The organism is Kribbella sp. NPDC049174, assembly GCF_043197365.1.
In the GTDB taxonomy this organism is placed as follows: domain Bacteria; phylum Actinomycetota; class Actinomycetes; order Propionibacteriales; family Kribbellaceae; genus Kribbella.
Genome location: NZ_JBICSZ010000009.1, coordinates 56,443 through 110,581 on the forward strand (window position 1 = coordinate 56,443; position 54,139 = coordinate 110,581).

Consider the following 54,139-nt stretch of genomic DNA (forward strand, 5'->3'; position numbering starts at 1 on the left):
GCGTGTCCGGAGCCACCGCATGACCGTCGGCCACGGCCATCTCGGACCGCGTGATCGCCCGCAACTGCGGGATGTGCTCGACGTACCGGCCGTTCGGTACGGCGGCCGTCAGGCTGACATGCAGTTCCATCAGGAAGTGTGGACAGACTTCCAGGTTGAACGTCTCGGCCAGATGCGCGACCTTCAGCCACGGCGTGATCCCGCCGACCCGGGCCACGTCGACCTGGACGATCCCGGCCCCTCCGGCAGCGACGTACTCCCGGAACTGCGACACGGAGTACAGCGACTCACCGACCGCGATCGGGATCGAGGTGGACTCGGCCAGGCGAACGTGTCCGGTCACGTCGTCGGCCGGCAGCGGCTCCTCGAACCAGGACAGATCCACCGCCTCGAACGCCGCGGCCCGACGGCGAGCCTCGGGATACGTCATCGACTGATTGGCGTCGACCATGATGTCCAGCCCCGGCCCGACCGCCTCCCGCACGGCCAGCAGCCGCTCGAGGTCCTCGTGCACCCGGGGCTTGCCGACCTTCAGCTTGACGCCGGGCCAGCCCGCCTTCTGCGACGCCAGCGCGCCCGCGACCAGTTGGTCGGTGGTCAGGTGCAACCATCCGCCCTCGGTGTCGTACAGCGGAACTCGTTGCCGGTAGCCGCCGGCCAGCCGCCACAACGGTTCGCCGGCCCGCAGGCAGCGCAGGTCCCACAACGCGGTGTCGACGGCCGCGAGCGCGAGCGAGGTGATCGCCCCGACCGTGGTCGCATGGGTAGACCAGAACAGGTCCGACCAGACCGCCTCGACGTTGCGCGCGTCCACGCCGGCCAGGCGCGGCAGTAGATGGTCCCGCAGCAGTGCGAGTACGGCGGTGCCGCCGGTGCCGATCGTGTAGGAGTACCCCAGTCCGCTGAGCCCGTCGGCCGTCTCCAGCGAGACGAAGATCGTCTCCTGCTTGAGGAACGACTGCACCGCGTCGGTCCGGACCGTCTCGACCTCGAGGTCGACCAGGAACGCCTCGGCCCGGACGATCGCCGTACTCACCGTGATGCCTCCCAGATCCTATAGGATATTGCGAAGCTGATGCTGCCGCTTCACACTGGAGCCGTCAAGAGTGGGGCAGAATGAGGGCTTCCCGGGAGGAGCGACTGTGACGGATGCGCATGTGGGTCTGGCGGGGCAGCTCACGCGCCTGCCCCAGCGACAGGTACTGAGCGATGACGTCTACGAGACGGTCAAGGGCCTGATCATGGACAGCGTGGTCGAGCCGGGCACCCGGCTGAACATCGACGCGCTGACCCGCGAGCTGGGCATCTCGCAGACCCCGATCCGGGAGTCGCTGGCCCGGCTGGAGTCCGACGGTCTGGTGATCAAGGAGCCGCTGCGCGGTTACCGGGTGTCGTCCCGGCTGACACCGGCCGAGTTCGAGGACCTGTTCGAGTACCGGTTGCACATCGAGCCGTGGGCGGCCGGGCGCGCCGCCGAGCGGGCCGGCGCCGAGGACCTGGCCCGGCTCAAGGCGGAGATGCTGAGCTACACCGACGTACCGGACCGGCCCGCGTACGAGAGCTACAAGGCGATGGCAGCGCACGACCAGCGGTTCCACGACCTGGTCCTGGAGCTGTCCGGGAACGAGACGGCCCGGCTGTCCTTCGCCCGGACACACTGCCACCTGCACCTGTTCCGGCTGTACTACGGTGGCGGCATCGCGACGAAGGCGTTGCGAGAGCACAAGACGGTGGTGACCGCGGTCCGCAAGGGCGATCCGGCTGAAGCGGCCGCCGCGATGCGGGCGCATATCGAGGCCTCCCGGGCCCGGTTGCGGCCGATGTTCGACAAAGTGTGATCCGTCCTCATCCAGGGAGATACCTGTGGAACTGCTGCGCCTCGGCGCGGTCGGCGAGGAGCGCCCGTACGTGCGCGCCGCCGACGGCACCGTTCACGATCTGAGCTCGATCACCGCCGACATCGACGGGGCCTTCCTCGCCTCCGACGGCATCGCCCGCGCCCGGACCGCCCTGGAGGCCGGTGAGCTCCCGGTCGTCGACGTGGAGGGCCTGCGGATCGGCGCCCCGATCGCCCGGCCGGCCGCGGTGGTCTGCATCGGCCAGAACTACGCCGCCCACGCGGCCGAGTCCGGTGCCGAGCCGCCGAAGCAGCCGATCGTCTTCTTCAAGCACCCGAACACCGTCGTCGGCCCGTACGACGAGGTGCTCGTGCCGCGCGGCGCGACCAAGACCGACTGGGAGGTCGAGCTCGCCGTCGTCATCGGCAAGGAGGCCCGGTACGTCGACTCCGACGAGGAGGCCCTGGCCTGCGTCGCCGGGTACGCCGTCTCGAACGATGTGTCCGAGCGCGCCTTCCAGATCGAGCAGTCCGGCGGGCAGTGGTCCAAGGGCAAATGCTGCGAGACCTTCAACCCGCTCGGCCCGGCGCTGGTCCCGGCGGACGAGGTCGGCGACGTGCAGAACCTCGACCTGAAGTCCTGGGTGAACGGCGAGCCGCGCCAGGCCTCGAACACCCGGGACATGATCTTCTCCGTGGCGGCGCTGATCCGCGACCTGTCGCAGTACATGACGCTCAGCCCGGGCGACATCGTCAACACCGGCACCCCGGAAGGCGTCGCCCTGTCCGGCCGCTTCCCGTACCTGGCCCCCGGCGACACGATGGAGCTGGAGATCCAGGGTCTCGGCAAGCAGCGGCAGTCCCTCGGCAAGGCCTGAACCGAAACTGTCCCCGGCCGGTCCTAGGGTCGGCCGGGTGACAGATTTTCTCGACGACATCCGGACGTCGTACGACACCGTCGCCCCCTCGTACGCCGAACTCGTGCAGGACGGTCCGTCGTTCGAGGCCGACGCTCTGGACCTGTTCGCGAAGCTCGCCGACGGGCGGCCGGTGCTGGACGTCGGGTGCGGCCCCGGCCGGGTCGTCAGCCTGCTGGCCGAGCGCGGCCTACAGGTGACCGGCATCGACCTGTCCCCCGGCATGATCGAGGTCGCCCGGCGAGACCATCCGGACCTGGACTACCGGGTCGGCTCGATGACGGCGCTGGACCTGCCGGCCGCCGGGCTCGGCGGTGTGATCTCATGGTGGTCGATCATCCACCTACCGCGTGACGTGGTCCCGCAGGCGTTCGCCGAGTTCCACCGCGTCCTGGCGCCGGGCGGGATCCTCCTGCTCGGGTTCCACCTCGGCGACGAGTCCACCCACAAGACCACCGGGTACGGCGGCCATCCGATGAATGTGCACGTCCATCGCTGGCAACCCGAGCGCCTGTCCGAGATTGCCGTCGCCGCCGGCTTCACGCCCTCCCCGGACCCGGTCATCCCGCAGGACTGCCTGCTCTTCCGGAAGTAGTCTCCGCGCATGACATCTCGCGTGCGAACGGTGACCTTCGACTCCCACAACCCGTATGAGCTGGCCGGCTTCTGGCTGAAGGTGCTGAAGGCACCCCGACCGGACGACGACCAGCCGGGCGACCCGTACGCCGCCGTCGTGACGGACAAGATGACGTTGCTGTTCGAACAGAACAACGACGAGAAGGCGGTCAAGAACCGGGTCCACCTCGACCTCGAACCGGACGGCCCGCGCGACGAGGAGGTCGAGTGGCTGCTCACCCTCGGCGCCACCATCGCCCACGACCACCGCGAACCCGACGGCACCGGCTGGGTCACCATGCACGACCCCGAAGGCAACGAGTTCTGCGTCCTCCGCAGCGCGGCCGAACGGGCTGCCACCAGCTGACGGATCTGTCCCACGCGTGCTACACAGTCGCTCCTTCGTCGCGCGGTTGGCTACACGGGCCGGCGCCCGTCAGCGAACGACCCGTGATGAGGTGGCGAGCATCGGTGACTCAGGAGCGGCGTGACGGACAGACGTCCTGCGGACAGCGGTCGGCCGAGTGTTCGACCGCGCGCTCATTAGGAGCGACGGCGTAGCACGCGTGGGAGAGAACCTTTACAGGTCGTCCACGTACGGAGTCTGACCCGTGAAGGTGATCCGCCAGTCGGTGCTGCGGGCGTCGACGGCGAGGTCGTAGCCGTCGCGGTGGGCGGTGACGCGGTACTTGTCGTCGTCGGCCGGTTCGGTCTCGACCTTCCAGCCGCGGGACTCCAGGGTCTCGGCGGCGAAGGTGATCAGCGCCTTCGGGTCCGGCGAGGTCGGGTCGCCGGTCTCGACCGTGATCGTGCACACGGACTCGGGGCCGCGGTCGTCGGACAGCGCTCCCTGGCTCACCGGACCGACGTCCTGTGTCACCGCGGGTGTCTGGTCCGGTACGACGATCGCCGCGACCGCGACCAGTTCCGAGCGGAGGAAGTTCCGGGACTGCGTGAGCGTCATACGCGTGGGTCCTTTCGGTGACACCACCCGTCATACACCTAGACCGCGACTCCCCGCGACGTCGCGCCGCGAGTCCTGTGCCACGAGCACCGGCGATCCCCCGCCCGGGGTCAGTGGAACGCCAGTGACCAGGAGCCGGCGTGGTGGGTGAAGGTGACCGCGGCAAGTGGGCGGACGTCCACGTGGCGGAGCGACTCGGCCGGTGCGTCGAGCACGTACAGGACGACCGCCCGGACCACCGCCGGGTGGACCACGGCCACGGCCGTACTGCGGTCGTCGCGCTGAGCGAGGTCGCCGAGCCAGTCCGCGACCCGGATCAGTACGTCGTTCTCGGTCTCGCCGCCGGGCGTGGCGGTGTGCGGCCGCTCGAGCCAGGCGGCGACCCGCTCCGGCTCGGCGGCCAGCAACTCCTCGAGCTCGCGGCCGGCCCATTCGCCGTACTCGCGGTCCCGCAGCGCCGGCTCGACCACGGCGGTCAGGCCGAGCGCTTCAGCCGTGCGTACGGCTGCCTGCTCCGGCCCGGCGTACGCGGCGTCGGCCTCGAGCTTGAGCTCACGGGCCGCCGACAGGCTCGCGTGGTCCGGCTCGGCGTCACCACCGAGGACGAGGCCACGCAGCGCGGGGGTCAGGGCATGGGCGACCAGCATCAAGGCACTCAAGCAGCTACCACCTTCTGTCGGGACAGCCGGCGGTCCACCGCGGCGGCGTACCCGAATCCGAGCAGGAGCCACAGGGTCGCCTGCGTGCCGAGTGAGGCGAACCGGAACTGCCACAGCAGCGTAGCGGGGAACGACCCCGGAACCTCGTTGATCGAGGGCAGGATCAGGTACGCCGCCACGATCGTGACGAGGAAGGCCGCGACCCCACCGGCCAGCCGGGCGATGTCGCCGTACCGGGCTGCCCATCGGGAGGCGGCGACGCCGGCCCAGACCGCGAGCAGGCCGATCACCAGCGTCAGCAGGTAGGTGACGGTCCGGCGGGTGATCGTCTCGGGGTCGCCGACCGCCGGCGGGTTCGGCGGGTACTTCAGGAACGGCACGAGCACGATCCCGATGAATCCGGCCGCGGCCAGGCCCAGCGCGGCGTACGAGTCGTTGCCGGTCCGCAGCTTGCGCCGGAGCAGGGTGAAGCCGACGGCGAAGATGCCGCCGAGGGCGACGCCGTACAGGGCGGTGGCGAGGAAGAGCCCTGCTCGCTGGCCGTCGCGGCTGACGAGCGGTCCTTCCGCTTCGGACGATGCGGCAGCATCGCCATGGTCGTGGGTGTGCGCGGCACCGGCTTCCTCGATCGCGATCGCGGCATCGATGTGTGGTTCGCCCATCGTGTACGCGAATGCTCCGGCCAACAGGCCGGCGAAGAGTCCGACGATCAGTCCGCGCACCAGGAGCGATCCGAAGGTGCGCATGCGTCTAGTGGCAGGGGACGCCGAGCAGGTGGCGGCCGTCGTGCATCAGCTCGTGCAGGTACATGCCCGACTGAGACACGGCGCCCTGGTCGAACGCGACCAGATAGCCGAGCACGAGCATCAGACCGACGCTGAGCAGCGCCACAGCGAGCAGACGGGGTGAAATGGCCGGTACGGCGACAGTGCGGGCAGGAACTGCCATCAGAACCTCCTGGGGAAGTGCGCGTCCCCTTCGAAAGGCTGCTGGTGCCCGAGCGTCCTGACTCACGAGCTGAGCTCGCTCACAGTGGCGCGGCCGTGCCGGACTTGCACCGGCTTCCCTCATGGCACCGCAGGTTGTCTCCCGCACCGTAGCGGTGGGCTTCGGCAAGGGTCAACGAGCTACGGCGTGGCGGTGACGTATCCCACCCGGCGGATTCTCCGCTGCGCTCCGGCGGTGCGGCACCTACTCTGAGGAGATGCCGTCCGCTCATCACCTCGTCGCCTTCGCGATCACCGCGTTCATCATCATCGTCGTGCCCGGTCCGAGCGTGCTGTTCATCGTCGGCCGCGCACTGGCCGTCGGGCGGCGCGAGGCGGTGCTGACGATGGTCGGCAACACCATCGGCGCGGCCGTGATGCTGATCGCGGTCGCCCTCGGCCTCGGCACCCTGATCGCCGCCAGCGCGGTCGCCCTGACCATGGTGAAGCTGGCCGGCGCGGCGTACCTGATCTATCTCGGCGTGCACGCCTTCCGCACCCGCAAGTCGCTGGTGGCGGCGATGACGAGTGGCGTGAAGCCGGGCAACAGCCGCCGGACGATGCGTCAGGGGTTCCTGGTCGGGGTCACCAACGCCAAGACGGCGGTCTTCTTCGCTGCCGCCCTGCCGCAGTTCGTCGACAAGAGCGCGAGCAGCCCGGCGTGGCTCCAGATCCTGCTGCTCGGCCTGATCTTCATCCTGATCGCCCTCGTCTCGGACAGTGTCTGGGCGCTCGTCGCCGGCACCGCCCGCGAGTGGTTCGCCCGCTCACCTCGCCGGCTCGAGCTGGTCGGTGGCACCGGCGGCCTGATGATCATCGGCCTGGGTGCGAGCATCGCCGTCACAGGCTCGAAGGAGTAGTACGCCGACCGGCCTGTACGCCGAGCAACGCGAGCAGGGCGGGGAGACCGAAGGCGACCAGGTACGCCGTCATGGCGGAGTGTGGCTCGAGGGCGGCGAAGAGAGAGCCGCCGACGGCCAGGACTGTTGCAGTGGACAACGAGTCGCTGAGCTGCAGCGCGGAGCTGTTGGCGCCTTGCTCGTCCCGCTCGGAGTACTCGAGCACCAGCACCGACAGGGTCGGGAAGACCGTCCCCATCCCGAGACCGGTCAGGCTCCAGCCGAGGATGCCGACGACGACCGGGACGTTCTCGTTCAGGGTCAGGGCCGCGGTGACGATGCCGAGCAGGATCGCGACCATCCCCGCCTGCAGGAAGACCGCGTGGGAGAACGGCTGATTCGGTCGGCCGCGGTACCACGAGGCGGCGGTCCAGCTCAGCGCACTGACGGTCAGCACCAGGCCGGCGACAGCCGGGGACAGACCGCGCTCCCGGGTGAGCATCAGCGGCAGGAACACCTCAGCGCCGAATCCGGCCGCGGCGACCAGGCCTCGGAGGGCGACGACCGACGGCAGCCCGGGCTTGAAGGCGAAGGTGCCGCTGGGCAGGAGCTTCGGCGCGAACGCGACAATACCGGCCAGACCGATGGCGAGCAGTACGAGCTGGAGACCGCCGTGCTGCTGGCCGCCGTAGTGGAGCAGGCCGACACCGACCGCGGCCGCAACCGCCCAGAGCGCCCGCTTGTCCCAGAGTCGACCCGTCCGTGCTTCCTGCGCGTTGCCGCGGGCCAGTCCCGGGCGCATCACGAGCGCCGCCGGGATCGCGATGGCCGGTACCGCGAGGAAGACGATCCGCCAGTTGGCGTGCTCGACGATCAAACCGGCGATCGCCGGGCCGACCAGCGAGGGAACGACCCAGCCGGTGGCGAACGCGGCGAAGATGCGGGGCCGCAGCCTGGCCGGGTACAGCTGGCCGACCACGACGTACAGGGCGACCGTGAGTAGGCCGGACCCGAAGCCTTGGATGATGCGGCCGACGACCAGGACCTCCATCGTCGGTGCCAGGCCGGCGATCATCAGGCCGGCGAGGAACCAGGCGGTGCCGTGCCACAGCGGCCGGGTCGGGCCTTTGAGGTCGCTCCAGGTGCCGGAGATGACCATCGCCACCACACCGGACGCGAGCGGTCCGCCGAACGCGAGGGCGTACAGGTACAGCCCGTCGAGCGCTTGGGCGACGGTCGGCATCGCGGTCGTGACCGCCAGGGATTCGAACGCGACCAGGGTGATCAGCGCGACCATCCCGACGGTCAGCGCCCGGTACTGCGGCGAGAGCACCCCACCGGTCGTGGCGTCGGTTTCGGTGCTGTTCGGGTCCGCGGCTGTCGTGGTCATGCCGAGAACCCTCGGACATCAAGTGGACTTTAAGTCAACCCTCAGAGTACGGCGGCCAGCACCAGCGCGAGGATCGGCGGGCCGGCCTGCGAGGCGGCGGCCTGAACCATCCGGCGGTCGGAGGCGATCAGGACGATCCCGGCGCCGGCCATGCACGCGCAGCTGAAGAGCGCGATCGCGTGCCCCTTGTCACCGCCCGCGATCAGGCCGCCGAGCGCCCCGAGGGCCAGGAACAGGTTGTAGAAGCCCTGGTTGAACGCCCACGGCCGCGCGATCGCGGCCTCCGCGTCGTCCTTGACGAGGAACCGCCGGTACGTGCTCGGCTTCCGGAACAACAGGCTCTCCATCGCGAACACCGCCAGATGGAAGACCCCCGCCACGACGACGAACACCTGCGCGATCACACTCATGGCCGCACGGTACCGCCGGGTGACCGGCGGTCAGGCTCGCCACTCCGCCGCGAACGCGCGCGCCGGGTTCGCCACGAAGGCAGCCTCCGCCACGTCGGCGCCGAGGTGACGCTCGATCCGCGGCCGCAGGTGAGTGAGCAGATACGGGATGCCCGGCCCTTCGCCGGTCGCTGCCCGGGCCCGCGCGGTCGTGGTGTCGCCGCCGAGCAGCAGGCGGTCGCCGTACCCGGCATCGACGAGGGCAGCCAGGCAATCCAGCAGCCACGGATCGGTCGCGTTGTTGGCCCGGGACGGCCCGTCGAACGCCAGCCACGCACCCCGCTCGGCCAACTCCCGATGGACACGATGATCAGGCGACCGATTCAGATGCCCGAGGATCACACTCGACGGCGGTACGGCGAGTTCGTCGACCAGCAGATCCAGTACGGCGTCCGCCGCCGAGCCGAGCTCGTGATGCACCCCGATCGGCGCACCGGTGGCGTGATGCGCCTCGGCCGCGGCCCGCATCACCAACCGGGCATGCGCGTCCAGCAGATGGAACCCACCGGCCACCTTGATCAACCCGGCCCGCACCGAACTGTTGCCGATGCCAACGATGAGCTCGGTGACGAAGATCTCCGCCAGCCGGGACCGCACCGCCTCGACGAAGCCGGCCGGGTAGTGCTCAGCCCGATGCAGCCCGGTCGCCGCGACGACCGAAACCCCTGTACTGGTTGAGATCCCGGGCAGCAACCCAGCCCGCCGCCCCAACCCATGCGGTGTCCATTGCACGATCGCCCGTCCACCGGCCGCGGCGAAGTTGCGCGTCTCCGCGAGCGCCGCGTCCGCGTCGTCCAGCTCCTGGCCTGGCAACACCGCCGTACGGAAGAACAGGTGATCATGCGAGTCGCAGACACCGAGCTGCCCCGGCGGCATGTCGCCGCGGACTGTCCTGATCGCTGTAACGGTTGGCACGTTACCAACGTAACGGAGTTGCGACAGGCCTGGTCAGGCAATGCCTGACCAGGCCTCTCAACGGACGGACGTTCAGCGACCGCGGCGGGATGCGCCGGCGCGGCTGCCGGCGGAGAACGCGGCTGCTCCGGCGGTGCGGGCGCCGGCTCCCGGGGTGCTGGTGCTGTAGGTCTTCGGCGTGCTCGCGGACTTGGTGCGGCCGCGACCACGCGCCGGGCGGCCTGCCTTGGCAGCGCCGGCCTCACCAGACCGCTGACCGCCAGACCGCTGACCGCCGGACCGCTCGCCGCTCGACTGGGGGGCGCGGCGACGGCTCCCGCGGCCCGACCCACGACCGGCGGAGACGTTGTCGCGTTCCGGTTGGGCAGCCCTGGCCGGCGGCTCGACGAAGATGCGTTCGCCGGGAGCCAGCTTGGTGAGCAGCGGGTCGCCGGTGGTGAGTTTGGTGACCTTCGCGGCGATACCGGCCTTGCGGGTCAGGTCGCGGACATCGCGGACCTGGTCGTCCGTCATCAAGGTGATGACGGTGCCCTCGGCTCCCGCGCGGGCGGTACGGCCGGAGCGGTGCAGGTACGCCTTGTGCTCGATCGGCGGGTCCGCGTGGATGACCAGCGCGACGTCGTCGACGTGGATACCCCGCGCCGCGATGTCGGTGGCCACCAGCGTCTTCGCCGTACCGTTGCCGAAGGCTTCGAGGTTCCGGGTCCGGGCGCCCTGGGACAGGTTGCCGTGCAGCTCGACGGCCGGGACGCCCTGGGCGATCAGCTTCTTCGTGAGCGACTTGGCGCCGTACTTCGTCCGGGTGAAGACGAGTGTCCGGCCCGGCGCCGCGGTCAGGTCGACCAGCACCGGCAGCCGGCTGTCGGCCTGGACGTGCAGCACGTGGTGGGTCATCTTCGAGACCGGCGACCGGGCCGAGTCGACGCTGTGCGTGACCGGATCGGTCATGAACCGCTGCACGAGGACGTCGACACCGGCGTCCAGCGTGGCTGAGAACAGCAGCCGCTGGGCGTTCTTCGGGGTCGCCTCGAGGATCCGCCGTACCGCGGGCAGGAAGCCGAGGTCGGCCATGTGGTCGGCCTCGTCGAGCACGGTGATCTCGACCGCGTCGAGTTTCACGTGACCGGCCTTGAGGTGGTCCTCGAGCCGGCCCGGGCAGGCGACGACGATGTCGGCGCCCTTGCGCAGACCGGTGATCTGCGGGCCGTGGCCGACACCGCCGAAGATCGTCATCGTGCGCAGGTCGAGTGCGTCGGTCAGCGGGGTGATCGACGCCTGGATCTGGGTCGCCAGCTCGCGGGTCGGGGCCAGGATCAGCGCCCGGGGGTGGTTGGCCCGGCGCTTCGACTTGCTTGCGGCGAGCCGGGCGAGCACGGGCAGCACGAACGCGTAGGTCTTGCCGGAACCGGTCCGGCCGCGACCGAGAACGTCCTTACCGGCCAGCGAATCCGGCAGCGTCGCCGCCTGGATCGGGAACGGCTTGGTCACTCCGGTGACGGACAGCGCCGACACCAGCGAAGCCGGTACGCCGAGATCGGCGAACGTGAGGTTGTCGGGGACAACCATCGGCGCGACCTCGTCGTACGAGGCGGTCACGGTGTTGTTGCTGTCAGCAACCTTCGGCTGGCCGGCGGTCGCACCGCGACGGCGGCGCGGGCGCGACCGGGGAGCGGAAGAGGATTGGGCGGATTGCGTGGATGTGGACGTGGGGCGGCGGACCGCCATGTAGTACTCCAAAATGTCGGGGGGTCGTCCTGCCCGGCGCGGCTCCGGCCGCGGCGCGTGGTAGTCGACTGCTGGCGCAGTGTGTTTGCGCTCTCCGGCCCGAGGCAGAACTGGGCGGGCCGTCGTAAGCAGTCTACGGCACCCGGGGGCAAACCCTCGTCAGTTGTGCACAGGAGACACGTCACACCGCTAGGTTCAGTCCGTGACTACGACGGAATCCCGGGTGGATCCCCCCACGGCCGGAAGTGAACGCGAGCTCCTCCAAGGCTTTCTGGACTTCCACCGCGGCACGCTGCTGTGGAAGATCTCCGGCCTGACCGCTGGGCAGCTGGTCCAGCGCAGCGCCGAGCCGTCCAGCATGTCGCTGATCGGTCTGGTCCGGCACCTGACCGAGGTGGAGAAGTACTGGTTCCATCGCACCCTCGCCCAACTGCCGGCCGAGCCGAAGTTCTGGTCCGCGGAGCACCCCGACGGCGACTTCGACCTCACCGATCCGGCACAGGCCGAGCAGGACGTCCACGACTTCCGGCAGATCGTCAAGGCCTCCGACGAGATCGCCGCGCGGTACGACCTCGACCACACGTTCCTGCGACCGGGTCACGAGGGCGACTACTCGGTGCGCTACGTCTACATCCACATGATCGAGGAGTACGCCCGCCACAACGGTCACGCCGACCTCCTCCGCGAGCGGATCGACGGCCTGACCGGCGAGTAGTCAGGGCTTGATCGAGCGGATCAGGCCGACGATGTCGTTGACCACCCCGCGCACACCCGGGATCCGGGTCAGCCGGAGCAGCCGGTCGACCAGCGGCACCGAGCGATCGATCAACGCCTTGGTCCGGCGCAACTCCTCGCTGTCGTCGTGCACCCAGAACAGCACGATCCCCATCTGCATCAGCCACAGCAACTCGGGTAGCTCCGCCTTCAGGTCGGCCGGCAGCTTGAGATCCGAGCCGTCGACCACCCGGCGGAAGATCTCGACACTCGCCTCCCGCGCCGGCCGGGACTGCTCGCTGAACGGTGACAGCGGGCTCTTCGGTTCCGCCGCCGTCTTGAAGAACGTCCCGGCGAACTCGTGGTACGGCGCCGACACGTCGAGCCAGGTCCGCAGTACCCCTGTCAACCGCGGAACGAACGACTTCTCCGACGCCAGGATCGACTCCACGGCTTCCCGGTGCTGGTCCTGCAGGTGGTCGTAGTACGCCTGCATCAGATGCTCTTTGGAGCTGTAGTAGTAGTACGCGTTGCCGACCGAGACGCCTGCCTCAGTGGCGATCGCACGCATCGTGGTCTTGCCGTACCCCTGCTCGCGGAACAGCCGCAGCGCGGTGGACAGGATCAGGTCCCGGGTCTGCTCACCCTTCGACGTCGCACGTTCCGTCACATCGGTCAGCGTAGTCACCCCCACCCCGCACGCTGGTCCAGCTGCGCAACCCGGCTGCCGCCTGGACCATCGCCCGCGCCACCGGCCGCATCGCCGGGCTCGCCAGCCGTACGGCGGTGTGCCGGTGCTCCCAGGTTGTCCACAGGCACACGATCCACGCCCGGTCGCCGACGTACACGGACCCGTCATCGGCGACCACCGTCACCTCGCGCAGTGTGGCCGCGTGGTCCAGTTCGGGGTAGAGCGCCTTCGCGTACGTCGACCCCGCCGCGACGAACCTCAGGCGCACCACCCCGCCCTGCCCGTTCGGCGCCGGCCGCTGCGCCGCCAGCCACTCCTTGAACCGGCGGCACAGTCCACACTCCGCGTCGTACAGGACGGTCAACTCGCGCATGATCAGTAACCGAAGCGCGGCGGTGGCTCGGTGCCGGCCAGTGCACCGGCCGGGAGCACGTTGTCCGGCGGCACCGGTGGGTTGGTCATCTCCTCGATCCGGCTGCGGCGGCGGATCGCGTTGAAGATCCACACGTTCATCAGGTGCAGCGCACCGAGTACGAGCATCACGATGCCGAGCTTCACGCTCAGCTGCTCGAACACCCCCCGCGCGTCCAGGACAGCGGCATCGCTGCGCAGGAACAGGGTCACGAACCCGAGGTTGACCAGGTAGAACCCGACCACGAGCAGCCGGTTCACCGCGTCGGCGAAGTCCTCGTTGCCGTGGAACACGTCGACCAGGAAGATCCGGCCGTTCCGGCTCAGCGTGCGGGCCACCCAGATCGTCAGCGGCACCGCGATCAGCAGGTAGATCAGGTACGTCGCCACCGTCATGCTCACCACGTCCTCACAATTTGAACACGTTCAGATTTAGTCACGGCCTGAGCCTACGGCCGATTTTTGAACATGTTCAAGTAGCGATCGACGTGAGCTGGGTCTCGTGCTGCGGCAGGATGTCGGACGTGAAGGAGAAGCAGCTGGATCGGTGGGTGGCGAAGTACCGGAAGGCATGGGAGTCGAACGATCCGGCGGACATCGCGGCACTCTGGACCGAGGACGCCGCGTGGTACCGCCGCCCGGATGAGGAGCCGGTCCTCGGCCGGGACGCGATCGTGACGGCCTGGCTGGAGGTCTCGGATGCGCCGGGCGAGACGACCTTCGAGTACGAGGTGCTCGGGTTCGGCGACGGTGTCGGGTTCGTCCGCGGCTGGACGACGTACCAGACCCAGCCGCCGAGTGAGTTCAGCAACCTGTGGGTGATCCGGCTCGACAAGGACCGCGCGCACGAGTTCGTCGAGTGGTGGATGGAGAAACCTTGATGGGCTACAGTTTCGGTAGGCACTCAGGGTGCCACCGGTCCGCGGGAAGGGCTCAGCCCACCTGATCATCGAGTTGTGCGGTAGGTGTTCACCTCCTTTCTCGCCTGACGACGCGGACAGCAGGCTCGTAGAGAGGAGGTCGCGATGCCGACCCGGAATCTCCCGAACGACCCGCACCTGGATCACCTGCGCAAGCAGGCCAAGACCTTGCTCAAGCAGGTCCGTGCCGACGAACCCGAGGCCCTCGCGCTGGCCGACGAGTTCCATCCCGTGCAGTCGCTGGCCGATGCGCAACTGGTGATCGCCCGGAGCTACGGATTCCCCAGCTGGCCGCGGATCGTGCGGCATCTCGAGCTGGTCGACCGCTACAGCCGTTCACCGCACCGCCAGGAGATCGGCGGACCGCTCGACACTCCCGAGCAGCGGGCCGACGAGTTTCTCCGGCTGGCGACCCTGCACTACGGGCAGGACGATCCCGCTCGGCAACGCTCGGCGCGGCAACTGCTCGACCGCTTCCCGGACATTGCCCTGAGCAACATCTATACGAAGGTGGTGGCGGGCGAGCTGGACGCCGTGCGGGACGAGCTTCCCCAGCGGGCCAGGGAAGAGGGCGGACCGTACCGCTGGGAGCCGTTGCTCTATCTCACCTACAGTCGCCTCGACGCACCCCATCAGGTGGAGATCGCTCGGCTGCTCCTCGAGCATGGCGCGGATCCGAACGCGGGCTACCTGTGGCAGGGCCTGCCGTCGCCGTTCACCGCGTTGACCGGGGTCTTCGGCCGGGGCGAAGGCGATCAGCCACCGCATCGCGACCGCGTCGAGCTCGCCCGCGTGCTGCTGGACGCCGGCGCCGATCCGAACGACAGCCAGACCATGTACAACTGCGGTCCTGGCGCTCCTCCGCCGTACGACGACGTGCACCTGGAGCTGCTGATCGAGTACGGGCTGGGCCGTGGCGACGGTGGTCCGTGGCACGAGCGGATGACGACGGCGCACCCGACGCCGCAGCAACTCCTGGAGGACGAGCTGGTCTTCGCGTCCTCGGAAGGCCTGCTCCACCGGGTCGAACTGGTGCTTGCCCAAGGCACCGATCCGGAGGGGCGCGGGACCGAGCATCCGGGGTTCGGCGGCCACCGGGCCTATGAGCTGGCCGCCGTGCAGGGACACACCGAGATCGCCGAGCTGCTGCGCGCTCGCGGTGCGGCGCCGCTGGACGAGGTTCACGAGGTCTTCGCGGCGATCATGCGGGGTGAGACCCCGGACATCAGCCCCGAGCTGGCCGCGCGGGCCGTCGCCCGCGAGCCGCATCTGCCGTTCCGGGCCGGCGAGATCGGCCGGACCGAGGCGCTGGAACCGCTGAAGAGTCTGGGCTTCGACCTCAACCTCATGGGGTGGTCCGCGCCGATCCACCAGGCCGCGCTCTACGGTCACCTCGACACGGTGAAGAAGCTCATCGAGCTCGGCGCCGACCCGGAGCAGCGTGATCCGACGTACGGCGGCGACGCACTTGGCTGGGCCGAGCACAACCATCAAGAAGAGGCGATTGCCTACCTCAAGGGCTTACGGCCAGGAACAGGAACGCGCTGAACACCATCAGGTGTACGGCGCCCTGCAGCAGCGTCGCCCGACCGGTGGCCAGCGTCAGCATGCTGGTCACCACGGTCAGCGCGAACAGCACCATCTCCTTGCCACCGAGGCCGAGCACCAGCGGCCCGCTGAGCCAGATGGAGGCGATCGCGATGGCCGGGATGGTCAGGCCGATGCTCGCCAGCGCCGAGCCGAGCGCGAGGTTGACGCTGGTCTGGAGGCGGTTCCGCAGTGCGGCACGTACTGCGGCAACCGTCTCCGGCAGCAACACCAGCAGCGCGATGACGACACCGACAACGCCCAATGGGGCGCCGGCGGACTCGACCGCGGACTCGAGCCTCGGCGACACGGTCTTGGCCAGGCCGACGACCGAGACCAGACAGACGAACAGGAGTCCGAGACTGAGCAGCGCGACCTTCGTGCTCGGCGCGGCCGCGTGCTCCGCATCGTCCTCGTCGACGGTCGCGACCGGCTCGTCGACATCGCGGTGCCGCAGCACGGACGGCGTACCGGCGGAGACCGGCAGGAAGTAGTCGCGGTGCCGGACGGTCTGGACGAAGACGAAGACGCCGTACATCACCAGCGAGACGACACCGGCGAACGCCAGTTGGGGCCCGCTGAACTGCGGACCGGGCGCGCTGGTGGTGAACGTGGGGAGCACCAGGCTGAGCGTGACCAGCGCGATCATCACGGTCAGCGCGCTGTTGGAGGCCCGGACGCGGAACTCCTGCACGTGATGCCGCAGCGAGCCGACGACGAGGGACAACCCGAGGATGCCGTTGCAGGTGATCATCACCGCGGCGAACACGGTGTCCCGCGCCAGGGTCGACGCCTTGTCACCGCCGGACGCCATCAGCGTCACGATCAGGGCGACCTCGATGACGGTCACGGCGAGCGCGAGGATCAGCGTGCCGAACGGTTCGCCGACCCGGTGGGCGACCACTTCGGCGTGGTGGACGGCCGCGATCACAGCGGCCCCGAGACCGGCGCAGACCAGGATCAGCAGGACTGCGCCCAGATCACGACCCCAGGAAAGCACCAGGACGACGAGAGCGAGCGGGGGCACGGCCAGACTCCAGCGCGGCAACCCATGGACCACCGTGTTTGTCATCCCCAGCGAGTCTATTCGCTCCCGCGATATGCGCTTGGCTTCCGCCGCCGCGCAGGTGATGCTTCTCGCACCATGACAGTGCAGATCAGGAACGCGGTAGGGACCGACTGGGCGGCGATCTGGCCGTTCTTTCAGGACATCGTCACCGCGCGCGAGACCTACGCCTACGACCCGGACCTCACCGAGGAGCAGGGCCGCGCGCTCTGGATGTCGCCGTCGGCCGATCCGTTGAGCCGGACCACGGTCGCGGTCGATGACGACGGCACCGTGCTGGGTAGTGCCAACATGTATCCGAATCGGCCGGGGCCCGGCTCGCATGTCGCCAGCGCGAGCTTCATGGTCGACTCGGCGGCGCGCGGGAAGGGCGTCGGGCGGCTGCTGTGCGAGGACATGATCGACTGGGCGACCCGCGAAGGCTTCCGGGCGATCCAGTTCAACGCGGTGGTCGAGACGAACGAGTCGGCCGTCCACCTCTGGCAGGAGCTCGGCTTCGCCATCATCGGCACCGTGCCCGAGGCCTTCAACCACCCCAAGCACGGGTACGTCGGCCTCCACGTGATGCACCGGCCGCTCTGAGGCCATGCGCTGGGACTGAGTTCAGGGTTTGCGGAGGCCCTTCGACGCTGCTCGCAGTACCGCTTCGGTGAGGGCGTCGAGGATCGTTGACTGCAGCTTCCAGTGCTGCCAGTAGAGGGGGACGTCGATGTATTTGCCAGGGGCAACCTCTACGAGCCGGCCGGCGGCCAGCTCGGGCTGGGCGACCTCGTCCTCGATCATGCCCCAGCCGAGGCCGATCCGGACCGCTTGATGGAACGCGCCCGGCGCGGGCACCGCGTGTGACGGCGGGTCGAGTTTCCGCCGGGTCACCTTGCGCATCAACCGATGCTGGAGCTGGTCCTTGCTGTTGAACACCATCATCGGCGCCTCGGCGAGTGCCTCCGGCAACGGTTTCCCGGCCAGCCAGCGGTCGGCGTAATCGGGCGTGGCGACCGCCAGATACCGCAGCTTGCCCAGCGGTACGACGCGACAGCCCTGGACCGGCCGTGGATCCGCGGTCACCGCGGCGAGCACCGTGCCGTTGCGAAGGAACTCGGCGGAGTGCTCCTCGTCCTCCTGATGAACGACGAACCGCGCCGCGTGGTGCTCGGACAAGTCGAGCATCGCGGGCAGGAACCAGTTGTTGAGCGAGTCCGCGTTCACCGCGATCGGCAGCCGGAGGGTGTCCGCCCGGCCCCGAACCGCCGCGATCGCTTCGAGCTCCAGCAGCGAGACCTGGCGCGCGAGCCTTCGCAGCGCCTGACCCGCCTCCGTGGGCCGCGCGGGCTTGCCCCGCATCACCACGACCTGGCCGAGCCGGCCCTCCAGCGCCTTGATGCGTTGGCTCACCGCCGACGGTGTGATGTTCAGCCGTCGCGCGGCCGCGTCGAAACTGCCTTCGTCGACCACGGCCGCGAAGGTGTCGAGCTGTGCGGAGTCGATCTGCATGATGAAGCCATGCTAATGGCACGTGAGAATCTTTAGCTGGTCTGATGGCGTGGAGCTTGCCTACCGTCGTACGCATGCCCCTCCTTGCCGGCTTTGCCACGACGCTGTCCCTGATCATCGCGATCGGCGCGCAGAACGCATTCGTCCTGCGTCAGGGCCTGCGCCGTGAGCACGTCCTACCGGTGGTCCTGGTCTGCGCCCTGTCCGACGCCCTCCTCATCTCCAGCGGTATCGCCGGTCTCGGGGCCCTGCTCACCCGCAGCGAGCTCGCTCTCGACATCGCGACGTACGGCGGCGCCGCCTTCCTCTACGTGTACGCCGCCTTCGCCTTCCGGCGCGCTCTGAACCCCGGCGCGATCAGCCCCGCCGACCATGCCCCGGCCGCCCTCCGCAGCGTCCTCCTGACCTGCCTCGGGTTCACCTACCTCAACCCGCACGTCTACCTCGACACCGTCGTCCTGCTCGGCTCCCTCGCCAACCAGCGCGGCGCTGACGGCCGCTGGATCTACGGCCTCGGCGCCGTCACCGCGTCGTTCAGTTGGTTCTTCGCCCTCGGTTTCTTCGCCCGCAAGCTGACCCCGCTGTTCGCCCGTCCTCGCGCGTGGCAGTTCCTCGACTCCGGAATCGCGATCCTGATGACCGCGCTGGCCACCTGGATGCTCCTCCCCTGACCCAGATTGAACGCAGACTGAGCGCGTGGACGTGACGGTGTTGTGTGATGCGGTGGCGGTGTTTCCGGAGAGTGTCGAGGAGGCATTGCCGGGGTGGAGTGCCGAGCACGCGGACTGGACCGCGGAGCTGGCGCCGGGGAATGTTCGGGCTGACGGGTGGTGGCTGCATTTCCACAGCTACCTGGTGATCGGGGATGCGGGCGTCGTACTGGTTGATGCCGGGGTCGGGCCGGCGGGTGGTGAGGCAGCTGAGTGGCTGGGGGTGAGTGGGCGGTTGCCGGGCCTGCTGGAGAAGGTGGGGGTTCGCGAGAGCGACATCGACACCGTGGTGCTGACGCATGTCCACCTGGATCACGTGGGGTGGAGCGCTGAGGGTGAGCGGCCGCGGTTCGGGAACGCGGAGTACGTCGTCCAGCGGGATGAGCTCGAGCACGTGCGCGGCGGGGCGACGTACGAGCGGATGATCCGGCCGATCGTCGAGGCCGGGCAGCTCAGAGTGGTGGACGGTGAGGTCGGACTGCGCGGGATGCGGTTGCTGCCGACACCGGGGCATACGCCTGGCCATCAGTCGGTGGTGACCGAGCGGGCGGTGCTCGGCGGTGATGTGCTGGTCCATCCGGCGCAGGCCCGGTGGCCTGAGCTCACTTATTTGTACGAGCGCGATCCCGCGCGGGCCGTGACGTCGCGCCAGGAAGTGCTCGCGCTGGCGGCCGCGTCGGGGATCCCGATCGCGGCCGCCCACCCACATGCGGCATTGCAGAGCGACGCACGTCCACTGGCGACGCCCGGGCCAGGCAGCGAGCTCTGCCCGCCGTACCGGCTTTAGCGGTAGCCGGTGGTGTCGGCAGGCTTGCCGGGGTCCTGCACCTCGACGATGTAGCGCCACGCGTCCGGCCGGCTCCCGTCGAGATCGGTGAAGCCGTAGAGCTGGGCGAGCTCGCCGCTCGAGGTGGACTTGCCGTTCCAGCGCCGTACGTCGGGATCCGCGGCCAGGGCCGCCACCGCGCGGCCGACGTACGACGGACTCTCGGAGATCGCGAAGTGCGGGATCCGCTCGGTCGCGTCCTGCCAGTTGGCCTCGGTCACGCCGAATCCTTCGAGCATCGCCTCGGACCGCAGCCAGCCGGGGGTGAGCAGGACGGCGGTCGCGTCGTACTTGTCGAGCTCGTGCGCGAGCGCGAACGCCATCCGGCTGACCGCGCCCTTGGCAAGGTCGTAGAAGAACGAGACGCGGTAGTTGTCCGCGTTGTACTCGTTCGTGCCGTCGGTCATCTCGATGACCAGTCCGCCGGGTGACTTGATCAGCAGCGGCAACGCGAAGTGGCTGGTGATCACGTGGGTGTCGACGCCGAGCCGGAGCAGTCGCAGACCGTTGTCGAGATCGCTCTCCCAGACGGTCTTCTCCCACTCGGGCTCGCTGAACTGACCCCAGATGTCGTTCACCAGAATGTGCAGCGCACCCTGCTCGCTCTCGATCCGGTCGACGAGAGCACGGACCTGCTCGGGGTCCAGATGGTCCACCGGTACGGCGATGCCGTGACCGCCGGCCTGGTCGACCAGCGCCGCGGTCTCCTCGATCGTCTCCGGCCGGTTCATCTCCGACCGTCGCGCCTGCGTGCTGCGCCCGGTCACGTACACAGTCGCACCGGCAGCACCGAGCTGGACCGCGATGCCCCGCCCGGCCGCCCGGGTCGCCCCCGTCACCAACGCAACCTTCCCCGCCAACGGCTTCATCCTGGCATCCTTTCCATACGCTGTATGGTTATGTACCATACGACGTATGATTAATGCTGGCAAGCGGTCCGGTCGGCCTCGGGCCGGCGAGGAGCGGCTGAGCCGGGAGGCGATCCTGACGGCGGCGCTGCGGATCGTCGACGACGAGGGCATCGACGCGCTGACCATGCGCCGGCTCGCCTCGGCGCTCGGGGTCAACCCGATGTCGCTCTACCACCACCTGCCGAACAAGGCCGCCGTCCTGGCCGGGCTCGCGGAGTTGGTGTTCGCGGGGCTGGAGCAGGTCGATCCGGGTGAGGCGGTGCCGTGGCAGGAGCAACTGAAGGACGCCGCGCGGGCCTATCGCAACGCGCTCCGCGCGCATCCGAACCTCGCACTGCAGGTGCTGTCCGACACGTCGGCGGTGTCAGAGGTCGTAGTCGTCGTCGTAGAGCCGTTCTACCGCGCGCTCGACCGGGCCGGGCTGTCGCCACGGGAGATCTTCGAGTCGGTGAACACGCTGATCGACTTCATCCACGGCTTCGCGCTCGGTGAGACCGCGGTGCGCGCGGAGAGCTTCGACCTGGCTCCCGACCTGCTCACCCGGGTGCAGGCACTGCCCGTGGGCAAGGCGCCGACCCTCGCCCGCGTGGTCGGCGAGTTGGGTCCAGAGGGTCTCGCCTACGACTTCGACAGCGGGTTCGAGTCCGGGCTGACCGTGCTGACGGCCGGGATCGGCGCCTCGGTCCGGCGCGGCCGATAGCGCGAGATCGCGACACCGATCAGGCAGAGCACACCGCCGAGGTAGGCCAGCGGCGCCGGGCTCTCGTCGAGCAGGAGCCAGCCGAGGAGGATCGTCAGCGGCGGGACCAGGTACGTCGTGGCACCCATCCGGCCGGCCGTCGTCCGCGCCAGCGCGTAGGCCCAGGTCGTGAAGGCGATCGCGGTCGGGAACGCACCCAGGAACACGATCCACCAGATGGTCGACGGCCGCGCGTCCGCGGACTCCCGGATCAGCGCGGGAGTGAAGGGCAGACAGCTGATCGTGCCGATCACACAGGCCAGCCAGGTCACCTCGAGCGCGGGCAGCCTGGCGAGCAGCGGCTTCTGCGCGACGACCCCGATCGCGTACGCGGCCGCGGCGACGAGGCAGAGTACGACGCCCCATGTCTCGGCCCGTCCCTCCGACGACGACAGGCCGATCAGGATCACCCCGCCGAACGCGGCGATGCTGCCGAACACGAGCTGACGCGGGAAGCCCTCGTGCAGCAGAACCCCGGCCAGCAAAGCGATCAGCAGCGGGCCGATGTTCACCAGCATCGCGGTCGTGCCGGCGTCGAGGCGTTGCTCGGCCTCGTTCAACGCGAGGTTGTAGACGCCGAACCACAACAGGCCGCAGAGCAGCAGGAACTTCCAGTCACCCTTGGCCGGCCAACGCCGCGGCCGCAGGAACACGAACACGCCCAGCAGCACACTGCCGACCAGCAACCGGCCCAGCGACAGCGCACCGGCCGAGAACTCCTGGCCGACATGACGGATCGCGACGAAGGCCGACGCCCACGCCACCACCGTCACCGCTGCCGCACCCGCTGCCAGCACGCCCTGTTTCTTCATGCCCCTGACGCTAGGCGTCCGACACTTCGGTGGACACCGAATTCTTCGCCGCCGGCAGCGCGAACGGTACGACGAGCGCCGTCAGCAGCACCGGGATCGTCAGCGCGGCGACCAGGATCGACATGCTGAACCAGAGCGAACCCAGCGCGAAGCCGGCGTACACCGCGACCGCGAAGACCTCGGCGAAGAAGCCGGACACCGACGTCACGGTCGCTCGGGCCGGACCGGTGATCGAGTCCTGCAGCCGCGCCTCCGCGACGACGATCACCAGCTGCATCACGCCGTACCCGATCGCGATCGGGGCGAAGCCCCAGGCCGTTCCGCTCAACGCTCCCCAGGCGATCAGGGCCGCCGTTGCTCCGAGACCGATCGCGAAGGTTGTTGCCGGCAGCTTGTACGCCGGTCCGGCCAGTGCGCCGCCGATCGCCTGTGCGGCAACGGTCCCGGCGATCAGCAACGGCACCCAGGTGGTGGACGCGCCGGCATCTCTGGCGAGCAACGGGAAGTACTCGTCGAACGCCAGGAAGCCGCCGAGCAAGGCAACCAGCGCCACGGCTCTTCGGACCGGACGGCTGGTCAGGGCTTCGGTCACACCGGCCCGCAGCATCGACCAGTACTCGGCGAGCGCGGTCCGGGTGGAGGTCGGTTGCGGCTCGTCCTCCTCGGGCTGTGCAGGCTCGACCGGTGGAGCCTCCGGGAGAGTCAGGGCGACAGCGGCCTGGATCAGGCAGCTGAGGACGCTGACGACACCCGCGAGCACGTAGCCGCCGAGGTCGAACAAGGGCGCGGCCAAGGCGGTCGCGGCCAGGTTGGCGATCAGCGAGGCGGACCTGGCTCGGCCGAGCAGTCCGGCGTACTTGTCGGTGCAGTCGCGCGCGGCCAATTCGTCGTACACGAAGGCCTCGAACGTGCCGGAGATCAGCGCGGACGACGTACCCCACAGGACGAAGCCGAGCGCGAAACCGGCGAACGACGGCACCGTGATCCACGCCGCGTACCCGAGTCCGCTGAGCAGGGCACCGAAGACCAGCAGCTTGCGCCGCGAGTACGTGTCGGCCCAGGCGCCTGACGGCACCTCGAGGAGGAACGCGGTCGTCGACCAGATGACGAACAGGATCGAGATCTGGGCGGGCGACAATCCGTGGTCGGCGAACAGCAGCTGGTACAGCGGATACAGCGGGATGAAGTCCTGCAGCGCCTCGTACGCGACGATGCGGCTGGACAGGCTCTTCGGTAGGCGGTCAGTGCGTCAAAGGTGCGGGCTCGTGTACCTCATGTCTTGAAAGATACCGGGGAAATCAGTGCCCGAGCAGGTCTTTTGTTCCAGGTGTGGACAAGTGCAGGACCTGGTACCGCGTGCCCGGCGCCGCACCCGGCTCCGGCGAGGACCACAAGGTGAAGTGCACAACCTCCCAGCGCGTGGGATCCACAGCGATCGCGGAGCTGTGGACATCCGCACCGGCCGCGGTCTTCCGGACGGTCTCGAGCGCCTCGGCAACCGGATCGGCCGGGTCCACGTCGGACGACAGCTGCCAGGTGTGCTTGGTCGCGCTCAGCGCCGGCTGATCGACGTCCGGACCGGCCAGCGCTTCCACCCCGGTCCAGTGCCGGACCGGCGGACGACCGAACGACGTACAGATCGCGGTGAAGAACCCGCCACCCCACAGGAACCGCCCCATCCCCGCCGGGTCGTTCCACAGGTAGAAGGGCGCGTACTGATTGACCATCGCGCCATTGGCCCGGTCCTGGATCAGGTACGCCTTGACCCCCAGCCCGTCGAAGTCGTCCAGCCGATGCCCGGTCGCCTCCACCCGCCGCCGGATGATCCCCATGTCGTAGTCCGTCGGCAACGTGATCTCGTACTGCATCGCATCCACGGTCCACCCTCTCGCTCGGTTACCGACATACTAGTAGGTACAGAGCATCGGTTCAGGCGGTGGCACCGGTCAGGAGCTGGGTGATCTGCAGGGTCAGATACAGCGACCGCAGCAACACCGCAGCCGGATCGGGGGACTCTGTGGTGGCTGGAACGACGGTGAAGCCGACTGAGCTGAGCGCTTGGCGGTGCCGCGTCAGCTCGGCCGTGAAGGCGCCGGGTGACGTGCCCGCGGTGCCACGTTCTGCCTGGCGGACGAGCCAGTTGGCGAGGTCCAGGAGCTGCGGTGGTGGGGCTGCGGTGGACGACGCTCGCGGTCCGGTCATGGGCCGGGGCCGGGCGACCGGTTCCGGGCCGAAGTGGAGCGCATCGACCGCGCTTCCGGCCGGAGCGTCAGGGTGGACAAGGCTCAGCGGCTCGCCGACGACCCCCTCGGCGGTGCGGCGGATCTTGGCGACGACGAGTGTTCCTGGCGCCGGCGTCGGCAGGGCTTCGATCCGGGCGACGGCGTGCTGTGTCTCGGCGGAGTACGGCAAGTGCAACGGCAGTACGTCGCCTGCCTCGTCCGTCACCGGCCACTCAAGCCGCTGCATGGCCTGGTCGAAGGACGCCGGACCGAAGCCCGCCGGCCGCAGGATTGCCCACTCCCGCAGCGGGTCCGCGGGATCCAGCAGGCTCACCGGCCGACCGGCCAACCCCGCCCACCGGCTCACCGCGGGCAACGCCGCCGCGATCTCGGCGCCCGACTGTCGCACCACCAAGGCGCGAGTGCTGTCGACGCCTGACAACTGCCCCGTCGACGTGAGCCGGGCATTCGCCAGCTTCACGCTCGAACCGGTGGCCTCGGCCGGGCTGTGCATCCCCGACCACGGCCCGGGAGCGTCGTACCGATTGCGCGGGTCGAACAGCACACCCTGCGAACGGCTGTCGGTCCAAGCGACGAACCGGTCGTCGGCCGCCGCCCAGAACACAGCGGTCAACCCGGCGAACCCCGACGCCGACCGCCACGGCACCGAACCCACACCGATCAGCTCCAGCTTGCCCGCGGTGTCGAAGCGACCCCGAGCAGTCCCCACCAGCCGCGGTACGTCGCCCATCGACTCCAGCGCACTCACCAGCGCGTACGTCGTCGCCGCCTGCTCGAGCAGGAACCGCTCGTCGGCCCGAGCCGATCGAGCCAGCGCCAACTCCACCTGCCCGGCCATCGCCCGCAGCGCTCGCGCCAGCCGGTGATACTCCGCACCCTGCGCCGACACGGCGAGCGTCTCGTACCGCTGCAGGATCGAGTCCGACAGATGCGAAAGCCCGAGCCTCACGGTGTCAGTCAGCAGTTGTACGACGGCCATGCGCACAGCCACCCGCCCGTCGCCCACGGTCGCCCCGACTGTGGACGGCTCACGACGGCGGATCGGCTCGAGCTCCTTGCCGTTGGCCCGTTGGTAGGCAAGGACAGCCGCGACCTGATACTTCTCCACCGCGGGCAGCTTGCTGTCTGGCACCATCCCGGCCAGCCCGCCACCCATCGACCGGAAGCTCACCCGAGGACTCACCAACGACAGCACCAACTGCTGCCCGCCCTCGACCCGGAATCCCTCCTCCAGCTCGAGATCCTCGACATACCCCCGAGCCCACCGATACCCGGCCGACCCCGCGAACTCGACCAACTCCGCCCGCCCCACACCCAGCAACTCGGCCCCGAGCCCAGCCATATCACCCGCGACGACAGCCGGCGAGGACGTCGGCCCAGCGCCGCCAGACGCGGCCTCCGCACCTCCACCCAGTCCCAGCCAGATCCCGGCCGCGACGACGTGCTGGCACGTGGATCCACTCGCACAGGTACAAGTCGCCACAGCCGGACCGGCCGGCCCGAAGGTGACAGTCACTTCGCCGACCGCGACCTCGACCGATTCAGGGCCTTCGGCAACGATCGACGGTGTCAGCTGGGTGAGGTCCTTGCGCGCCCGCCGCAACAACCCCTTCGTCGCCAGCGCCGCCCAAGCGTCATCGTCGTACCGGCCGAGCAGCTCGACCAGCGCCGTACGCGGACTCATCTCGTCACCTCAACCAGCCAGGACGCCAGTTGTGCCGGTGTCAGCGCCGCGATCTCCATCCCCTCATCGGCCAGCCGGCCGGCGATCTGCTTGTCGTACAACGGATTCGCCGAACCATCCAGCGCCGCCAGACCGAGCAACCTGACCCGTGCCTCGGCCAGCCCGCGCACCGCCCGGACCAGCGCCGGCAGCGGACCACCTTCACAGAAGTCGGTGACCAGCACGAGCACGGTGCGCTGCGGGTTCTCCACCAGCTGAGCGCAATACCTGAGCGCCTTGCCGATGTCGGTCCCGCCACCGAGCTGGACACGCATCAGTACGTCGACCGGGTCGTCGACATGCTCCGACAGGTCGACCAGCGAGGTGTCGAACACGACCAGCCGGACCCGGAACGCGGGCAGCCCGGCCAGGATCCCCGCCATCACCGCGCTGTGGATCACCGAGCCGGCCATGCTGCCGCTCTGGTCGACGCAGACGATGATGTCCCAAGGCAGCCGGCGCGCGTTGCGCTCGAAGAAGAGCACCTCGGCGAGTACCAGCCGTTGCCCCCCCGGGTCGTAGTGCTTCAGATTGCGCCGGATCGTCCCGACCGGATCGAAGTTCGCCGCCACCTTCATCGGGGAGTGCCGGTGCTGGTTGAGCCGGCCCGACAGCGCGACCCGGACCTTGTGCTCGAGCCGGCGGCGGAGTTCCTCGACCACCTGCCGGATAATCCGCCGCGCGACGACCAGGGTCTCCTCACCCAGGTGTCCCTTCAGCGCGAGCAGTGTCTTGAGCAGATCCTCGTCCGGTTCGAGACGTTCCAGCGTCTCGGGATCCGTGATCAGCTCGGTCAGGCCGTAGCGGTCGAGAGCGTGACGCTCGACGATCTCCGCCGTCTCCCGCGGGAACAGCTCGCGCACCTCCGACAACCACTCGACCAGCGCCGGGGCGGAGGCGCCACTGCCACCGGGCATAAGCTCAGCAGTCTCCCCGCCGGCCCCGGACGATCCGCGCACACCGCGACCGCCGTACTCACGCCCGTACAGGTAGTCGAGCGCAGCTTCCATTCGAGCTTGGTCACTGCCCGCCGCCGGATCGCCCAACTGTCCGCTCGAGTAGCGGCCCAGCACCAGCCGCCATCGTTCGACGGTCATGTCCCGTCACCCCCGGCCAGCCAGCCCGCGAGGCCGTCTCGTTCGAGCAGCGCCCTGACCTGCTCGGACAACAGCAACCGCTGCTGGACTTCTCCCGCGTCGGCCGTGGTGACGAGCAACGTGCCCAACTCGGCCAGCCCCTTCATCGCCGCGACCACTGTCGCCACGCGATCCGTCTCGCTCGGTGTCAGCTCAGCGAACGCGAGCCGCAGCTCCGGCAGATGCTGGACGAACGTCTCCTGGTCCCAGCCGGTCAGCCGCCGGTCGAGCTCGACCAGCAGCCGCTGCTCCTGCCACGCCGCCTCCCGCGCGGTCATCAGCAACCCCGACAGGAACGCCACTCCGGCCGCGGGCGAAACCCCGCCGGCCAGATGACCCGTCACCCGCCCGACGACCCCGTCCGCGTCAACCCGGCCGGCCGAATAGGCGATACCGCTCGCGGCACCCTGGACGAACGGCTCGGGATGCCCGTCCGCGATCCGGTCGACCAAGTCCCAGTACAGGTCCGCGTCCAGGTCGCTGCCCGCTTCCGCGACCAGCAGATCGCGCAGCCGCACGAGCGCGTCCGCTGTCGACTCCGCGTCGCCCATCAGCTGCCGGCCGAGATAGATCGCCCGCTGGTACGCCGTACGCAGCAAAGACGGCACCGCGTCGAGTTTGCGTGCCTCGAGCGGTTCGCGAGCCTCATACAGCAGGCCGAGCTGGGTGACCGCGGTCGCCACTTCGGCGAACGACGCGTCGGCGGCGATGCTGTCCCGGACCAGCTCCAGCGTCTCCCCGACCTGCTCGTGCAGACCGAGCACACACGCGCCCGCCAGCAGACCGACCGCTCCGGATGCGGTCGTCGAGGTCGTGCGCAGCGCGGCCAGCTTCTCGGCGAACCGGGTACTGACCGCAGTCGGCACGGTCGATCCGTACACGGACGCTTCGACCAGCGCGCCCTCCGCGATCGGCGACCAGGCGTAGTCCCACTTCTCGTGCAGCCGCCCCAGCCCGAAGCCGTGGACGAAGTCCGGGCCCGCGGACCGGTGCGCGAACGGGACGTCAAGCGCCAACAGCCCATGCAGCAGGCGCGACGTCTCCCGATGCGTCGCGTTGCGATAGATGTCGAGGGACGTACTCTGCCGACCGGGCTCGTCCACTCGCAACCGAAGCCGGCGTAACCGCTGCAGCGCGTCCTCGACCAACGGAGTTCGACCGGCTCCCGGCGGGACCTGACCGATCGCATCACCAGTCAGCGTGTGCTGGGCTGCAGCGCGGACGAGGACGCCCTCGACATCGATGTCGCCCTTCACGAAGCAGCTCTGTACGGCGTCGAGCAGGTCACTGCGCAACGGGGCAGGACGATCGCGGAGCGCGGCAAGCTGCAGCGCCTGGTCGAACGCAGCCGAGACCGACGGCAACGCCAGCGGGACACGGTGCCGGTCGCGCAGCTCCGCGCTGATGTCGAGCAACGCGGTCAAAGTCGCAGCAACACGCGGATGTTGACCGGCCGGTGGATCGATCAGGCTCTGCCAGAGACGCTGGTGCCAGGCCGGTGAGGTCATGCCGGCGCTGTAGCCGTTCAGCCGCTCCAACCGCTCGAACGTGTAGCGGATCAGGGCGGAGTCGCCCGAGACCGCCCCCAGCGTGAAGCTCGGCCGCGGTGGTGGCGCCGCCAGCAGCTCCGGCAGCGCCACCGCGTGGAACCCGCCGACCACCGCCATCACCGGCCCCTCGGTGCCGGACCGCGCCGCCAGCGCCGTACGGATGTGCCAGACCATCCCCGCCTCGCGAGCCGTCGCGCCATCGGCCGCGAGCTCCTGTGCGGTCCGGTCAGCGCGAGCCAGCAGGCAGTACGCCGCCATCCGCGCGATCTGCTCACTCACATCCGTCGTACTCGCGTCGGCCTCGAAGAGCAGCTCCCACAAGTCCTCGTCGTCCGAACAACCCAGTCGCGCCGCCAGCAGCTTGAGGCTCTCGCTGTGCCGGAAGTGCCGCTCGTCGAGCAGCGAGACGCCCTCTTCCCCACCGGCCGGCAACGATTCCTCGGCCAGATGCTGCTCGGCGAGATTCAGATCGATGAACCGGCAGGGAATGCCCCGTCCGGCCGCATCCCGCAGCGCGACCAGCTCGGGTGAGTAGTCGCAGAACGGGTAGTAGCCGGCCCATCGGTCGGCCTTGCGCACCGCGTACGTGTAGATCGCCAGCGGCATCCGGGCCTCGGGATGGGTGAGCAACGGGATCATCGGGGTGAACCCGCGCGGTCCTTCCACCAGTACGACGCTGGGCCGGTGCTCGGCGATGATCCGTCGTACCAGCAACGCACAGGCCGGACTGTGGTGCCGGACGGGCACCACGACGAGGTCGTCCCGCACCAGGTCTGCGGCCAACTCCCGCACGCCCGCGGTGGTCAGAAGACCATCGGTCGCCATCGAACGCCGGCCTCAGCGGTCGAGTTCGCGGCGGGCGTCGAGGACGCGGTGCCAGCGGTCGTCGCTCTTGGCCCGCTGCTTCACCACCACGTCGAAGTAGTGCCGCAGCTTCTTCCCGTCGTCCGGGTTGTCCTTCAGCACCGTCCCGATCAGCTGCCGGGCGACGTGTTCACCGCCGACCTCACCGCCACCGAAGTATTCGGCGTCGAGACCGGCCGCGTACCCGACCGCGACCGCCTCCGCGGACGACATCACCGCGCTGGTCCGCTCGATCACCGTCCCCTCGGCCGTCACCCCGTCCCGTAGGTCGTGGAAGGCGGTGACCAGCAACTCCACCACGTCATCACTCAGCCGGGCCTCGACATTCGACTGGGCCAGCAACGCGGCGGTCTGCTGCTTGATCAGCCGCTCCTCCAGCCGCCGGTCGGCGATCGGCCGTACCGTCTCGAAGTTGAACCGCCGCTTCAGCGCGCTCGACATCTCGTGGACGCCACGATCGCGCAGGTTGGCCGTGGCCAATACGTTGAAACCGCGCGCCGCGAACACCGTCGACTCGGCGCCGCTGAGCTCCGGAACGTGGACGAGTTTGTCCGACAGCAGCCCGATCAGCACGTCCTGGATCTCCGGCTGGACCCGGGTGACCTCCTCGAACCGGCACACCTTGCCCTGCTCGATCGCCTGGTACATCGGTCCCTTCACCAGCGCACGCTGGGTCGGTCCCTCGGCGAGCAGCAGCGCGTAGTTCCAGGAATAGGTGATCTGGTCCTCGGTCGTTCCCGACGTGCCCTGGACGGTGCAGGTCGAGTCACTGCCGATCGCGGCCGCGAACAGCTCCGACAGCATCGACTTCGCCGTCCCCGGCTCGCCGACCAGCAGCAGCCCACGGTTGCTCATCAGCGTCACCACACAGCGATCGATCAGTGCGTCGTCGCCGTAGAACTTCTGCTGTACGCCGAGCTCGTGGTCGCCGAGTACGAAGGTCCGGACCGCCCGCGGGGAGAGGTTCCAGCCTTCCGGCCGTGGTCCGGTGTCCGCGGCGGCCAGCCGGGTCAGCTCGTCGGCGTACACCTCTTCCGCGGGCGCCCGCAGGATCGTTGCCTTGTGCATCAGTACTCCGACTTCTTCTCCCAGTCCGGGTCGTACCCGGAGCCGTCCGACGCCATCAGCCGGAGATCGTTGTACGCCTCGGACAGCAGCACGGCCGGTACGTCGGCGAGCCGCAGCATCGTGACGGCCCCACTCTCGCCCGGACGGCTCTGCCGGAAGCCGACCGCTCTCAGCGCGACCGTCCGGTTCTGCTCCGGCAGCGGGTTCCCGGTGAAGCTGACGACGATCGTCAGCCCCAGCGTCGGGAAGCGCTTCTCGTACTCGTAGAACCAGCCGCCGTCCTCGGTGCCGCCGCGGGTGTAGCCGAGTTTCCCGGCCCGTCCGCGGAGCGCGAACGCCTCCAGCAGATGCCCTTCGAAGTCCCGCAGCCAGTTGTCGTCCGCACGGTCCGGCGGCAACCCGAAGGTGCCCTTGCCGAACTGCTGGAACAGCGGCACGACCTCGTAGTCGTCCAGGTGCTGCTGCCAACTGCGCACCGTCTCCTCGTCGAGCAGGCTGTCGTGTGCGATCGCGATCTCGGTGTCGTCGGCCAGCTTCACCGGGCTGTCGTCCACGTCGGTCAGCGTCCCGTCGTCGAGCGGCCGGAACACGACCTCGCCGTCGGCCACCCAGGCGAGTCGCTGGGTCAGGTACCGCACGATCGGATGGCCGTTGAGGTACCGCTCCCAGTCGTCTGCCGGCCACGTCCGCTCAGTGCACAGAGCTTCGTACAAGCGCTCGGTCTGCAACTGGACGACCGCCTTCAACTCCCGTTTCGCAGCGGTGAGCGCCTTCTTGGCGTCCTTGACCGCTGCCTCGTCGTCGGACTGTCGCGGCGCCGGCAGCGCTTTGATCCTCTTGTCCTCCGGGGACCGCAGCTCGATGGTGAGATCCGGTCGCAGCACGGCGGTGAACACGCGGTCGCCGTAGCTGAGCTCGATGTGGCCGTCCGGGTCGAACCCGGCGACCGGGATGGTCCGGTCGGCGAGCTCGCTCAGGGTCCAGCCCTTCCGCTCGGCCAAAGCCTCGGCCTGCCGGGTCGCCTCCTCCTGGAAGCTCTTCGTCCGGAACCGGGATCCAACCGACAGCATCAGCTGCGTCGCACTCGGGTGATCGATCCAGGCCAGCATCGCGATCAGGGCCTTGCCCTGCGCGGCCCGGGTGCCGTACCACTCCTTCAGATACCTGCCGACCGGAGCTGCGGCTCGCTCACCAGCGCAGGCGGCGACCACCGCCAGCAGGCCCTTGGACGCTGTCGCCGAGCCGGCCGGCTGCCGGGCGAACCCGGGCAGCAGGCGGGCGACGATCTCCTGCTCGCTCATGCCGAGCATCGGATCGCCCTGGTAGTACTGCGGGTTGCTGTTCATGTACGGGTGCAGCCAAGCGGCCTGTTGCTCGGCGAGCTTCAGCGCCTCGTCCATCGGGATCGGGGTGGTGTCATGGGCCAGCCAAGCCTCGAGCAGATGCTGACCGAGCTCCTCCCGTTCACTCGACACGAACAGGCCGCAGTACTTGCGGAGCAGGGCATTCGGCTCGGGTGACTTCGCCCTGACCGATTGGGCGATCAGGAACCGCAAGATCGGCAGTTGAACGGCCTCACCCGAGTCCGCCCAGTGCACAGGCGGCAGGCCCTCCCAGTGCAGCCACTCCAGGCCCTTCGGAAGCCCCTTGGCCAGTGCGGTCTCGGCCTGCTTCGCCAACCCGGCGCGGTCGACGTACTTCTCCACCGGCAGCCCGTAGGCCTGCAGAGCGTCCAGCAGCGCGCCCTTGGTGACGTCGTTCTTCTCCTTGGCCACTGCGGCTTCCAGCGCTGGTACGGCGGACTCGTACCGCAGCCGTTGCAGCCACTGAGCGGCGTTCGTCCGGGTATCCGCCTTGCCGTCGGTGAGCGCGGCGACGATGCGGTCCTCGACCCCCTTCGCCCGCACCAAGATGTCCTGTGCGTCCCGCCGCGAGGTCTTACGCGGACCGAGCGCGACGCCGAACAGCGCGTCGACCGCGTCCTGCGGCAACGCCGGCAGCATCGCCAGGGCACGGAACGGCGCCTTGTCGTCGGTGTACCAATCGCTCGACGCGGTGGTGAGCAGCTCGAGGAACTGAGGCAACGCGTACTGGACGAACGGGGCAACGGCTTCCTCCGGCCAATCGTCGCCGAGCCCGCCGTACGTGCGTTTGAACCTGTCCGCGATCACGGCGCGGCCATCCACACCCAGCGTCTCCAACAGCACCGCCAGCTCCAGGAGCGTCGGGTGTCCGGTGTCCTTGAACAGCTCGTCGAAGATGCGAGCTACGTCGCCCGGCATCTCGCCCAAGCGGTTCACCAGAGTGCCGCATCGAGCCAGTAGGACGGTCGTCACGACCGGTCCCAGCGCCGCGGCGTGCCGACTGAGCGTCCAATGGGCCCAGTACTCCGACACCCCGTCGTCGGGGGCGACGACACCGACGGGCTGTCCGGTCTCCAGCGTCTCGAGCACGGCCTGCAGATCGTCATCGCTCAGCCCGGTGCGCAGGCCGAATCGACGGGCCTGGGACACCATGTGACCCGGTATCTGCTGCGCCACGATGCTCTGCAGCCGCTCGCGGATGTCGTCGGTCAGCGGAACGCGCAGGTCGACGACCGGAAGGTCCAGCGGCGGAAGCTCGTCTGCGACGGTCGCGGTGTTCCAGTCCTTCAGCAGGTCACGGACGCTCGCCGCCCGATCGGCCGCGGCACACTCCTCGGCCCAGCTACGCAGCTCCGGGCTGTCGGACGCCCACAGCAGCTTCAAGGCATGCAGTCGTTGCTCGGGTTTGCCGCTCGCCGCCAACTGTCGCAGCTCGGCCATGACGCCAGGCCCTGCGAGCAGCGGTCGGGCGTCCTTGCGAACCTGCTGACTGGACGACGTGAGGATACGGGCGATCTCCGGTGCGAACCCGGTCAGCGTCTCGGCGGTCAGCGGAAGCAGCATCGCAAGCACCGACTGCTGGTCCGCGACCTTGTCGACCGAGATCGCCGCCCGGATCGCCTCGGTGTGCCGGTGCACCGCGTCGTCGTACCCGGCCAGCTTCTGGATGAGCTCGCGCCGGCAGTCCGACACATAGCCGATCGAGGTGGTCCGACCGATGGTGAAGGCCATGGTCAGCAGGGCCGACGGCTCGAGGCCGTCGGCAACGAGTAGTTCCTCGAAGCGCGCGTGGTCGAGGGCGTGGAGCGGCAGCGACATCGTGTTGTACTGATCGGTGAAGACGTTCCCGAGCTGAAGAATCAGCGCCTCGGGCCACAGTCGCCCGCCGACCCGATCGAGCTGGACCCACTGAAGTCCACCGGCCATGCATGCGCCGAGCACCCGTGCCCAGCGGCCGAGCACCTCGAGCGGCAACCGCGGCCAGCCTCGGACAACTGCAGGCAGGGCTCGCGTCGCCGCTGTTCGTTCGTAGTGGGGATGCAGAAGTGCCAGCTTCAGAGCGTCGTCGGGGTCGCCCAACCCAGCCAGCGCGGACTCGGGCGCGCCGGTCAGCACGTAGTCCGCGACCCTCTCGGGCAACGCGGCATTCCGGTCAGCGAGCGACTCCAGCGCCGCTCGCAACACCTGCTCCAGCTCCGCCGGAACCGCCGTCGTTTCGGTCATGTCCCCACCCCCAGCTCGTCGAGTCCCGAAAGCTACCTGCCCCCGCCGACAGTCCTCCGCGAACGCCTCAGTGTGCCATCGCCCCAGGCCTAAATGAGGAGCGCCGGCGGCCCTGAATCGGACAGAGTAGAGCGATGGGTGATGTGAGCGAACGTGTTTGGGCGCGGTTGCCGGAAGGCAGCCGGGAGGCGTTGGTCGACGGGTTGAGTCCGTCGGATCTGCAGTCGGTGCTGCTGGATGTGAGTCGGGAGCGGGCCGCGAAGGTGACGCCGGCGCGGCTGCTGCAGCGGTGGCAGCAGGACCGGTTCGTGCAGCCGTCGCCGACCGATCCGCGGCAGCTCGTGAAGACCCAGCAGCGGCTGTGGGAGGCGCTGCCGGAGCGGTTCGCGGGTGTCGAGTTGTCTCCGGTGACACCGCTCGGCACGTCTTCGGTCGTCTCGAACATCAATCAGCACCAGGTGCTCAGCACGATCCGCAGTACCGAGGTCGCCAGCGATCCCACCAACGAGCTCGCGCTCGAGGCCGCCGTACGACGTCGTGCCGGTCAGGCGCGGGTGGATCTGGCCACCTGCCAGCGGGTCGTCCGGGCTCAGGCCGTCGAGGGGCCGGGGATGTTCGCGCACTTCCAGCTGTTCGTGCTGGTGTCGAGTGCGCGGGACACCGGCTCAGGCCGGACCGAGGCCGAGCTGCTGATCGATCACCTGCGTTTCTGGCACGACGTACTGGGCGACGGCGCCGAGCTCAGCTTCACCACGTTCACGCCGTCGGCTGTGCGGGAGCGGATCGACGACACCGTCCGCCCGGCGCTGAAGACCGACCTCGTCGAGGACACCGAGCGGACCAAGAGCGCGAACTACTACTCCGGTACGGCGCTGGGCATCGGCTGCGACGGTGCAGATCTGGGCGACGGCGGCTTCACCACGTGGACCGCGGACCTGCTCGGCGACGCGAAGGAACGCTGCCTGACCTCCTGCATCTCGACCGAGCGGCTGACGGCTATCTCAGCTTGAGCAAACCCGCATCGGTGGGCCGGAATCCACAGGCCTCGAGGTAGAAGGCGGTCAGGTGTGGCTCGAAGTCGACATGCAGCCACTCACACAGGGCCGCCTTCGCCTCATCCGCCGCAGCCAGCACCAGCCGCTTCCCTATGCCCTGCCGCCCATGATCCGGGTGTACGGCGGTATCGAGCACGAACGCATGCGCGCCACCGTCCCAGCACACCTGCACGAACCCGACCAACCGATCGTTGCTGAAGGCCCCCACCCACGTCAGCGCCCACCGCTCCAACCGCGCACCCCACGCCTGCACTTCAACCGCACCCCCAAACGCGGCAGCGTGCAACGCCGACAACTCCCGATCATCAACCGGGAACCGCACTCGGATGTCGGTCACGCTGCCTCCGTGCTGATCAGGATGACTGTGCTGTTGGGGGTGAGGTGCAGGCGGTTGCGGGCTGCGCGGAGGCCGGCGAGGGTGGCGGCGCCGCTGGGGCCTGAGGAGATGCCGGCTGCGTGCAGGTCGTCCACCGCACGGAGAGCATCGTCGTCTTCGACTGTCACCGAGTAGTCGAGGCCGGAGCGGAGTACGGGCAAGGCGAGGGTGGAGGCCGTACCGCAGTTCAGGCCGGCCATGACTGTCTTGCCGGTGGGGACGGTGACCAGCTCGCCGGCCAGCAGGCTTGTGGTGACGCAGGAGGCGGTGGCAGGTTCTACGCCGAGTAGAGCGGGTGCGGACGAGCCGCTGCGGTAGTGGGTGACGGCAGCCTGGGCTATCGAGCCCACACCCATTGGTACGACGACCAGGTCGGGCTGTACGTCGATCTCCCGGAACAGAGTGGAGTAGCCGTCGACGATGTGCTGTGGCACCACCTCGTACCCAGGCCACGCGGAGTCCTGGATCAACAGCCGGTCGTCCACCGCGTACGACGCTGCCTCGGCGACCGCGGCGTCGTACGAGTCCGGTACGACGGTCACCGTCGCACCCTCGGAGCGGATCGCGTCGATCGCCGCGTCGCTCACAACGTCGGGGATGAACACGTGAGACGGCAGACCGAGCATGGCGGCCCGGCGAGCGACCGCCCGGCCGTGGTTGCCGTCGGTCGCGGTGACGAGCTCCACCGGTCCCGGGTGATCCTGCAGCGTGCGGTGGATCGCCCACCACGCGCCGAGCGCCTTGAAGGCGGGCAGGCCGAGCCGCTGCGACTCGTCCTTCACCAGGACCCGCCCGACACCCAGCTCCGCCGCCAGCGACGGGACAGGTGTCAGCGGCGTCGGGCGGTAGCCGGGCAGGCTCTGGTGGAACGCCAGCACCTCGGCCGGCGCAGGCGTCGTACGCCAGGCCCGCGCGGCCGGGTTGTCATACCAACGCACCAGCTAGGCGACGAGGCAGAAAGCCTGGGCCGAGCCGGAGTACGCGCGCGGGGACGAGGTGATCCGCTGCGGCCCCGACTCCTCGACGCGGATCGCGGCGGTCTGGAGGCGGATCGGCAGCGTGGCCCGGACCGCGGTGGCCAGGTCGAACTGCACCTCGGCCAGCAGGTCGGTCAGCTCGAGGTCCAGCGCACGGCAGATCGCGGCGAGGATCTCGGACGACGGTTCCTTGCGGCCGCGCTCGATCTCGGACAGGTAGGGGACCGACACTTGAGCCAGCTCGGCGAGCTCGCGCAGGGTGATCCCCCGCTCGCGCCGCAGCCGGCGGAAGACGTTCCCGATCACCTGGCGTAGCAACACGACTGGCCCTCCTCGCCTCCGGATGTCCTGTACCGAGTGTGCCATCCCGCCGAGGTCTGCGGTGGGCAGATCTGCCACGGGCAGATTCCCGGGCACTTCCGGAGCGTGGCGCGCAGGCTGGACGGCATGAGTGAGTTTCAGCTTCCGAACAACCTGGACGCCCACATCTACCAGCGTCTGCTCTGGCAGCGCATCCTCGTCCTCGGCGACGAGATCAAGGACGAGAACGCCAACGCCCTGTGCGCCCAGCTGATCCTGCTGAACGCCGAGGACCCGAAGGCGGACATCTCGCTCTACATCAACTCCCCCGGCGGCTCGGTGTCGGCCGGGCTGGCGATCTACGACACGATGAGCTTCATCAGCAACGACGTGGCGACGTACGCGATGGGCATGGTCGCATCGATGGGTCAGGTGTTGCTGACCTGCGGGGCACCCGGCAAGCGGTTCGCGCTGCCGCACGCGCGGATCATGATGCACCAGCCGACCGGCGGGATGGGCGGTACGGCGTCCGACATCAAGACCCAGGCGGAGCAGGCGATCAAGGCGCGGGCGGACCTGGCGCAGTTGATCAGCCAGCGGACCGGTCAGTCGGTGGACCGGATCGAGACCGACTTCGACCGCGACCGCTGGTTCACCGCGGAGGCGGCGCTCGACTACGGGATCATCGATCGGGTTCTCAGCCGTCCCACGCCGGTGGCGGCCTGACGGTTCAGACCTGGGCGAGCGCCTGGGCCAGGTCGCTGGTCAGGTCTTCGGGGTCTTCCAGGCCAAGGCTCAAACGGAGCAGGCCGTCGGACGGCTTGGCTTCGGGTGCGACCAATCGGTGGGTGAGTGCGGCGGGGTGCTGGATCAGGGTGTCCACACCACCGAGCGACACCGCGTGCGTGATGAGCTTCAGCTCACCGGCTACCCGTGCCGCGGCGTCGTACCCGCCGGCGACAGTGAATGCCAGTACTGCGCCCGGTCCGGCCTGCTGGCGGCCGATCAGCTCCTGCGGGTCCGACAGGCCCGGGTAGTACACCGTCTCCACAGCGGGCTGGGCGCTCAGCCAGTCCGCCACCTTCATAGCGGTCGCCTGCTGCGCCCGCACTCGCACCGGCAGCGTCTGCAGTCCCCTGTGCAGTTCGTACGCCGCCAACGGGTGCAGCAGGCCACCGGTCACAGCCCGGATCTGGCGGAGCCGGGTGATCCATTCCACGCCGGCCGCGACGACGCCGCCCATGACGTCGCCGTGGCCGCCGAGGTACTTGGTTGCCGAGTGCAGCACCAGGCTCGCCCCGTGACGAGCCGGCTGCTGCAGGACCGGCGTCGCGAACGTGTTGTCCACAAGCACCGGTACGTCTCCCGCCTGCCGAGCGACCGCGGCGATGTCCACCAGCTGCACGGTCGGGTTGGCCGGCGTCTCCACGATCACCAGCCCGGTCTCCGGCCGGATCGCCGCCGCGACCTCGGTCGCCTTCGCCCAGCTGACCGTCGTACCCAGGAGGCCTGTGGACAACAGGTGGTCCGAGCCTCCGTACAGCGGGCGTACGGCGACCACGTGGGGGCGGCCGGCCGCGACGGTGGCGAGCAGGCAGGCGGTGAGCGCGGCCATGCCGGAGCCGAAGGCGACCGCGCCGTCGGTGTGCTCGAGCTCCGCGAGGGCGTCCTCGAACCGGGCGACGGTCGGGTTCCACAGGCGCTGGTAGACGAGGCTGCCGCCATCCGGGCCGTTGCCCTGGGTCAGTTCGTCGTACGACGTCCCACCGGCGGCCACACCGGGCAGCGGGTAGGTGGTGGACAGGTCGATCGGCGGGACGTGCACGCCGAGCGCGGTCAGGTCGTCACGGCCGGCGTGCACCGACCGGGTGTCGAGCTGGGTCATGCCTGCCTCCTCGGCTGCTCAGGGCTGCTGGGCGATGAGGATGGAATCTTCTGCGGATTTACCGCAAGAGTTCCGAAGAAAATTCATCCACAGGCTCATCCACATGCTGTGGATTCTGTGGAGGACATCTACAGTGAGGTCATGCCGAAGGATCGTCGGACGCCTGGACCGGCCCCGCGGGCGGCGCCGGGCACCGGGCCCGGCGGGCTCGACGAGGTCGATCGGGAGCTGGTCCGGCTGCTGGCCGCCGATGGCCGGATGGCGAACAACGCGCTCGCGGAGGCGACCGGGATCGCACCGTCGACCTGCCTGATGCGGGTCCGGTCGCTGCGCGAGCGCGGGGTGATCAAGGGCTTCCACGCCGACGTGGACCTGGGCGCGCTGGGGCAGCCGTTGCAGGCGCTGGTGGCGGTGCGGATCGGGGCGCACTCGCGCGACGAGATCAACCGGTTCCGGACGAAGGTGCCGGAGCTACCGGGGGTGCTGTCGCTGTTCCATGTCAGCGGGGCGAACGACTACCTGTTGCACGTGTCGGCGGCGTCGCCGGACGCGCTGCGTGAGTTCGTGCTGGATCATCTGACCGCTGATCCAGCCGTGGTGCATGCCGAGACGAGTCTGATCTTCGAGCACGTCCGCGGCGGGGTGACTAACGGGGCTTGAGACCCCAGACCGCCGCCAACTGGCGGAAGGAGTCACGGCGCTCGGCCGGGCTGTGGATATTTGTGGTGATGATCAGTTCGTCGGCGTCCGCTGCCTTGGCGCGACGGGACAGGTCCGCGGCGACCTGATCGGGCGTGCCGACGGAGACCAGGCCGGACCACTCCTCGACGGCGGCGCGTTCCGCATCACTCCACGGGTAGGCGGCCGCTTCCTCGGGCGACGGCAGCGGGCCGGGGCGTCCGGAGCGGAGGCGAAGCATCGAGAGGGCGTTGGCCTGAGCCAACTCCTGCGCACGTTCTTCCGTGTCGGCGACGATCGCGGCCAGCGCGAGGATGACGTGCGGGTCCGACTGGTGGTCCGAGGGCTGGAAGTTCTCCCGGTACGACGCGATCACGCCGGCCGGGTCCAGGGTGCCGAAGTGACCGGCGTACGCGAAGCCCGTCCCCAGTGCGGCTGCGGCCTGACCGCCGTATGTGCTGGAACCGAGGATCCAGACCGGCGGCAGCGGTACGTCGTCCGGTTGCGCTGAGATCGGCGCGAACGGGTGGCCGGCCGGGAAGCCTTCGGCGTACGCGCGGAGTTCAGCGTACTGCTCGGGGAAGTCGTCGGCACCGAGTGCCTCCCGGCTGCGGCGCAGGGCCAGCGCGGTCCGCTGGTCGGTGCCGGGTGCACGGCCGATACCCAGGTCGATGCGACCGGGGTGCAGACCGGCCAGCACGCGGAACGTCTCGGCGACCTTCAGCGGTGAGTGGTTCGGCAGCATGATGCCGCCCGAGCCGACGCGGATGCTCGAGGTGGCGGCGGCAACGGCCGCGATCATCACCTCGGGACTCGAGCTGACCACGCTCGGGATGTTGTGATGCTCCGCCAGCCAGTAGCGGTGGTACCCGGCGGCCTCGGCGGTCCGGGCCAGTTCGAGGGTCTCGTGCAGCGCCTGGGACGGACGCGAACCCGTCGGCACCGGCGAGAGATCGAGCACGGACAGGGGCATCGGTTCGGCGCTCACGTTGAACCAGCAACCGCGCCCGGCCGCAGCCTATTCCGGGTACGGCGTTTGTTCGCGCGCGTCGCGCAGTGGTCTGGCCCACCACGCGAGCTGATGAAGCAACGCGGAGGCGGCGGCCGGGGTGGTCGGGTCGATCGGCTCGCCGTCAGCGGTGAAGTCGGTCTCGTGGAAGCCGAGGGTGTCGCGAATCGTGACCGCGTGCAGCTCGCCGAAGACCAGCCGGAGTTGCTCGGCGGCGCGCAGTCCGCCCGATCGGCCGCCGTACACGACGAAGGCGATCGGCTTCCCGTACCAGGGCCGGCGGACCGCATCGATCGCGGTCTTGAGGTCGCCCGGGTAGGCGTGGTTGTACTCGGCGGTGACGATCACCGCAGCATCGGCTTCACCGATCCGGGCTCGGAGAGCATCGGGCGGTACGGCGCTCAGGTCGATCAGATCGAGTTTGAAGTCGTCGTACCGCTCGACCTCGCGGGCGAACCAGCGGGTGACCAGAGTGCCGAAGCGACCGGCGTCGACGTTGCGGGTGAGCAGGGCCAGCCGCAGCGGATGAACGGTCACGTCGGGGACGCTAGTACCTCAACACGACTTGAGGTCAAGCCTCGTCGTGGCACGCAGTTCAGAAAATGCGGGAACCGGGATAAACTCACGGATTTGTGGCTGCGACCAGAGGAAATGCAGAAATGGTCCCCGGGAGCCAACGCGGTGCATTTTATCACAAGGGGTTGGAATTGCCGAATCCGGTCCAGGCTGAGCAGAATCACCTGACGACTTTCTACGCCGCGCTCGACGCCGAGCGCGAGCACACCGAGGGCCGCAAGCAGGACGAGCAGCTGGTCCACACCCGCAACGCCCAGGCCCTGCACCAGCGCGACGGCCGGCTCCGCGAGCTGAGCGTCCGGCTGGCCCGGCTCAACTCCGCCGAGGAGGGTCTGTACTTCGGCCGCCTGGACGCTGCCGACGGTGAGACCCTGCACCTCGGCCGGATCGGACTGCACGACGACGACTACGAACCGTTGCTGGTCGACTGGCGCGCACCGGCAGCCCGCCCGTTCTACATCGCGACCGCGGTCGCGAACGAGGGTGTGGTCCGGCGTCGCCACATCCAGACCCGGTTGCGCAAGGTGATCGACGTCCAGGACGAGCAGCTCGACCTGGAGCGGGACGCACCGGACGCGTCCAAGCCCGGCACCGGCGTGATGGGCGAGGCCGTCCTGCTGAAGGCGCTCGACGCCCGCCGGACCGGCCGGATGGAGTCGATCGTGCAGACGATCCAGGCCGACCAGGACCGGATCATCCGCTCGGAACTTCCCGGAATCCTGGTCGTCCAGGGCGGTCCGGGAACCGGTAAGACCGCGATCGCGTTGCACCGCGCCGCCTATTTGCTTTATACGCACCGTGAACAGCTGGAAAAGCGCGGAATTCTGGTCGTCGGGCCGAATCCGGCGTTCCTGCGGTTCATCGGTGAGGTGCTGCCGTCACTCGGTGAGGACGGTGTCCGGCTCGTCACCGTCGCCGAACTGTTCCCCGGCGTGACCGCGACCCGGCCGGAAGTCGCGGAGAGCGCCGAGGTGAAGGGCCGCGCGGTGATGGCCGAGGTGATCGCCAAAGCGGTCGCCGACCGGCAGTGGGTCCCCGATCGCCCGATTCACGTCACCGTCGAACAGACCGTGCTCCGGCTCGACCCTCAGGTCTGTGTCGACGCGCGCGAGCGGGCGAGACGCCGGCAGCTGACCCACAACCAGGCCCGGCCGTTCTTCCTGACCGAGATCGTCGACTTCCTGACCGACCAGTACGCCGACATCATCGGCGCCGACCCACTCGGCGGCGAGAACCTGCTCGACGAGTACGACCTCGCGGAACTGCGCAAGGAGGTCCTCGCCGAGCCGGCCGTCCAGACTCTGCTCGACCAGCTCTGGCCGCTGCTCAGCCCGCAGAAACTCCTCGAGGACCTGTACGGCGACGAGGACCGGCTGGCCCTGGCCGCGCCGCAGTTGAGCGTGCTCGATCGCGAACACCTGCTGCGGTACGGCGATGACTGGAGCCCGTCCGACGTACCGCTGCTCGACGAAGCGGCCGAGCTGCTCGGTGACGACGGGCGTGAGGCGGCTCGGGAGAAGGCGGCCCGGGCCCGGGCGATCGCTTACGCACAAGGCTCGCTGGACGTGCTGACCGGTTCGGCCTCGACCGACTTCGACGAGGACGACGAGTCGGAAGTGCTGACCGCGAAGGACATTCTCGATGCCGAGATGCTCGCGGAGCGGTACCAGGCCGAGGACGATCGGACGCTGGCCGACCGGGCCGCGGCGGATCGGCGGTGGACCTACGGGCACGTGATCGTGGACGAGGCGCAGGAGCTGACGCCGATGGCGTGGCGGGCGATCGCACGACGGTGTCCGCTGCGGTCGATGACCGTGGTCGGCGATGTCGCGCAGACCGGTGCGGTCGGCGGCGGGACGAGCTGGGAAGGCGCGCTGGGCTCCACCTTCGGCGATCGGTGGCGGTTGGCCGAGCTGACGCTCAACTACCGCACCCCGGCCGAGGTGATGGAGCTTGCCGGCGACGTACTCCGCGAGGTCGACCCACGGGCGAAGGCGCCGCGCTCGGTTCGGTCGACCGGGGTGAAGCCCTGGCACGCGGACATCGCGGCTGCCGATCAGGCGGCGTACGTCCAGAAGGTCGCCGCGGAGGAGACGCAGCACGGGCAGGTCGGCGTCATCACGTCACGCAGTCGCCTCGAGTTGGTGCAGGAGGCTGTGGCGCACCTGAGTGACGTGACGGTGCTGAACGCCGCCGGCGCCAAGGGCCTCGAGTTCGACTCGGTCCTGGTCGTCGACCCCGACGGCATCCTGATCGAGTCTCCCCGCGGTCTCCGCGATCTGTACGTCGCTCTGACCCGGTGCACCCAACGACTCGGGGTCGTCGGCCCGCTTCCCGACGTACTGCAGTCGTCCGTCGCCTGGGACGACCGGCGTTAGTGGTCGGCGCAGCACTTCTGCTGGTGCTGGAGTTCGAAAGGGATCAGTACGTCGCCGGCGGCGGGCTGGACCTGGAGGACGAGACGGCCGCCACGTCGGACTGGGCGGAGGAAGTCTCGCGTGTCGATCAGTGAGTCGTCGGTGATGGCGAGGCCGCCGACGGCTTCGAGGTGGTCGATACCGCAGCGGGTGCGGAGTTCCGCAGCCGGCAGGACGCCGTGGGCCTGTTCGTGTCCAGGCCAGCGGACCGCGCGTCCCGCCGTACCCAGGGCCGCTTCGACGGCGGCGACGTACGCGCCGCGGACGAGGTGACTCGGGCCGGCGAGTTCGGGCTCGGACGCGCCCGGGCGGGTGATCGCGAGGCCGACGGTGTGATCGGCGAAGTGGTCGCGGATGTCGTCGGCCAGGTCCGCCGCACTCATGAGCGAGACCGCCACGTGCGGGCGGTCGCCGCCTGACACCATGTGGGTGCAGGCGACGACCGGTTGGTCCACGACGTCGAGCAGGTCGTACAGCAGGTGGTCGGCCTCGGCCGTGTCCCGGCTGTCCGCGTCGATCGCGATGATCATGGCTGTGGTGTCATTCCCTACTTCGGTAGCACCCAGATCGGGTTCGTGTAGAACCACAGGTCGACCCACGGGTCCGCGTCGCCAACCACGTCGAGCTGCGGACCGGCCGGGTCGATCGCGGCGCCCAGGTACCCGGGCTGGCTGCGCTTCCCGTCGGTGCCGCGGACGCGGACATAGAACGGCGCCTCCGCCTTGCCCAGCGGGTACACCAGCTCGAACGTGCCGCGGCGACCCGAGGTGTCCCACTGCTGGACGACCTTGGTGCTCGGCGTCGTGAACGTGTCGCGGTCCGCGACCGGTCCCGTCACCGCGCCTTGAATGACGTCGACGCGGTTGAGGGTCGGTACGAAGTTCGCCCAGTTCGGCAGCGTCTGCGCGGTGATCCGTACGACGAGCTCGAGCGAGCGACCACTGCGGGTGATCAGGGCTCCGCCGAGCGGTTCGCCGTACCGTTTGCCGACCTCACGGACCTCGACCTCGACACCCTTGACCAGTGCGCCGTGGTCAACCCAGACGCGGCCGTTGCGCAGACCCTCCATCACCGCGAGGTAGTCGCGGCGGCCCGCACCGACATGCGTGCGGCTGTAGAAGCCGGGCCAGAAGTCGCCCGCGGTCGAGTTGACCGCGTTGCCGTAGACCGGGTCCATGTAGCGGCCGTCGCGGTCGAACTGCGCCTGGCTCGAGCCGTCGGGGCGGCGGGCGGTCTCGTTCCAGTTGACGTGCGAGTCGGAGTTGGCGCTGATCCACCACGGCTTGCCCTCGGCGAGCAGGCTGTCCCAGAGGCCGCCGACGGTCGCCGTCATCCAGTCGAAGCCACCCCAGGTCCGGTAGCTCTCGGCCGGATAGCCGGGGAAGGAGTTCGCGTTCGGCGAGTTGCCGTAGAAGCCGCGGGCGCTCGCACCGCCGATGCCCTGCGGCAGGCCGGCCGCCTGGTGACCCGGTGCACCTTCGAAGCCGACGGCGATCCGCGGGTCGGCGTCACGCCAGTTGCGGATCTCGTGCGGGCTGTCGATGCCGTTGCGGGCCGGATGATTGGCCAGGAACAGCGCGTCCGCGACCCGGCGCTTGTCCACCTGCTGACCGAGCCACTGGATGCCGGACACCGCGAGCGCCTCGTTGACGGGTGTGTTCGCCCCGGCGCCCTTCACGCTGCCGTCGTAGCTGTTCTCGAACTGCTTCAGTACGTCGACCTCGCGGCTGCCCGGCGCGACGAAGACCGTGCCGTGCTCGGCGGCCGGGATGTTCCACTCCAGCCCCTGGAAGATCAGCGTGTCGCGCAACTCCGAGCGGGCCGCCTTGATCTGCGGGTTGACCAGATCCACACCGATCCGGGCGTGCGTCGCGCCGCCGTGGTCGGTGATGACCAGCCAGTCCAGCCCGTACGCCGCCGCATGCCGAGCCTGGTCGATCACCCGGTACAGACCGTCGGAGCTCAGCTGCGTGTGGATGTGGTGGTCGCCGGCCAGCCAGACGTTCGGGCGGTTGCCCGGCCGGAAGATCCAGCCGTCCCTGGCAGCGGCGGCCGCCGGGGTCGTGGCCGCGGCGACCTGGGCTCCGCTGACGGCCAGCGCCGCCGTACCCCCGAGGATGCCGGCCGACCGCAGCAGCGCCCGCCGGGACACCTCACTCGGCGAGAGATCACCGTCCGGCACCGATTCGTCCAGCGCGGCCAGCGTGGCCGCGTCCAGCTCGGTGTTCGGGTGGTGATGATCGTGCCCGTGCGCGTGGTCATGCCCGTGGTCATGCCCGTGCCCGTGGCCGTGACCCTGTCCGTGGTCGTGGGAGTGGCCCATCGTGTGTCCTCTCGGATGGCGGAATCCGCCGCGATCATCACCCTTTTCCATGACCACCAGATGTTGTCCCGGTGAACGCCACCCATGGACAACGCAGAGCGACGACGTTTCAATGAGCGCGGGGGAAACCATGAATGGAGAACTGCGTTCTGTCACGAAACATCGCAAGCTCACCGGCCCGGATCGCGGCAACGCGACGCTGGCGGCCCTGGCCGGAGTCGCGGTCAGTGTTTTCGTCCTGCTCACCTGTCGGTGATGTCCGGGCGCTGACGGCCGGGCTGTTCTGTCGGGATCTGGCTGCGCGCGGAGCGACGTACGGAGAAGCCGTTGCCTACTGGTGGTATTACAACCGGCCGGCCCGGATGGATGCCGACAACAACGGCATTCCCTGCGAGACGGTGTACTCGACCGCGACCGTGAACGCCTTCTGGTTCTCGTGAGGCGGTCTGTCTGGGCGGTGTTCCTGGCAGCCGCGGCTGTGGTCACAGCCGGTGGTCTGGTCGCACTTTCGTCGGCCGGCGCGTTCGACAACACTGAGTCGGACGCGCCGGCCGTTCGTTCGCCGACACCCACCGGGACTGCCAGCGCCTCGACTGAACCGACCAGGACGCCCAGTCCGTCGACTGTGTTGCCAACGGCAAGGACTGTGTACGTGTTCCCGATCCGGGGCTGTAAAGCGTCCGCGTCGCAGAGTCATCATGACTATCCTGCGTCGGACATCTTCGCGGCGAAGGGATGCAGCTTCGTCTCGCCGGTGGATGGTCGGGTCGACGAGGTGATCCGGGTGGACAACTGGGACTCGAAGACCAACGTCGGCCGGGACCGCGGCGGGTTGTCGGTCTCGGTGGTCGGGGTTGACGGCGTGCGGTACTACGGCTCACACCTGTCGGCGATCCCCAACGAAGTCACACCAGGTCTCCGGGTCCGCGCCGGGCAGGCGCTCGGCTCAATCGGAAACACCGGCAGCGCCCGCATCACCCCACCCCACCTCCATTTCGGCATCAGCTGGCCGACGACCGCGGGCAAGTGGTGGATCCGCCGCGGCTCGGTATCACCACAACCCTTCCTCAACGCATGGCGCAACGGCCATCAGCTCTCCCCCGTCACCGCAGTCACCAAAGCCCGCCGCACCTACGGCCCCGACCACGGCTGCCGCTCATACTGCTGACGAAACCAGCGATTCCGTCGCACAAGCGAGAGCAGCTCAACTCCTGAGCACGGTTTCGGCACCGTCGACCAGGATCTGTGCCTGCTTGACCGCAGCCACCAGGGCGGCGACCTCGAGAAGCGCACGGGCTTGGGTGAGACGGACCCGTGCCTGCTCCCGACCGCATGGCTGCGTCCGGCCTAAGGCTCGCGGCGTCATCGGGCGATCCGGCGCGCGCTCCGGAGGTGACGGAACCCGACGCCTGCCACCGTCACGGCATCGCGGGACCACTCCTGGACGATCGGCTCGTCGGCGGCGAGGTGCTCGTCCAACTGAGCAAGGCTGAGCTCGTACAGCTGGGCATGATTCCCGGTCCAGCGGAACACCTGGTCGGCGAGATCGCCGACCAGGCCCGCCCACTCGGCAGGCAGTGGGTCAGGGAAGTCCCGGTGGATCAGAAGGATGTCGATGTCACTGTCGAGCCCTCCGTCGCCACGAGCGACCGAGCCGAACAGGCTCGCGTGGACCGGCGGGATCGCCCAGTCGTCGATGGCGGCGCGAATCCGGTCGATCAGTCGTTGCCTCATGGTGGTCAACTGCTCAACCGCGGCTGCGGCGAGGTGTTGCCTGTTGAGCGTGTACAAAATACTCGCGCCGGCTTGTGACGCACCGACCAAGCCGGTCGACGTCAACCGCTGCAGCACCTTCCGCACGCCGGGCTCGCTACCCACCCCAGCCAACTGCTGGACTCTCCGGCCGGTGAGCGGCTCGGTGGTCCGAGCCAGCACAGCCAGGACGGGACCGTCGAGCGACGGGATCACAGTACTGATCGGCTGCGACAGATCCATCAGAATCCCTACTATAGTTTTTATATCACAACTATAGTATCAGTATCGCTACTTTACTTGCCATCAGAACCTCGTGGCAGGCGGTCAGGATTCGGGGCCGAAGATTTGGCGGATTTCGGATTCGCCTTCCCAGCCGGGCCAGGTGCGGCGGTGTAGGTCCATGAAGCGCTTGGTCCAGTGGACGACCTCGTCGCGGGTGGCGACGTCGTACACGGCGTAGGCGCCGAGCGGGGCCGGGTCTTCGAACGGACCGTCGGTGACGGTGAGGCGGCCGGCGCGCACACCGACGCGGGTGGCGGTCGCGATCGGGAGCAGGCCCGCCGTATCGACGAGGACACCGCTGCGGGCGGCCTCCGCGCCGAGTTCGGCGATGCCTTCGTGCAGCGCGGGTGGTGGGAAGCCGTGGGCCTCGGACGTGCGCAGTACGGCGATGAATCGCATTACCGGGCCCGCCCTTCGCGCAGCATCCCGATCGACTTCTCGATCCGGCGGTCCCTGGTCTCCTCGGTCTTCGCACCGGTCACCTGCAGCACGTGCCACTGCTGCTTGCTGTAGCTCAGCGTCTGCCAGAACTCCTGCGCCGCCACGTCGGCCGCGAGCGCCGCGGCGAGCTCCTCGGGTACGTCGAGCTCACGCGGAGCCGTGTCGAGTTCGACGTCGACCTCCAGTACGTCGCCGGCCGAGACCCCGGCAACGGTACGACGTTCCGCGCTGACGCCGAGCATGAACCGGCCACCCATCCGGGCGATCGAGGTGCGGAAGGTGAACCCGTTGACGGTCACGCTGACCTTCGGGTGCCCACCGCCGCCGAGTGCCTCCACGACGTCCGCAGGTACCTCGAAACCGGCCGCGGTCTTGCCGCTGGACTCGAGCTCAGCCGTGAACTTCATCGGAGACTCCCTCCGCGCGGGCGCGCAGCATCAGCAAGGTGATCCAGGTCCAGCCCAGGATGACAGCGACCGTGAAGCCGAGGTTGACGGCGGCCGTGCCGCTGCCGGCGCCGAGGCCGACCAGGCCGAGGAGGTAGACCACACCGGTCACCAGCGAGAAGCGGGACCAGCGCCGGTCACCCTGGCGGCCGAACCGACGGCTGAGCACGAAGCACGCGACGATCAGACCGATGAAGCCGAGGAACCCAGCGATCACGTGGCCGAACCCGTGCCAGCTGATCGTCTCGGGCATCGCATCAGGCGTCCCCGGCGGGAACCCGAGGGCCGGATCGGCCCGCATCAACCCGGCCGCCGCGACGCCGGCGCCGTAGACGACGAGACCGCCGATGGCCCAGCGGGACCGGAGTCCCGCCTGGCGCAAGGCGAGAACACCGACGACGGTGAGCAGGCCGGTGACGACCATCATCGTGGAGTGGATCCAGCCGCCGGTGCCGTTCGCGAGCAGGCTCAGCGAGTGCTTGCGGATGTCGAAGCCGTCCCGGACGATCGCCTCGATCGTGCCGATGCCGACGTACAGCGGGCCGGCGAGTGCACCGGCGAGCAGCAGGGGTGGTGCCGTTTGCTTGGTTGTGGTTGTCATGGCGGTAAGCCTGCGTCCGGCCACTTCAGAAAGACTTTGGAAGTCTTAGGCTGAGCCGCATGCGATTTGGCGTGCTGGGGCCGGTCACCGGGTGGACCGACGACGGCCAAGTGGTGCGGCTTCCTGATCGCAAAGTGCGGGCGCTGCTGGCCGATCTCCTGCTGCACGCGGGTCGCGCGGTCGCCGCAGCCACGATCATCGACGATCTGTGGGGCGACGAGCTGCCGGTCAATCCGACCGCGACGCTCCAGACCCGGGTCTCCCAGCTGCGCAAGGCGCTGGACGAGGCCGAGCCGGGCGCCCGCGACCTGGTGCAGACGACGCCCGCCGGTTACCTCATCACCGTTGCCGCGGAGGCCGTCGACTCCGGTCGATTCCGCGCACTCGCGGCGCGGGCGCGGCAGACCGGCAACGCGCGGATGCGCGCCGCGACGTTAGCCGACGCGCTCACGCTCTGGCGCGGTCCGGCATACGCCGATGTCGCGCAGGACGCGTTCGCCCGGGCGACCATCGACCGGCTCGACGAGGAGCGGCTGGCCGTGCAGGAGGCGTACGCCGAGGCGCGGCTGGTGCTCGGTGAGTACGACGAACTGGTGGCCGAGCTGGCCGAACTCGTGGCCCGGAACCCGTTGCGGCAGCGGCTGCGCGCCGTACAGATGAGGGCGCTGCATCAAGCGGGCCGGCAGGCGGAGGCGTTGGAGAGCTACGCCGACCTGCGGCATCGGCTGGCCGATGAGCTCGGGCTCGATCCGGGTCCGGACCTGGTCGCGCTGCATCAGGAGGTCCTCACCGAGGCGCCGGCAGCCAGAGAGCCTGCACGGACCAATCTGCCGACCGAGGTCGAGTTGATCGGCCGGGATGCCGCTGTGGACGAGGTTGTCGAGCGGCTCGCGTCGGCGCGACTGGTGACGCTGACCGGAGCGGGTGGCGTCGGCAAGACCAGCCTCGCGCTTGCGGCCGCGCGTCGTACCGGCGACGAGGCCTGGCTGGTCGAGCTCGCCGCGCTGGACGCAGGGGCCGGCGCCGACGAGGTGTCGGCATTGGTCGAAGCGACGACCGGGCTACTGGTCCTCGACAACTGTGAGCACGTGGTCGAGGCAGCCGCGGAGGTGGCTGCCCGGTTGCTGCGGGAGTCGCCCGGTCTGCGGATTCTCGCCACGAGCCGGGAACCGCTCACCGTTGCGGGCGAACATCGTTGGCCGGTGCCGCCGCTGGATCTCCCATCGGCGGAGACGGACGCGGCAGACAGCCCGGCCGTTCAGCTCTTCGTTGCGCGCGGGTCGGCGGCGGACCCGCGCTTCAGCCTGACCGCCGACAACGCCGCAGCTGTCGTTGCGCTGTGCCGCCGGCTCGACGGGCTTCCGCTCGCACTGGAGTTGGCCGCGAGCCGGGTGGCGGCGATGGGCGTCCGCGACCTGGTCGACCGCTTCGACGATCGTTATCGACAGCGCGGTCTACCCGATCGGCAACAGACGCTGTCGGCCATGGTCGAGTGGAGTTGGGATCTCCTCGGCGAACCGGAGCGGGCGGTGCTGCGCCGACTCGCACCACATCCCGGCGGCTGCACACTGGCCGCGGCCGAGGCGGTGTGTGCCGGCGACGACGTACCGGTGGCTGATGTCGCGGAGTTGCTGAGCCGGTTGGTCGATCGGTCGCTCGTCGTCCGCGTGGACGGGACGTCCGGGTCGCGGTACCGCCTGCTGGAGACAGTCCGCGCGTTCTGCCTGCAGCGACTGGAGGAAGTGGGCGAGCTCGAGACGACCCGGCGACGGTACGAGCGGTACTTCGAAGGGTTGGCCCGCCACACCGAGCCTCGGCTCTACGGCCACAGCGAGCTGTTCGCCTATCTCGGCGGCTTGTACGGCGACGCGCCTGCGCGTTCCGCGAGCCCATCAGCAATGTTGCCTCGGACAACGACCGTCACGTCGGCCGACGGTACGCCGATCGTGCTGGAGACGTACGGCGACAGCGGCCCGGCGATCGTTCTCGTCGGCGGCGCACTGAACGACCGGCGGACGTTCATCCCGCTGGCCAAGCGGCTGGCCGGGCAGTTCACCGCGGTGACCTACGACCGGCGTGGTCGCGGCGACAGCGGTGAGGTGCTGCCGTGGTCGGTGGAGCGGGAATTCGAGGATCTGGCCGCGGTCGTCGACGCGGCGGGCGGTCCGGCGTACGCGTTGGGTGTCTCGTCCGGCGCGGTGCTCGCGGCCGAGGCGGCGGTGTACGGCGTACCGATCTTCGGACTGCTGCTGATCGAGCCGCCGTTCATCATCGACGACACCCGGCCGCGGCTCGCGGCCGACTTCGCGGTCCGGCTGCAGGAACTGGTCAAGCAGGACCGGTACGGCGATGCAACCGAACTGTTCCTGGTCCAGGCGGTCGAGATGCCGGCCGAGGTCCTCGCGCCGATGCGGTCCGCCCCACTCTGGAAGGACCTGGAGGCGCTGGCACCGACCTTGGCGTACGACGTCCTCGTGATGGGCGACTTCACCATCCCGGACCACTGGGCCACCGCGATCACCATGCCCACCCTGGTGATCGACGGCGGCGAGAGCCGGGACTGGCGACGCAACACCGCGCAGGTGGTCGCCGATCTGCTCCCGGACGGGCGGCGGCTGACGATGGACGGTCATCCGCACGACGTCGAGCCCGATGTGCTCGGTCCGATCGTCGAGAGGTTCATCGGCTCGTGTCGAGGCCGCCCGGGTGGTTCCGACGTACCGGGTGTGTGAGCTGATCGGCAGCTCTCCCGACGAAGGACAGAGGCATATGGGACAACCCGTTCTGAACAGCATGTTGCTCGGCAGCACCGACCCGGAGCGGTTGAAGACCTGGTACCGCGACGGCTTCCACGCCGAGGTCGACGGCTACGGCAACCTGAACCTCGGCGGCTTCGGCCTGGTGATCGAGCAGCGCGACGACGTCGCCGCGAAGACCGCGGAACCCGGCCGGTGCATCGTGAACTTCGCCGTCGACGACATCGAGGCGGCGGCCGCCCACCTGCGCACCCTCGACGTCGAGTGGCTGGTGCACCCGGAGGACCGCGGGGTCGGCTGGTTCGCCACCCTGGTCGACCCGGACGGCAACTACGTCCAGCTCATCCAGATGAAGCCGGAGTACTACGCCGGCCTCTGAACAAGAAACGTCCGCACCGGCCTTGGGGAACCGGTGCGGACGGGGTCTCTTCTTCAGGTCGTGCAATCAGGCGCATTCAGGGGAGAGAGGCGGCAAGCGGGGGGCAGAGCGCCAGCGCCCGCTTGCCGCCAACGGCACCTTTGGTGATCGAGGTGAGGTTCTCGACCGGTCGCGTTTCCGGGTGGGTTGTCTGGTGAGATACGGAACGCGTAAAGGTACCGGTTGCTTCTCAGCGGGGTGCTACGTCCCACATGCGCTCGCCGGGCAGGGGGTCGGGGAGCCGGTCGACGGCAGGCATCGGGTCGTTGGTGACCCGGAGGCCGGCGAACCGACGGCTCATGGCGTGTGCGTACCGCTCGGCCAACGCCGGCTCGGCGTTGTAGTCGGCGATCACGTGCTCACCGAACCAGACTCGGACGCGTCGGCGCTCAGACGTCTGGGTGGCGGTGGCGGTTGTCACTTTTCCTCCTGGCTGTTGCTCAAAGGGGTGGTCGGCCTGGGAGCGCGGAGCGAGCGCGGTGTCGGTGCGCCGTGTGTTCACCGTCACGTCAGATCCAACGGAGGACGCGGACCGTAAGTCACGCCCCGATCGCGATTCGGGACACTTTTTCGAGACCGACCAGAATCGAATTCTTCGAGCCTTTGTTCGAATACGAATTCACAGCGTTTCCTCAGGAACGACACGCCGGGCTGTCGGCGGGACTCCGTACGCTGGTTTACGTGACCATCGAAGACGCTGGAACCAAGGCCCTGGCCGTGCCCGATCGGGGTGCCAACGGGGTCGTGCAAGCACCCGATCGGATCCAACCCACCGCTCTCGCCGCCGTTCAAACCGAGCAACTGATCAGTGATGTCGGCGACGCGCTCCGCCTGCTCGACGCGGTCGAACGCGTCCGCGGGCACGCCCACCCGCTCATCCTCGGCCTGCAGGACGCGGTCGGGATGAAGATGCCGACGGCGCTGACGCTGAGCGCGGTCGCGAACGGCCGGACCACTGCCGAGGAGGTCGCCGACCAGGTCGGTACGACGACCGGCGAGGCCGAGCTGGCGATCGCCGAACTGGAGGCCCTCGGCATGGTCCGGACGGACCCGCGCCTGGTCGTCACCTCACTGGGTCAGGCCCGCCTGTCCCAGCTGGACGGTCTCACCGTCCGCGTCCTCGACGTCGTCACCGGCATTCTCGGCCCGACCGACGCCGCCCACCTGGTCCGGCTGCTGCACACTGTCGCCGACGGCCTCGAGTCCGCCGCCGTCACCGCGACCGTCACCCAGTCCTTCCCAGCCGCCGCTCTGCACAACTGACCCCGCCGCTCGCCTGGTTCAAGGATCCGGCGGGCAACATTCTGTCGATCATCGAGGAATAGGGTCGTTGTACTGACCCAGGCGGCCCTTGTAGCGGACGCCGTTCGCGTAGGGCCAGGAGTACGGCGTACAGCCGTGCAGGCCCAGCGTTTGTTGCTGCATGACCGGCGCCGGCCGGCCGGGTCCCGGGCACAATTCGTGGCCGCGGCCGAGCCGGTGACCGGTCTCGTGGTTGA

The 54,139-nt window shown here is 69.1% G+C and carries 59 protein-coding genes and 1 riboswitch (2 of these 60 running past the window's edge); of the genes, 22 read left to right on the forward strand and 37 right to left on the reverse strand.

Going from position 1 to position 54,139, the window contains the following annotated elements; genetic code table 11:
* Positions 1–1,036, reverse strand: partial view of a mandelate racemase/muconate lactonizing enzyme family protein gene (locus tag ACGFIF_RS34455; RefSeq protein ID WP_393160285.1) — the 5' portion only. Its footprint begins 56 nt before the window's first position; the window shows 1,036 of its 1,092 coding nt (coding positions 1–1,036); the start codon lies at positions 1,034–1,036; the stop codon falls past the left edge of the window.
* Between the two features lie 106 nt (positions 1,037–1,142).
* Here ACGFIF_RS34455 and ACGFIF_RS34460 point away from each other — a divergent pair, with 106 nt between their 5' ends.
* Genes ACGFIF_RS34460 through ACGFIF_RS34475 form a run of 4 tightly spaced genes read left to right on the forward strand, consistent with a single transcriptional unit; the run spans position 1,143 to position 3,736 of the window.
* Entirely contained in the window at positions 1,143–1,838 is a 696-nt protein-coding gene (locus ACGFIF_RS34460; RefSeq protein ID WP_393160286.1) for a GntR family transcriptional regulator, read from the forward strand.
* 25 nt (positions 1,839–1,863) lie between these two features.
* The gene (locus ACGFIF_RS34465; protein ID WP_393160287.1) at positions 1,864–2,715 is read left to right on the forward strand and encodes a fumarylacetoacetate hydrolase family protein; all 852 of its coding nucleotides are present in this window, start codon (positions 1,864–1,866) and stop codon (positions 2,713–2,715) included.
* Positions 2,716–2,752: 37 nt separating this feature from the next.
* Positions 2,753–3,349 (forward strand): class I SAM-dependent methyltransferase, encoded by a 597-nt coding sequence (locus ACGFIF_RS34470; protein WP_393160288.1) that lies wholly within the window; start codon positions 2,753–2,755, stop codon positions 3,347–3,349.
* A gap of 9 nt (positions 3,350–3,358) precedes the next feature.
* The gene (locus ACGFIF_RS34475; protein ID WP_393160289.1) at positions 3,359–3,736 is read left to right on the forward strand and encodes a VOC family protein; all 378 of its coding nucleotides are present in this window, start codon (positions 3,359–3,361) and stop codon (positions 3,734–3,736) included.
* A gap of 213 nt (positions 3,737–3,949) precedes the next feature.
* On the opposite strand, the gene ACGFIF_RS34480 is transcribed toward ACGFIF_RS34475, so the two are convergent.
* From ACGFIF_RS34480 to ACGFIF_RS34495, 4 genes are all read right to left on the reverse strand, one after another.
* Entirely contained in the window at positions 3,950–4,333 is a 384-nt protein-coding gene (locus tag ACGFIF_RS34480; RefSeq protein WP_393160290.1) for a hypothetical protein, read from the reverse strand.
* A 110-nt stretch (positions 4,334–4,443) separates the two neighbouring features.
* A complete protein-coding gene (locus tag ACGFIF_RS34485) occupies positions 4,444–4,992 on the reverse strand; it encodes a histidine phosphatase family protein (protein WP_393160291.1) in 549 nt (182 codons plus the stop codon).
* Positions 4,989–5,738 carry a CbtA family protein gene (locus ACGFIF_RS34490; RefSeq protein ID WP_393160292.1) on the reverse strand — a complete coding sequence of 250 codons (750 nt, stop codon included), beginning with the start codon at positions 5,736–5,738 and terminating at the stop codon, positions 4,989–4,991. Before ACGFIF_RS34490 ends, ACGFIF_RS34485 begins: the two co-directional genes overlap by 4 nt.
* 4 nt (positions 5,739–5,742) lie before the next feature.
* The gene (locus ACGFIF_RS34495) at positions 5,743–5,940 is read right to left on the reverse strand and encodes a CbtB domain-containing protein (protein WP_393160293.1); all 198 of its coding nucleotides are present in this window, start codon (positions 5,938–5,940) and stop codon (positions 5,743–5,745) included.
* 52 nt (positions 5,941–5,992) lie between these two features.
* Positions 5,993–6,058, reverse strand: a riboswitch (cobalamin riboswitch).
* Positions 6,059–6,196: 138 nt separating this feature from the next.
* On the opposite strand from ACGFIF_RS34495, the gene ACGFIF_RS34500 reads away from it, so the two are divergent.
* A complete protein-coding gene (locus ACGFIF_RS34500; RefSeq protein ID WP_393160294.1) occupies positions 6,197–6,838 on the forward strand; it encodes a LysE family translocator in 642 nt (213 codons plus the stop codon).
* Here the strand turns inward: ACGFIF_RS34500 and ACGFIF_RS34505 are convergent.
* The 4 genes from ACGFIF_RS34505 to ACGFIF_RS34520 all read right to left on the reverse strand — a co-directional run bounded on the left by ACGFIF_RS34505 (position 6,819) and on the right by ACGFIF_RS34520 (position 11,167).
* Complete coding sequence (locus ACGFIF_RS34505; protein ID WP_393160295.1) at positions 6,819–8,207, reverse strand: MFS transporter; 1,389 nt, start codon at positions 8,205–8,207, stop codon at positions 6,819–6,821. The two genes, ACGFIF_RS34500 and ACGFIF_RS34505, sit on opposite strands and share 20 nt — an antisense overlap.
* Positions 8,208–8,248: 41 nt before the next feature.
* The gene (locus ACGFIF_RS34510; RefSeq protein ID WP_393160296.1) at positions 8,249–8,617 is read right to left on the reverse strand and encodes a DUF1304 domain-containing protein; all 369 of its coding nucleotides are present in this window, start codon (positions 8,615–8,617) and stop codon (positions 8,249–8,251) included.
* Between the two features lie 30 nt (positions 8,618–8,647).
* On the reverse strand, positions 8,648–9,571 hold the full coding sequence (locus tag ACGFIF_RS34515) for a phosphotriesterase (protein WP_393160297.1): 924 nt from the start codon (positions 9,569–9,571) through the stop codon (positions 8,648–8,650).
* A 72-nt stretch (positions 9,572–9,643) separates the two neighbouring features.
* Complete coding sequence (locus tag ACGFIF_RS34520) at positions 9,644–11,167, reverse strand: DEAD/DEAH box helicase (protein WP_393160298.1); 1,524 nt, start codon at positions 11,165–11,167, stop codon at positions 9,644–9,646.
* A gap of 331 nt (positions 11,168–11,498) precedes the next feature.
* On the opposite strand from ACGFIF_RS34520, the gene ACGFIF_RS34525 reads away from it, so the two are divergent.
* Positions 11,499–12,011, forward strand: coding sequence for a DinB family protein (locus ACGFIF_RS34525; RefSeq protein WP_393160299.1), 513 nt, complete (start codon positions 11,499–11,501; stop codon positions 12,009–12,011).
* On the opposite strand, the gene ACGFIF_RS34530 is transcribed toward ACGFIF_RS34525, so the two are convergent.
* The 3 genes from ACGFIF_RS34530 to ACGFIF_RS34540 are packed head-to-tail and all read right to left on the reverse strand — an operon-like array spanning position 12,012 to position 13,508.
* Entirely contained in the window at positions 12,012–12,680 is a 669-nt protein-coding gene (locus ACGFIF_RS34530) for a TetR family transcriptional regulator (RefSeq protein WP_393160300.1), read from the reverse strand.
* Positions 12,652–13,074: a thiol-disulfide oxidoreductase DCC family protein gene (locus ACGFIF_RS34535; RefSeq protein WP_393160301.1), complete on the reverse strand. Its 423-nt coding sequence runs from the start codon at positions 13,072–13,074 to the stop codon at positions 12,652–12,654. The genes ACGFIF_RS34530 and ACGFIF_RS34535 overlap by 29 nt, the downstream gene beginning before the upstream one ends.
* Positions 13,075–13,076: 2 nt before the next feature.
* Positions 13,077–13,508 carry a hypothetical protein gene (locus tag ACGFIF_RS34540; protein ID WP_393160744.1) on the reverse strand — a complete coding sequence of 144 codons (432 nt, stop codon included), beginning with the start codon at positions 13,506–13,508 and terminating at the stop codon, positions 13,077–13,079.
* A 119-nt stretch (positions 13,509–13,627) separates the two neighbouring features.
* Here ACGFIF_RS34540 and ACGFIF_RS34545 point away from each other — a divergent pair, with 119 nt between their 5' ends.
* Positions 13,628–13,993 (forward strand): YybH family protein, encoded by a 366-nt coding sequence (locus tag ACGFIF_RS34545; protein WP_393160302.1) that lies wholly within the window; start codon positions 13,628–13,630, stop codon positions 13,991–13,993.
* A 144-nt stretch (positions 13,994–14,137) separates the two neighbouring features.
* Positions 14,138–15,580, forward strand: a complete 1,443-nt coding sequence (locus ACGFIF_RS34550) for an ankyrin repeat domain-containing protein (RefSeq protein ID WP_393160303.1) — start codon at positions 14,138–14,140, stop codon at positions 15,578–15,580.
* Here the strand turns inward: ACGFIF_RS34550 and ACGFIF_RS34555 are convergent.
* Positions 15,546–16,691, reverse strand: coding sequence for a calcium:proton antiporter (locus ACGFIF_RS34555; RefSeq protein WP_393160304.1), 1,146 nt, complete (start codon positions 16,689–16,691; stop codon positions 15,546–15,548). The genes ACGFIF_RS34550 and ACGFIF_RS34555 overlap by 35 nt on opposite strands.
* 72 nt (positions 16,692–16,763) lie before the next feature.
* On the opposite strand from ACGFIF_RS34555, the gene ACGFIF_RS34560 reads away from it, so the two are divergent.
* Positions 16,764–17,267: a GNAT family N-acetyltransferase gene (locus ACGFIF_RS34560; protein WP_393160305.1), complete on the forward strand. Its 504-nt coding sequence runs from the start codon at positions 16,764–16,766 to the stop codon at positions 17,265–17,267.
* Between the two features lie 21 nt (positions 17,268–17,288).
* Here the strand turns inward: ACGFIF_RS34560 and ACGFIF_RS34565 are convergent, their stop codons facing one another.
* Complete coding sequence (locus tag ACGFIF_RS34565) at positions 17,289–18,176, reverse strand: LysR family transcriptional regulator ArgP (protein ID WP_393160306.1); 888 nt, start codon at positions 18,174–18,176, stop codon at positions 17,289–17,291.
* Between the two features lie 74 nt (positions 18,177–18,250).
* On the opposite strand from ACGFIF_RS34565, the gene ACGFIF_RS34570 reads away from it, so the two are divergent.
* Complete coding sequence (locus ACGFIF_RS34570; RefSeq protein WP_393160307.1) at positions 18,251–18,847, forward strand: LysE/ArgO family amino acid transporter; 597 nt, start codon at positions 18,251–18,253, stop codon at positions 18,845–18,847.
* 25 nt (positions 18,848–18,872) lie between these two features.
* Positions 18,873–19,673 carry an MBL fold metallo-hydrolase gene (locus tag ACGFIF_RS34575; protein WP_393160308.1) on the forward strand — a complete coding sequence of 267 codons (801 nt, stop codon included), beginning with the start codon at positions 18,873–18,875 and terminating at the stop codon, positions 19,671–19,673.
* Here ACGFIF_RS34575 and ACGFIF_RS34580 read toward each other — a convergent pair.
* Positions 19,670–20,581 (reverse strand): SDR family oxidoreductase, encoded by a 912-nt coding sequence (locus tag ACGFIF_RS34580; RefSeq protein WP_393160309.1) that lies wholly within the window; start codon positions 20,579–20,581, stop codon positions 19,670–19,672. The genes ACGFIF_RS34575 and ACGFIF_RS34580 overlap by 4 nt on opposite strands.
* A gap of 46 nt (positions 20,582–20,627) precedes the next feature.
* On the opposite strand from ACGFIF_RS34580, the gene ACGFIF_RS34585 reads away from it, so the two are divergent.
* On the forward strand, positions 20,628–21,323 hold the full coding sequence (locus ACGFIF_RS34585; protein ID WP_393160310.1) for a TetR/AcrR family transcriptional regulator: 696 nt from the start codon (positions 20,628–20,630) through the stop codon (positions 21,321–21,323).
* On the opposite strand, the gene ACGFIF_RS34590 is transcribed toward ACGFIF_RS34585, so the two are convergent.
* From ACGFIF_RS34590 to ACGFIF_RS34625, 8 genes are all read right to left on the reverse strand, one after another.
* Positions 21,242–22,174, reverse strand: a complete 933-nt coding sequence (locus ACGFIF_RS34590) for a DMT family transporter (RefSeq protein ID WP_393160311.1) — start codon at positions 22,172–22,174, stop codon at positions 21,242–21,244. The genes ACGFIF_RS34585 and ACGFIF_RS34590 overlap by 82 nt on opposite strands.
* Before the next feature lie 10 nt (positions 22,175–22,184).
* Entirely contained in the window at positions 22,185–23,399 is a 1,215-nt protein-coding gene (locus ACGFIF_RS34595) for an MFS transporter (protein ID WP_393160746.1), read from the reverse strand.
* 73 nt (positions 23,400–23,472) lie between these two features.
* Positions 23,473–24,042 (reverse strand): DUF4865 family protein, encoded by a 570-nt coding sequence (locus ACGFIF_RS34600; RefSeq protein WP_393160312.1) that lies wholly within the window; start codon positions 24,040–24,042, stop codon positions 23,473–23,475.
* A 61-nt stretch (positions 24,043–24,103) separates the two neighbouring features.
* On the reverse strand, positions 24,104–26,101 hold the full coding sequence (locus ACGFIF_RS34605) for a hypothetical protein (RefSeq protein ID WP_393160313.1): 1,998 nt from the start codon (positions 26,099–26,101) through the stop codon (positions 24,104–24,106).
* Complete coding sequence (locus ACGFIF_RS34610; RefSeq protein ID WP_393160314.1) at positions 26,098–27,237, reverse strand: VWA domain-containing protein; 1,140 nt, start codon at positions 27,235–27,237, stop codon at positions 26,098–26,100. Before ACGFIF_RS34610 ends, ACGFIF_RS34605 begins: the two co-directional genes overlap by 4 nt.
* Complete coding sequence (locus ACGFIF_RS34615; protein ID WP_393160315.1) at positions 27,234–29,651, reverse strand: DUF5682 family protein; 2,418 nt, start codon at positions 29,649–29,651, stop codon at positions 27,234–27,236. Before ACGFIF_RS34615 ends, ACGFIF_RS34610 begins: the two co-directional genes overlap by 4 nt.
* Before the next feature lie 12 nt (positions 29,652–29,663).
* Positions 29,664–30,758: an AAA family ATPase gene (locus ACGFIF_RS34620; RefSeq protein WP_393160316.1), complete on the reverse strand. Its 1,095-nt coding sequence runs from the start codon at positions 30,756–30,758 to the stop codon at positions 29,664–29,666.
* Entirely contained in the window at positions 30,758–34,345 is a 3,588-nt protein-coding gene (locus ACGFIF_RS34625; RefSeq protein WP_393160317.1) for a DUF4132 domain-containing protein, read from the reverse strand. Before ACGFIF_RS34625 ends, ACGFIF_RS34620 begins: the two co-directional genes overlap by 1 nt.
* 134 nt (positions 34,346–34,479) lie before the next feature.
* Between ACGFIF_RS34625 and ACGFIF_RS34630 the strand changes: the two genes are divergently transcribed.
* Complete coding sequence (locus tag ACGFIF_RS34630; protein ID WP_393160318.1) at positions 34,480–35,355, forward strand: hypothetical protein; 876 nt, start codon at positions 34,480–34,482, stop codon at positions 35,353–35,355.
* Here the strand turns inward: ACGFIF_RS34630 and ACGFIF_RS34635 are convergent.
* Genes ACGFIF_RS34635 through ACGFIF_RS34645 form a run of 3 tightly spaced genes read right to left on the reverse strand, consistent with a single transcriptional unit; the run spans position 35,342 to position 37,074 of the window.
* The gene (locus tag ACGFIF_RS34635) at positions 35,342–35,737 is read right to left on the reverse strand and encodes a GNAT family N-acetyltransferase (protein WP_393160319.1); all 396 of its coding nucleotides are present in this window, start codon (positions 35,735–35,737) and stop codon (positions 35,342–35,344) included. The two genes, ACGFIF_RS34630 and ACGFIF_RS34635, sit on opposite strands and share 14 nt — an antisense overlap.
* Positions 35,734–36,714: a pyridoxal-phosphate dependent enzyme gene (locus tag ACGFIF_RS34640; protein WP_393160320.1), complete on the reverse strand. Its 981-nt coding sequence runs from the start codon at positions 36,712–36,714 to the stop codon at positions 35,734–35,736. The genes ACGFIF_RS34635 and ACGFIF_RS34640 overlap by 4 nt, the downstream gene beginning before the upstream one ends.
* Positions 36,715–36,717: 3 nt before the next feature.
* Positions 36,718–37,074, reverse strand: coding sequence for a helix-turn-helix domain-containing protein (locus ACGFIF_RS34645; RefSeq protein WP_393160321.1), 357 nt, complete (start codon positions 37,072–37,074; stop codon positions 36,718–36,720).
* A 126-nt stretch (positions 37,075–37,200) separates the two neighbouring features.
* Here ACGFIF_RS34645 and ACGFIF_RS34650 point away from each other — a divergent pair, with 126 nt between their 5' ends.
* On the forward strand, positions 37,201–37,779 hold the full coding sequence (locus tag ACGFIF_RS34650; protein WP_393160322.1) for a ClpP family protease: 579 nt from the start codon (positions 37,201–37,203) through the stop codon (positions 37,777–37,779).
* A 4-nt stretch (positions 37,780–37,783) separates the two neighbouring features.
* On the opposite strand, the gene ACGFIF_RS34655 is transcribed toward ACGFIF_RS34650, so the two are convergent.
* Positions 37,784–38,938, reverse strand: coding sequence for a trans-sulfuration enzyme family protein (locus ACGFIF_RS34655; RefSeq protein ID WP_393160323.1), 1,155 nt, complete (start codon positions 38,936–38,938; stop codon positions 37,784–37,786).
* 141 nt (positions 38,939–39,079) lie between these two features.
* Between ACGFIF_RS34655 and ACGFIF_RS34660 the strand changes: the two genes are divergently transcribed.
* The gene (locus ACGFIF_RS34660) at positions 39,080–39,598 is read left to right on the forward strand and encodes an Lrp/AsnC family transcriptional regulator (RefSeq protein WP_393160324.1); all 519 of its coding nucleotides are present in this window, start codon (positions 39,080–39,082) and stop codon (positions 39,596–39,598) included.
* Here the strand turns inward: ACGFIF_RS34660 and ACGFIF_RS34665 are convergent.
* Together ACGFIF_RS34665 and ACGFIF_RS34670 are read right to left on the reverse strand one after the other, a co-directional pair.
* Complete coding sequence (locus tag ACGFIF_RS34665; protein ID WP_393160325.1) at positions 39,585–40,604, reverse strand: LLM class flavin-dependent oxidoreductase; 1,020 nt, start codon at positions 40,602–40,604, stop codon at positions 39,585–39,587. The two genes, ACGFIF_RS34660 and ACGFIF_RS34665, sit on opposite strands and share 14 nt — an antisense overlap.
* Before the next feature lie 30 nt (positions 40,605–40,634).
* Positions 40,635–41,162: an NADPH-dependent FMN reductase gene (locus ACGFIF_RS34670; RefSeq protein WP_393160326.1), complete on the reverse strand. Its 528-nt coding sequence runs from the start codon at positions 41,160–41,162 to the stop codon at positions 40,635–40,637.
* A 170-nt stretch (positions 41,163–41,332) separates the two neighbouring features.
* On the opposite strand from ACGFIF_RS34670, the gene ACGFIF_RS34675 reads away from it, so the two are divergent.
* Entirely contained in the window at positions 41,333–43,579 is a 2,247-nt protein-coding gene (locus ACGFIF_RS34675) for a HelD family protein (protein WP_393160327.1), read from the forward strand.
* On the opposite strand, the gene ACGFIF_RS34680 is transcribed toward ACGFIF_RS34675, so the two are convergent.
* Both ACGFIF_RS34680 and ACGFIF_RS34685 read right to left on the reverse strand, forming a co-directional pair.
* Positions 43,576–44,148: a hypothetical protein gene (locus ACGFIF_RS34680; RefSeq protein ID WP_393160328.1), complete on the reverse strand. Its 573-nt coding sequence runs from the start codon at positions 44,146–44,148 to the stop codon at positions 43,576–43,578. The genes ACGFIF_RS34675 and ACGFIF_RS34680 overlap by 4 nt on opposite strands.
* 17 nt (positions 44,149–44,165) lie before the next feature.
* On the reverse strand, positions 44,166–45,941 hold the full coding sequence (locus tag ACGFIF_RS34685; RefSeq protein ID WP_393160329.1) for a histidinol-phosphatase: 1,776 nt from the start codon (positions 45,939–45,941) through the stop codon (positions 44,166–44,168).
* Positions 45,942–46,071: 130 nt separating this feature from the next.
* Between ACGFIF_RS34685 and ACGFIF_RS34690 the strand changes: the two genes are divergently transcribed.
* The 3 genes from ACGFIF_RS34690 (at position 46,072) to ACGFIF_RS34700 (ending at position 47,109) form a co-directional block, all read left to right on the forward strand.
* Positions 46,072–46,197, forward strand: coding sequence for a hypothetical protein (locus tag ACGFIF_RS34690; protein WP_393160764.1), 126 nt, complete (start codon positions 46,072–46,074; stop codon positions 46,195–46,197).
* Positions 46,169–46,381 (forward strand): excalibur calcium-binding domain-containing protein, encoded by a 213-nt coding sequence (locus tag ACGFIF_RS34695; protein ID WP_393160330.1) that lies wholly within the window; start codon positions 46,169–46,171, stop codon positions 46,379–46,381. The genes ACGFIF_RS34690 and ACGFIF_RS34695 overlap by 29 nt, the downstream gene beginning before the upstream one ends.
* A gap of 212 nt (positions 46,382–46,593) precedes the next feature.
* On the forward strand, positions 46,594–47,109 hold the full coding sequence (locus ACGFIF_RS34700) for a M23 family metallopeptidase (RefSeq protein WP_393160331.1): 516 nt from the start codon (positions 46,594–46,596) through the stop codon (positions 47,107–47,109).
* A 194-nt stretch (positions 47,110–47,303) separates the two neighbouring features.
* On the opposite strand, the gene ACGFIF_RS34705 is transcribed toward ACGFIF_RS34700, so the two are convergent.
* From ACGFIF_RS34705 to ACGFIF_RS34720, 4 genes are all read right to left on the reverse strand, one after another.
* Positions 47,304–47,936, reverse strand: coding sequence for a nucleotidyltransferase domain-containing protein (locus ACGFIF_RS34705; RefSeq protein ID WP_393160332.1), 633 nt, complete (start codon positions 47,934–47,936; stop codon positions 47,304–47,306).
* Positions 47,937–48,020: 84 nt separating this feature from the next.
* Positions 48,021–48,377 carry a YciI family protein gene (locus ACGFIF_RS34710; RefSeq protein ID WP_393160333.1) on the reverse strand — a complete coding sequence of 119 codons (357 nt, stop codon included), beginning with the start codon at positions 48,375–48,377 and terminating at the stop codon, positions 48,021–48,023.
* Positions 48,377–48,826, reverse strand: a complete 450-nt coding sequence (locus ACGFIF_RS34715) for a YdeI/OmpD-associated family protein (protein ID WP_393160334.1) — start codon at positions 48,824–48,826, stop codon at positions 48,377–48,379. The genes ACGFIF_RS34710 and ACGFIF_RS34715 overlap by 1 nt, the downstream gene beginning before the upstream one ends.
* Complete coding sequence (locus ACGFIF_RS34720; protein ID WP_393160335.1) at positions 48,810–49,466, reverse strand: DUF998 domain-containing protein; 657 nt, start codon at positions 49,464–49,466, stop codon at positions 48,810–48,812. Before ACGFIF_RS34720 ends, ACGFIF_RS34715 begins: the two co-directional genes overlap by 17 nt.
* A gap of 59 nt (positions 49,467–49,525) precedes the next feature.
* On the opposite strand from ACGFIF_RS34720, the gene ACGFIF_RS34725 reads away from it, so the two are divergent.
* The gene (locus ACGFIF_RS34725) at positions 49,526–52,198 is read left to right on the forward strand and encodes an alpha/beta fold hydrolase (protein ID WP_393160336.1); all 2,673 of its coding nucleotides are present in this window, start codon (positions 49,526–49,528) and stop codon (positions 52,196–52,198) included.
* A 37-nt stretch (positions 52,199–52,235) separates the two neighbouring features.
* Positions 52,236–52,601: a VOC family protein gene (locus tag ACGFIF_RS34730; RefSeq protein WP_393160337.1), complete on the forward strand. Its 366-nt coding sequence runs from the start codon at positions 52,236–52,238 to the stop codon at positions 52,599–52,601.
* 229 nt (positions 52,602–52,830) lie between these two features.
* Here the strand turns inward: ACGFIF_RS34730 and ACGFIF_RS34735 are convergent, their stop codons facing one another.
* Positions 52,831–53,061 carry a hypothetical protein gene (locus ACGFIF_RS34735; RefSeq protein WP_012924486.1) on the reverse strand — a complete coding sequence of 77 codons (231 nt, stop codon included), beginning with the start codon at positions 53,059–53,061 and terminating at the stop codon, positions 52,831–52,833.
* 260 nt (positions 53,062–53,321) lie between these two features.
* On the opposite strand from ACGFIF_RS34735, the gene ACGFIF_RS34740 reads away from it, so the two are divergent.
* The gene (locus ACGFIF_RS34740) at positions 53,322–53,903 is read left to right on the forward strand and encodes a MarR family transcriptional regulator (protein ID WP_393160338.1); all 582 of its coding nucleotides are present in this window, start codon (positions 53,322–53,324) and stop codon (positions 53,901–53,903) included.
* 48 nt (positions 53,904–53,951) lie between these two features.
* On the opposite strand, the gene ACGFIF_RS34745 is transcribed toward ACGFIF_RS34740, so the two are convergent.
* Positions 53,952–54,139, reverse strand: the end of a protein-coding gene (locus tag ACGFIF_RS34745) for a DUF3152 domain-containing protein (RefSeq protein ID WP_393160339.1). The gene runs 616 nt beyond the window's last position; only the last 188 of its 804 coding nucleotides appear in the window; the start codon falls outside the window, past its right edge; the stop codon is at positions 53,952–53,954.

What these genes read in the sequence shown, in the direction of transcription:
- ACGFIF_RS34685 (WP_393160329.1), bottom strand. Translation starts at nt 45,941, where the DNA reads ATGGGCCACTCCCACGACCACGGACAGGGTCACGGCCACGGGCACGGG.
- ACGFIF_RS34565 (WP_393160306.1), bottom strand. Translation starts at nt 18,176, where the DNA reads ATGCAGATCGACTCCGCACAGCTCGACACCTTCGCGGCCGTGGTCGAC.
- ACGFIF_RS34660 (WP_393160324.1), top strand. Translation starts at nt 39,080, where the DNA reads ATGCCGAAGGATCGTCGGACGCCTGGACCGGCCCCGCGGGCGGCGCCG.
- ACGFIF_RS34510 (WP_393160296.1), bottom strand. Translation starts at nt 8,617, where the DNA reads ATGAGTGTGATCGCGCAGGTGTTCGTCGTCGTGGCGGGGGTCTTCCAT.
- ACGFIF_RS34475 (WP_393160289.1), top strand. Translation starts at nt 3,359, where the DNA reads ATGACATCTCGCGTGCGAACGGTGACCTTCGACTCCCACAACCCGTAT.
- ACGFIF_RS34650 (WP_393160322.1), top strand. Translation starts at nt 37,201, where the DNA reads ATGAGTGAGTTTCAGCTTCCGAACAACCTGGACGCCCACATCTACCAG.
- ACGFIF_RS34545 (WP_393160302.1), top strand. Translation starts at nt 13,628, where the DNA reads ATGTCGGACGTGAAGGAGAAGCAGCTGGATCGGTGGGTGGCGAAGTAC.
- ACGFIF_RS34720 (WP_393160335.1), bottom strand. Translation starts at nt 49,466, where the DNA reads ATGACAACCACAACCAAGCAAACGGCACCACCCCTGCTGCTCGCCGGT.
- ACGFIF_RS34560 (WP_393160305.1), top strand. Translation starts at nt 16,764, where the DNA reads ATGACAGTGCAGATCAGGAACGCGGTAGGGACCGACTGGGCGGCGATC.
- ACGFIF_RS34500 (WP_393160294.1), top strand. Translation starts at nt 6,197, where the DNA reads ATGCCGTCCGCTCATCACCTCGTCGCCTTCGCGATCACCGCGTTCATC.
- ACGFIF_RS34715 (WP_393160334.1), bottom strand. Translation starts at nt 48,826, where the DNA reads ATGAAGTTCACGGCTGAGCTCGAGTCCAGCGGCAAGACCGCGGCCGGT.
- ACGFIF_RS34615 (WP_393160315.1), bottom strand. Translation starts at nt 29,651, where the DNA reads ATGGCGACCGATGGTCTTCTGACCACCGCGGGCGTGCGGGAGTTGGCC.
- ACGFIF_RS34725 (WP_393160336.1), top strand. Translation starts at nt 49,526, where the DNA reads ATGCGATTTGGCGTGCTGGGGCCGGTCACCGGGTGGACCGACGACGGC.
- ACGFIF_RS34605 (WP_393160313.1), bottom strand. Translation starts at nt 26,101, where the DNA reads ATGAGTCCGCGTACGGCGCTGGTCGAGCTGCTCGGCCGGTACGACGAT.
- ACGFIF_RS34610 (WP_393160314.1), bottom strand. Translation starts at nt 27,237, where the DNA reads ATGACCGTCGAACGATGGCGGCTGGTGCTGGGCCGCTACTCGAGCGGA.
- ACGFIF_RS34690 (WP_393160764.1), top strand. Translation starts at nt 46,072, where the DNA reads ATGAATGGAGAACTGCGTTCTGTCACGAAACATCGCAAGCTCACCGGC.
- ACGFIF_RS34705 (WP_393160332.1), bottom strand. Translation starts at nt 47,936, where the DNA reads ATGGATCTGTCGCAGCCGATCAGTACTGTGATCCCGTCGCTCGACGGT.
- ACGFIF_RS34555 (WP_393160304.1), bottom strand. Translation starts at nt 16,691, where the DNA reads ATGACAAACACGGTGGTCCATGGGTTGCCGCGCTGGAGTCTGGCCGTG.
- ACGFIF_RS34580 (WP_393160309.1), bottom strand. Translation starts at nt 20,581, where the DNA reads ATGAAGCCGTTGGCGGGGAAGGTTGCGTTGGTGACGGGGGCGACCCGG.
- ACGFIF_RS34710 (WP_393160333.1), bottom strand. Translation starts at nt 48,377, where the DNA reads ATGCGATTCATCGCCGTACTGCGCACGTCCGAGGCCCACGGCTTCCCA.
- ACGFIF_RS34620 (WP_393160316.1), bottom strand. Translation starts at nt 30,758, where the DNA reads ATGCACAAGGCAACGATCCTGCGGGCGCCCGCGGAAGAGGTGTACGCC.
- ACGFIF_RS34490 (WP_393160292.1), bottom strand. Translation starts at nt 5,738, where the DNA reads ATGCGCACCTTCGGATCGCTCCTGGTGCGCGGACTGATCGTCGGACTC.
- ACGFIF_RS34590 (WP_393160311.1), bottom strand. Translation starts at nt 22,174, where the DNA reads ATGAAGAAACAGGGCGTGCTGGCAGCGGGTGCGGCAGCGGTGACGGTG.
- ACGFIF_RS34625 (WP_393160317.1), bottom strand. Translation starts at nt 34,345, where the DNA reads ATGACCGAAACGACGGCGGTTCCGGCGGAGCTGGAGCAGGTGTTGCGA.
- ACGFIF_RS34570 (WP_393160307.1), top strand. Translation starts at nt 18,251, where the DNA reads ATGCCCCTCCTTGCCGGCTTTGCCACGACGCTGTCCCTGATCATCGCG.
- ACGFIF_RS34680 (WP_393160328.1), bottom strand. Translation starts at nt 44,148, where the DNA reads ATGATCATCGCGATCGACGCGGACAGCCGGGACACGGCCGAGGCCGAC.
- ACGFIF_RS34480 (WP_393160290.1), bottom strand. Translation starts at nt 4,333, where the DNA reads ATGACGCTCACGCAGTCCCGGAACTTCCTCCGCTCGGAACTGGTCGCG.
- ACGFIF_RS34730 (WP_393160337.1), top strand. Translation starts at nt 52,236, where the DNA reads ATGGGACAACCCGTTCTGAACAGCATGTTGCTCGGCAGCACCGACCCG.
- ACGFIF_RS34495 (WP_393160293.1), bottom strand. Translation starts at nt 5,940, where the DNA reads ATGGCAGTTCCTGCCCGCACTGTCGCCGTACCGGCCATTTCACCCCGT.
- ACGFIF_RS34585 (WP_393160310.1), top strand. Translation starts at nt 20,628, where the DNA reads ATGATTAATGCTGGCAAGCGGTCCGGTCGGCCTCGGGCCGGCGAGGAG.
- ACGFIF_RS34540 (WP_393160744.1), bottom strand. Translation starts at nt 13,508, where the DNA reads ATGACGGTGGCGACGTACCTGATCTACCTGCTGATCGCGGTGCCGCTG.
- ACGFIF_RS34550 (WP_393160303.1), top strand. Translation starts at nt 14,138, where the DNA reads ATGCCGACCCGGAATCTCCCGAACGACCCGCACCTGGATCACCTGCGC.
- ACGFIF_RS34600 (WP_393160312.1), bottom strand. Translation starts at nt 24,042, where the DNA reads ATGCAGTACGAGATCACGTTGCCGACGGACTACGACATGGGGATCATC.
- ACGFIF_RS34535 (WP_393160301.1), bottom strand. Translation starts at nt 13,074, where the DNA reads ATGCGCGAGTTGACCGTCCTGTACGACGCGGAGTGTGGACTGTGCCGC.
- ACGFIF_RS34630 (WP_393160318.1), top strand. Translation starts at nt 34,480, where the DNA reads ATGGGTGATGTGAGCGAACGTGTTTGGGCGCGGTTGCCGGAAGGCAGC.
- ACGFIF_RS34655 (WP_393160323.1), bottom strand. Translation starts at nt 38,938, where the DNA reads ATGACCCAGCTCGACACCCGGTCGGTGCACGCCGGCCGTGACGACCTG.
- ACGFIF_RS34505 (WP_393160295.1), bottom strand. Translation starts at nt 8,207, where the DNA reads ATGACCACGACAGCCGCGGACCCGAACAGCACCGAAACCGACGCCACG.